The organism is Streptomyces sp. bgisy159 (assembly GCF_965341775.1).
Lineage (GTDB): Bacteria > Actinomycetota > Actinomycetes > Streptomycetales > Streptomycetaceae > Streptomyces.
Genome location: NZ_CBDQZH010000030.1, coordinates 1 through 55924, shown reverse-complemented (window position 1 = coordinate 55924; position 55924 = coordinate 1). Strand labels below are relative to the sequence as shown.

Annotated in this window: 53 protein-coding genes, 1 tRNA gene and 1 pseudogene; 31 read left to right on the top strand and 24 right to left on the bottom strand. The window is 72.8% G+C overall.

The genetic code is table 11. The annotated features are described in order from the left end of the window. Nucleotides 1–45: 45 nt before the first annotated feature. From ACSLTV_RS25420 to ACSLTV_RS25410, 3 genes are read right to left on the bottom strand one after another with little or no spacing between them, the layout of a single operon-like run. A complete protein-coding gene (locus tag ACSLTV_RS25420) occupies nt 46–528 on the bottom strand; it encodes a Dps family protein (RefSeq protein WP_432133502.1) in 483 nt (160 codons plus the stop codon). After that, a complete protein-coding gene (locus ACSLTV_RS25415; protein ID WP_432133501.1) occupies nt 525–800 on the bottom strand; it encodes a WhiB family transcriptional regulator in 276 nt (91 codons plus the stop codon). Before ACSLTV_RS25415 ends, ACSLTV_RS25420 begins: the two co-directional genes overlap by 4 nt. A 36-nt stretch (nt 801–836) precedes the next feature. Then, nucleotides 837–1664 (bottom strand): lysophospholipase, encoded by an 828-nt coding sequence (locus ACSLTV_RS25410; protein WP_432158253.1) that lies wholly within the window; start codon nt 1662–1664, stop codon nt 837–839. A gap of 141 nt (nt 1665–1805) precedes the next feature. Between ACSLTV_RS25410 and ACSLTV_RS25405 the strand changes: the two genes are divergently transcribed. After that, entirely contained in the window at nt 1806–2993 is a 1188-nt protein-coding gene (locus tag ACSLTV_RS25405; RefSeq protein ID WP_432158252.1) for a thiolase family protein, read from the top strand. 219 nt (nt 2994–3212) lie between these two features. Further along, nucleotides 3213–3986, top strand: coding sequence for a sulfite exporter TauE/SafE family protein (locus tag ACSLTV_RS25400; protein ID WP_435612958.1), 774 nt, complete (start codon nt 3213–3215; stop codon nt 3984–3986). A 21-nt stretch (nt 3987–4007) separates the two neighbouring features. Here the strand turns inward: ACSLTV_RS25400 and ACSLTV_RS25395 are convergent, their stop codons facing one another. After that, nucleotides 4008–4793 (bottom strand): HAD-IIA family hydrolase, encoded by a 786-nt coding sequence (locus ACSLTV_RS25395; protein ID WP_432158251.1) that lies wholly within the window; start codon nt 4791–4793, stop codon nt 4008–4010. 120 nt (nt 4794–4913) lie between these two features. Next, nucleotides 4914–5801: a methylenetetrahydrofolate reductase gene (locus ACSLTV_RS25390; RefSeq protein ID WP_432133496.1), complete on the bottom strand. Its 888-nt coding sequence runs from the start codon at nt 5799–5801 to the stop codon at nt 4914–4916. Nucleotides 5802–5941: 140 nt separating this feature from the next. On the opposite strand from ACSLTV_RS25390, the gene ACSLTV_RS25385 reads away from it, so the two are divergent. Continuing rightward, a complete protein-coding gene (locus tag ACSLTV_RS25385; protein ID WP_432158249.1) occupies nt 5942–6682 on the top strand; it encodes a cobalt-precorrin-6A reductase in 741 nt (246 codons plus the stop codon). 57 nt (nt 6683–6739) lie between these two features. Here the strand turns inward: ACSLTV_RS25385 and cobF are convergent, their stop codons facing one another. After that, on the bottom strand, nt 6740–7513 hold the full coding sequence (gene cobF / locus ACSLTV_RS25380; protein WP_432133494.1) for a precorrin-6A synthase (deacetylating): 774 nt from the start codon (nt 7511–7513) through the stop codon (nt 6740–6742). Nucleotides 7514–7568: 55 nt separating this feature from the next. Next, the gene (locus ACSLTV_RS25375; RefSeq protein WP_432158248.1) at nt 7569–8084 is read right to left on the bottom strand and encodes a DUF309 domain-containing protein; all 516 of its coding nucleotides are present in this window, start codon (nt 8082–8084) and stop codon (nt 7569–7571) included. 98 nt (nt 8085–8182) lie between these two features. Here ACSLTV_RS25375 and ACSLTV_RS25370 point away from each other — a divergent pair. Beyond that, nucleotides 8183–8256, top strand: a tRNA-Pro gene (locus ACSLTV_RS25370). Between the two features lie 56 nt (nt 8257–8312). Here ACSLTV_RS25370 and ACSLTV_RS25365 read toward each other — a convergent pair. Beyond that, entirely contained in the window at nt 8313–8729 is a 417-nt protein-coding gene (locus ACSLTV_RS25365) for a hypothetical protein (protein ID WP_432158247.1), read from the bottom strand. A gap of 574 nt (nt 8730–9303) precedes the next feature. Here ACSLTV_RS25365 and ACSLTV_RS25360 point away from each other — a divergent pair. The 9 genes from ACSLTV_RS25360 (at nt 9304) to ACSLTV_RS25320 (ending at nt 21870) form a co-directional block, all read left to right on the top strand. Then, nucleotides 9304–9606, top strand: coding sequence for a chorismate mutase family protein (locus tag ACSLTV_RS25360; protein ID WP_432158246.1), 303 nt, complete (start codon nt 9304–9306; stop codon nt 9604–9606). Beyond that, nucleotides 9603–11759, top strand: a complete 2157-nt coding sequence (gene pabB / locus ACSLTV_RS25355) for an aminodeoxychorismate synthase component I (protein ID WP_432158245.1) — start codon at nt 9603–9605, stop codon at nt 11757–11759. The genes ACSLTV_RS25360 and pabB overlap by 4 nt, the downstream gene beginning before the upstream one ends. Further along, nucleotides 11756–12634 (top strand): prephenate dehydrogenase/arogenate dehydrogenase family protein, encoded by an 879-nt coding sequence (locus tag ACSLTV_RS25350; protein ID WP_432133489.1) that lies wholly within the window; start codon nt 11756–11758, stop codon nt 12632–12634. Before pabB ends, ACSLTV_RS25350 begins: the two co-directional genes overlap by 4 nt. 92 nt (nt 12635–12726) lie before the next feature. Further along, nucleotides 12727–14409, top strand: a complete 1683-nt coding sequence (locus ACSLTV_RS25345) for a class I adenylate-forming enzyme family protein (protein ID WP_432133488.1) — start codon at nt 12727–12729, stop codon at nt 14407–14409. Continuing rightward, the gene (locus ACSLTV_RS25340; RefSeq protein ID WP_432133487.1) at nt 14406–15071 is read left to right on the top strand and encodes a mycothiol-dependent nitroreductase Rv2466c family protein; all 666 of its coding nucleotides are present in this window, start codon (nt 14406–14408) and stop codon (nt 15069–15071) included. Before ACSLTV_RS25345 ends, ACSLTV_RS25340 begins: the two co-directional genes overlap by 4 nt. Nucleotides 15072–15249: 178 nt before the next feature. Continuing rightward, nucleotides 15250–17799 (top strand): ATP-grasp domain-containing protein, encoded by a 2550-nt coding sequence (locus tag ACSLTV_RS25335; RefSeq protein WP_435612957.1) that lies wholly within the window; start codon nt 15250–15252, stop codon nt 17797–17799. After that, complete coding sequence (locus ACSLTV_RS25330; RefSeq protein ID WP_432133485.1) at nt 17796–19058, top strand: MFS transporter; 1263 nt, start codon at nt 17796–17798, stop codon at nt 19056–19058. The genes ACSLTV_RS25335 and ACSLTV_RS25330 overlap by 4 nt, the downstream gene beginning before the upstream one ends. Continuing rightward, nucleotides 19055–20338, top strand: coding sequence for an ATP-grasp domain-containing protein (locus tag ACSLTV_RS25325; RefSeq protein ID WP_435612956.1), 1284 nt, complete (start codon nt 19055–19057; stop codon nt 20336–20338). Before ACSLTV_RS25330 ends, ACSLTV_RS25325 begins: the two co-directional genes overlap by 4 nt. A gap of 251 nt (nt 20339–20589) precedes the next feature. After that, on the top strand, nt 20590–21870 hold the full coding sequence (locus ACSLTV_RS25320; protein ID WP_432158242.1) for an MFS transporter: 1281 nt from the start codon (nt 20590–20592) through the stop codon (nt 21868–21870). 220 nt (nt 21871–22090) lie between these two features. Here ACSLTV_RS25320 and ACSLTV_RS25315 read toward each other — a convergent pair whose 3' ends face one another. Further along, nucleotides 22091–23212, bottom strand: a complete 1122-nt coding sequence (locus tag ACSLTV_RS25315) for a histidinol-phosphate transaminase (protein ID WP_435612955.1) — start codon at nt 23210–23212, stop codon at nt 22091–22093. Between the two features lie 17 nt (nt 23213–23229). Further along, nucleotides 23230–24174 carry a LuxR family transcriptional regulator gene (locus tag ACSLTV_RS25310; RefSeq protein WP_435612954.1) on the bottom strand — a complete coding sequence of 315 codons (945 nt, stop codon included), beginning with the start codon at nt 24172–24174 and terminating at the stop codon, nt 23230–23232. 168 nt (nt 24175–24342) lie between these two features. Here ACSLTV_RS25310 and ACSLTV_RS25305 point away from each other — a divergent pair, with 168 nt between their 5' ends. The 5 genes from ACSLTV_RS25305 (at nt 24343) to ACSLTV_RS25285 (ending at nt 29320) form a co-directional block, all read left to right on the top strand. Further along, the gene (locus ACSLTV_RS25305) at nt 24343–24519 is read left to right on the top strand and encodes a hypothetical protein (protein WP_432158240.1); all 177 of its coding nucleotides are present in this window, start codon (nt 24343–24345) and stop codon (nt 24517–24519) included. 208 nt (nt 24520–24727) lie between these two features. Further along, nucleotides 24728–24973, top strand: coding sequence for a hypothetical protein (locus ACSLTV_RS25300; RefSeq protein ID WP_432133480.1), 246 nt, complete (start codon nt 24728–24730; stop codon nt 24971–24973). 3 nt (nt 24974–24976) lie between these two features. Then, on the top strand, nt 24977–27031 hold the full coding sequence (locus tag ACSLTV_RS25295; protein ID WP_432133479.1) for an FAD/NAD(P)-binding protein: 2055 nt from the start codon (nt 24977–24979) through the stop codon (nt 27029–27031). Next, a complete protein-coding gene (locus ACSLTV_RS25290; protein WP_435612953.1) occupies nt 27028–28428 on the top strand; it encodes a lyase family protein in 1401 nt (466 codons plus the stop codon). The genes ACSLTV_RS25295 and ACSLTV_RS25290 overlap by 4 nt, the downstream gene beginning before the upstream one ends. A gap of 148 nt (nt 28429–28576) precedes the next feature. After that, nucleotides 28577–29320, top strand: coding sequence for an isocitrate lyase/PEP mutase family protein (locus ACSLTV_RS25285; protein ID WP_432133477.1), 744 nt, complete (start codon nt 28577–28579; stop codon nt 29318–29320). Between the two features lie 51 nt (nt 29321–29371). Here ACSLTV_RS25285 and metK read toward each other — a convergent pair whose 3' ends face one another. The 5 genes from metK to ACSLTV_RS25260 form a co-directional block, all read right to left on the bottom strand. Further along, complete coding sequence (gene metK, locus ACSLTV_RS25280) at nt 29372–30562, bottom strand: methionine adenosyltransferase (protein WP_432133476.1); 1191 nt, start codon at nt 30560–30562, stop codon at nt 29372–29374. A 160-nt stretch (nt 30563–30722) separates the two neighbouring features. Continuing rightward, a complete protein-coding gene (locus tag ACSLTV_RS25275; RefSeq protein WP_432133475.1) occupies nt 30723–31694 on the bottom strand; it encodes an aldo/keto reductase in 972 nt (323 codons plus the stop codon). 81 nt (nt 31695–31775) lie between these two features. After that, the gene (locus ACSLTV_RS25270; protein ID WP_435612952.1) at nt 31776–32630 is read right to left on the bottom strand and encodes an SDR family oxidoreductase; all 855 of its coding nucleotides are present in this window, start codon (nt 32628–32630) and stop codon (nt 31776–31778) included. An 84-nt stretch (nt 32631–32714) separates the two neighbouring features. Then, on the bottom strand, nt 32715–33689 hold the full coding sequence (locus tag ACSLTV_RS25265) for a ParB N-terminal domain-containing protein (protein WP_432133473.1): 975 nt from the start codon (nt 33687–33689) through the stop codon (nt 32715–32717). Between the two features lie 644 nt (nt 33690–34333). After that, nucleotides 34334–34699, bottom strand: a complete 366-nt coding sequence (locus tag ACSLTV_RS25260; protein ID WP_432133472.1) for a YybH family protein — start codon at nt 34697–34699, stop codon at nt 34334–34336. A gap of 102 nt (nt 34700–34801) precedes the next feature. Between ACSLTV_RS25260 and ACSLTV_RS25255 the strand changes: the two genes are divergently transcribed. Further along, entirely contained in the window at nt 34802–35719 is a 918-nt protein-coding gene (locus tag ACSLTV_RS25255; RefSeq protein WP_432133471.1) for a LysR family transcriptional regulator, read from the top strand. A gap of 5 nt (nt 35720–35724) precedes the next feature. Here ACSLTV_RS25255 and ACSLTV_RS25250 read toward each other — a convergent pair. From ACSLTV_RS25250 to ACSLTV_RS25210, 9 genes and pseudogenes are all read right to left on the bottom strand, one after another. After that, nucleotides 35725–36087 (bottom strand): annotated as a pseudogene (locus ACSLTV_RS25250) (IS701 family transposase); the annotation flags it as partial. 192 nt (nt 36088–36279) lie between these two features. Beyond that, nucleotides 36280–37848 carry an MFS transporter gene (locus tag ACSLTV_RS25245; RefSeq protein WP_435612951.1) on the bottom strand — a complete coding sequence of 523 codons (1569 nt, stop codon included), beginning with the start codon at nt 37846–37848 and terminating at the stop codon, nt 36280–36282. Nucleotides 37849–37884: 36 nt separating this feature from the next. Continuing rightward, nucleotides 37885–39255, bottom strand: a complete 1371-nt coding sequence (locus ACSLTV_RS25240; RefSeq protein WP_435612950.1) for an FAD-binding oxidoreductase — start codon at nt 39253–39255, stop codon at nt 37885–37887. A gap of 148 nt (nt 39256–39403) precedes the next feature. Beyond that, nucleotides 39404–40030: a 4'-phosphopantetheinyl transferase superfamily protein gene (locus ACSLTV_RS25235; RefSeq protein WP_432133468.1), complete on the bottom strand. Its 627-nt coding sequence runs from the start codon at nt 40028–40030 to the stop codon at nt 39404–39406. A gap of 94 nt (nt 40031–40124) precedes the next feature. After that, the gene (locus tag ACSLTV_RS25230) at nt 40125–40976 is read right to left on the bottom strand and encodes an alpha/beta fold hydrolase (RefSeq protein WP_432133467.1); all 852 of its coding nucleotides are present in this window, start codon (nt 40974–40976) and stop codon (nt 40125–40127) included. Nucleotides 40977–41086: 110 nt separating this feature from the next. After that, complete coding sequence (locus ACSLTV_RS25225) at nt 41087–41926, bottom strand: hypothetical protein (protein WP_432133466.1); 840 nt, start codon at nt 41924–41926, stop codon at nt 41087–41089. Then, nucleotides 41926–42171, bottom strand: coding sequence for an acyl carrier protein (locus ACSLTV_RS25220; RefSeq protein ID WP_432133465.1), 246 nt, complete (start codon nt 42169–42171; stop codon nt 41926–41928). Before ACSLTV_RS25220 ends, ACSLTV_RS25225 begins: the two co-directional genes overlap by 1 nt. Continuing rightward, the gene (locus ACSLTV_RS25215; RefSeq protein WP_432133464.1) at nt 42168–43046 is read right to left on the bottom strand and encodes a diiron oxygenase; all 879 of its coding nucleotides are present in this window, start codon (nt 43044–43046) and stop codon (nt 42168–42170) included. Before ACSLTV_RS25215 ends, ACSLTV_RS25220 begins: the two co-directional genes overlap by 4 nt. 88 nt (nt 43047–43134) lie before the next feature. Further along, complete coding sequence (locus ACSLTV_RS25210; RefSeq protein WP_432133463.1) at nt 43135–43845, bottom strand: class I SAM-dependent methyltransferase; 711 nt, start codon at nt 43843–43845, stop codon at nt 43135–43137. 435 nt (nt 43846–44280) lie between these two features. Here ACSLTV_RS25210 and ACSLTV_RS25205 point away from each other — a divergent pair, with 435 nt between their 5' ends. The 12 genes from ACSLTV_RS25205 (at nt 44281) to ACSLTV_RS25150 (ending at nt 55757) form a co-directional block, all read left to right on the top strand. Then, a complete protein-coding gene (locus ACSLTV_RS25205) occupies nt 44281–45432 on the top strand; it encodes an acyl-CoA dehydrogenase family protein (protein WP_432133462.1) in 1152 nt (383 codons plus the stop codon). 194 nt (nt 45433–45626) lie between these two features. Then, nucleotides 45627–46088 (top strand): PhzA/PhzB family protein, encoded by a 462-nt coding sequence (locus ACSLTV_RS25200; RefSeq protein WP_432133461.1) that lies wholly within the window; start codon nt 45627–45629, stop codon nt 46086–46088. Between the two features lie 50 nt (nt 46089–46138). Next, on the top strand, nt 46139–47311 hold the full coding sequence (locus tag ACSLTV_RS25195; RefSeq protein ID WP_432133460.1) for a 3-deoxy-7-phosphoheptulonate synthase: 1173 nt from the start codon (nt 46139–46141) through the stop codon (nt 47309–47311). 107 nt (nt 47312–47418) lie between these two features. Next, a complete protein-coding gene (locus ACSLTV_RS25190) occupies nt 47419–48042 on the top strand; it encodes an isochorismatase family protein (RefSeq protein ID WP_432133459.1) in 624 nt (207 codons plus the stop codon). Next, nucleotides 48039–49958 carry an anthranilate synthase family protein gene (locus ACSLTV_RS25185; RefSeq protein ID WP_432133458.1) on the top strand — a complete coding sequence of 640 codons (1920 nt, stop codon included), beginning with the start codon at nt 48039–48041 and terminating at the stop codon, nt 49956–49958. Before ACSLTV_RS25190 ends, ACSLTV_RS25185 begins: the two co-directional genes overlap by 4 nt. Next, nucleotides 49955–50290 carry a hypothetical protein gene (locus ACSLTV_RS25180; RefSeq protein ID WP_432133457.1) on the top strand — a complete coding sequence of 112 codons (336 nt, stop codon included), beginning with the start codon at nt 49955–49957 and terminating at the stop codon, nt 50288–50290. The genes ACSLTV_RS25185 and ACSLTV_RS25180 overlap by 4 nt, the downstream gene beginning before the upstream one ends. 34 nt (nt 50291–50324) lie before the next feature. Beyond that, nucleotides 50325–51158 (top strand): PhzF family phenazine biosynthesis protein, encoded by an 834-nt coding sequence (locus ACSLTV_RS25175; protein ID WP_432133456.1) that lies wholly within the window; start codon nt 50325–50327, stop codon nt 51156–51158. A 38-nt stretch (nt 51159–51196) separates the two neighbouring features. Next, entirely contained in the window at nt 51197–51835 is a 639-nt protein-coding gene (gene phzG / locus ACSLTV_RS25170; RefSeq protein ID WP_432133455.1) for a phenazine biosynthesis FMN-dependent oxidase PhzG, read from the top strand. 67 nt (nt 51836–51902) lie between these two features. Beyond that, nucleotides 51903–52286 (top strand): VOC family protein, encoded by a 384-nt coding sequence (locus tag ACSLTV_RS25165; RefSeq protein WP_432133454.1) that lies wholly within the window; start codon nt 51903–51905, stop codon nt 52284–52286. A gap of 24 nt (nt 52287–52310) precedes the next feature. Further along, entirely contained in the window at nt 52311–53420 is a 1110-nt protein-coding gene (locus tag ACSLTV_RS25160) for a phenazine antibiotic biosynthesis protein (RefSeq protein ID WP_432133453.1), read from the top strand. Next, the gene (locus tag ACSLTV_RS25155; protein ID WP_435612949.1) at nt 53420–54871 is read left to right on the top strand and encodes an aldehyde dehydrogenase family protein; all 1452 of its coding nucleotides are present in this window, start codon (nt 53420–53422) and stop codon (nt 54869–54871) included. The genes ACSLTV_RS25160 and ACSLTV_RS25155 overlap by 1 nt, the downstream gene beginning before the upstream one ends. 61 nt (nt 54872–54932) lie before the next feature. Next, the gene (locus ACSLTV_RS25150) at nt 54933–55757 is read left to right on the top strand and encodes a class I SAM-dependent methyltransferase (RefSeq protein ID WP_432133451.1); all 825 of its coding nucleotides are present in this window, start codon (nt 54933–54935) and stop codon (nt 55755–55757) included. Nucleotides 55758–55924: the final 167 nt, after the last annotated feature.

Here is a 55924-nt window from a genome sequence, read left to right as displayed (position 1 = left end):
GCCCAGCGTCGGCTCTGCATCGACTCCGCGTCAGCTCCGCGTGCGTCAGCTCTCGTGCGGCAGGTTCGCCGCCTCGAACATCCACCGCTGCTTCTCCAGCTCCGCGGCGATGCCGATCAGCAGGTCCTGGGTGACCGGGTCGGCCTCGGCGGTGTCGTCGATCCGCTCGCGCAGGCCCTCGATGGCCCGTCCGAGCGCGTCGGCCATCAGCTGGACGACATCGCTGTCCCGCAGCCAGCCGTCCTTGGGGCCGGGCAGCGCGTAGGCGGTGGCGATCGTCTCGGGCCGGCCGTCCGGCGGCAGGCCCAGCGCCGCGCCGCGCTCGGCGACGGAGTCGGCGTAGGTGCGGGCCGCGTCGACGACCTCGTCCAGCTGGAGGTGGATCGAGCGGAACCGGGGCCCGACGATGTTCCAGTGCGCCTGCTTCCCGACCAGCGACAGTCCGATCAGGTCCACCAGCGTGCTCTGCAGGGCGTCGAAGGTGACCTGGCGGGCCGACTCGGGCAGCGGACTCTTCACGACAGTCATACGGTGCCTTTCCTTCTCACACGGTCCCGGGGGGTGCGGAGCAGACGCGCGCGCTCCTCCTCGCAGGTCCCGCCCCACACCCCCGAGCGCTGACCGCTGGTGAGGGCGTAGGCGAGGCACTCCGCGGTGACCGGGCAGCGGGCGCAGACCTGTTTGGCGGCCGCGATGTCCCGCAGGGCCGGTCCGGTCGTGCCCACGGGGAAGAACAGTTCGGGATCCTCGTCCAGGCAGGCGGCACGGCGCATCCACTCCATGAGCGCGCGGGTGCCCATGGCCGACCGGGGCAAACACGGCGCCCGGCGGCGGGATCAGCAGCCCGACACCCGGTCCAGAAAGCGCGTGAGCTCCGCGAACACCTCCGCTCTGACCGTCTCGTGGAACAGCTCGTGCCGGGCCCCGGGCCAGACCCGCTCGGTCAGGTCCACCCCGCTCAGCCGCTCCACGCCGACCCGGCTGCCCGGCAGCGGGACCAGCCGGTCGTCGTCGCCGTGCAGCCACAGCACCGGCAGCCGGCCGACGTCGCCGCCCTCGTCGACCGCCGCCAGCGCGCGGACGAACGCCTCCAGCGTCGGCCGCTTCATCGGCCCGTGCCACACCAGCGGATCGGCCGCGTACGCCGCGCCGACGGCGGGGTCGCGGGAGAGTGCCGCGGGGCTGATCGGGATGTCCGGGATCTCCTCGTGGGAGAGGAGCCGGGCCGGTGTCTCCCAGGCGCCGATCACCGGTCCGGACAGCACCAGGGCGGCGAGTCCGTCGCCGTACCGCTGGGCGTAGCGCGCGGCGATCAGCCCGCCCATCGAGTGGCCGACGAGCACCAGCGGCAGCCCGGGATGTCCGGCCCGCGCGCGGTCCGCGACGGTGTGCAGGTCCGTGACGACGTCCTCGAAGTCCTCGATCACCACCCGTTCACCGCCGGACCGGCCGTGCCCGATGTGGTCGGGGCCGAGGACGGCCGCGCCGTGCGCTGCGAGGACGGCGGCGAGTTCCTCGTAGCGGCCGGTGTGCTCGCCGTAGCCGTGCACGAGGAGGACGATGGAGCGGGCGCGGTCGCCGGGCCACTCGCGGACGAAGACCCGGCCCCGGGTGCCGGTGAAGACGTACTCACGCTGCTCACGGTGTGCGTAGGCGTCGGCCATCGGTTACCTCCGGCTGCGTCGGCTGCGGCTCGCGCCGATCTTCCCAGGGGCGCGGGGAACTTCCCAGCGGGCCGGGCAGGGGCTATAGTCCGAGGACCAAAACTAGCAGTGGTAATTAACGCGTCGGTCAGGAGTTCTGTCGTGCGTCCCGTCCACTTCGCGGCCGCTCGCCGCACCCCCATCGGCAGACTGCGCGGAGCACTGTCCTCCGTACGGCCCGACGACCTCGCCGCCACCGTGATCCGCGGCCTGGTCGCCGATGTGCCCGCGCTCGACCCGGCCCGCGTGGACGACGTCTACTGGGGGGCAGCCAACCAGGCCGGCGAGGACAACCGCAACGTCGCCCGGATGGCCGCCCTCCTCGCCGGCCTGCCCGAGTCGGTTCCCGGCGCCACGGTCAACCGCCTGTGCGCCTCCGGCCTGGAGGCCGTCACCACCGCGGCCCGCGCCATCGCGGCCGGCGAGGCGGACATCGTGGTGGCCGGCGGCAGCGAGTCGATGAGCCGCGCGCCCTTCGTCCTGCCCCGGCCCGACGACGCCCTGCCGCACCGCATGGAGACCTTCGACACCCGGCTCGGCTGGCGCCTGGTGAATCCGGCGATGAAGGAGCTGCACGGTCTGCTCTCGATGGGGGAGACGGCCGAGGAGGTCGCCGAGCGGTACGGCATCGAGCGGGAGCGGCAGGACCACTTCGCGCTGCGCAGCCACCGACGCGCCGCCCTCGCCCGCAAGAACGGTCACTTCGACGACGAGATCCTGCCCGTCGAGCGCCCCGACGGCGTGGTCGTCGACAGCGACGAGTCCATCCGCGAGGACACCTCCTACGACAGACTCGCCGCCCTCAAGCCGGTCTTCCGCCAGGGTGGCACCGTCACCGCGGGGAACGCCTCGCCGATGAACGACGGTGCCGCCGGGCTCCTTCTCGTCAGCGAGGAGGCCCTCAACGAGCTGGGGCTGGAGTCCCTGGGCCGCTACGTCGCCGGCGCCTCCGCCGGAGTCCATCCCGACGTCATGGGCATCGGACCGGTCCCCGCCACCCGCAAGGCGCTCGCCCGCGCCGAGTGGACGATCGGCGACCTCCAGGAGGCCGAGTTCAACGAGGCGTTCGCCGCGCAGGCCCTGGCGTGCGTGGACCAGCTGGGCATCGACCCCGAGCTGGTCAACCCCAGCGGCGGCGCCATCGCCCTCGGCCACCCCCTCGGCAGCTCCGGCGCCCGCATCCTCACCACCCTCCTGCACCGCATGCGCCGCACCGGCGCGGAACGCGGCCTCGCGACGATGTGCGTCGGGGTGGGGCAGGGGAGCGCGGTGCTGGTGGAGCGGCACTGAGCGGCAGGCCGGCCGGGCGGCGCCGCGCCCGAACCCGCCCGACGGACCCGCACGGCGTGGCGGGCTCACAAGGCGTGACGTCCCCAGGGCGTGGCGGGCCCACGAGGTGGGACGCCGCGTGACGTCCCAAGAGCACGGCGGGCACGCAGGCTATGACGGGCCCAGCAGGCGAGACGGTGCTGACCGGGGCGGGCGCGGGCGCATAGCATCGGCGTCCGCATGAACACCACGACCCTCTGGCACATCACCGGCTGGGAGTTCGCCGCCCTCGCCTTCGCGGCCCTGCTCGTCGGTTTCTCGAAAACGGCCGTGAGCGGGGCCAACACCGTCAGCCTCGCCGTCTTCGCAGCCGTCCTGCCCGCCCGCGCCTCCACCGGAGTGCTGCTGCCGATCCTGATCGCCGGAGACGTCCTCGCCGTCCTCACCTACCGCCGCCACGCCCACTGGCCCACGCTGTGGCGGCTGTTCCCGGCGGTCGCGGCCGGCGTCGTCGCCGGGACCCTGTTCCTGATGTGGGCCGACGACACGACCGTCCGGACCTCGATCGGCGCCATCCTGCTGCTGATGGCGGGCGTCACCCTGTGGCGGCGGCGCGCGGCCGACCGGACCGACGAGCCCGACGCCGTCGTCACCCACGCCGGCCGGATCAAGGCGCGCTCCTACGGTGTGCTCGGCGGCTTCACCACGATGGTCGCCAACGCGGGCGGCCCCGTGATGTCGCTGTACCTGCTCTCCGCCGGCTTCCGCAAACTCGGCTTCCTCGGGACCTCGGCGTTCTTCTTCCTCATCGTCAACGTCTCGAAGGTGCCGTTCAGCGCGGGCCTCGGCCTGATCGACGGCCGCTCGCTCCTCCTGGACGCCGCCCTGGTCGTGTTCGTCGTCCCCGGCGCACTGCTCGGCGCCTGGGCCGTCCACCGCATCAACCAGCGCCTGTTCGAGCAACTCGTCATCGCGGCGACGGTGCTCGGCGCACTCCAACTGCTCCTGCGTTGAGGCGTTGCGCACGGCGATCCGTCAGCAGGGCCGCAGCCCCGGCAAGCCCGGGACGTCCGCGAACGAGTCGACCACGTGGTCGGGCGTGCCGCTCGCCGACTCCAGCGTCTCCGGCAGGAACTTCCCGGTCCGCACCAGCACCCCGGTCAGCCCCGCCCGCTGCGCCGCCAGGACGTCCGACTCGACGTCGTCGCCCACCATCAGCGCCTGTCCCGCCTCCACCGCGAGGTGCCGCAGGGCCGCCGCGAAGAACGCCGGTGACGGCTTGCCCGTCACCTCCGCCGTCACCCCCGCCGCCGCCTCCAGACCGGCCACGAACGCGCCCGCGTCCAGCCGCAGTCCGTCCTCGGTACGCCAGTACAGGTTGCGGTGCATCGCCACCAGCCGCGCCCCCCGCCGCAGCCGGCCGAAGGCCCGGTCCAGCGCCGCGTAGCCGAACTCCGGCCCGGCCCCGCCGAGCAGGACCACGTCGACGTCACCGTCCTCCACCACCGTCACACCGGTGAGGTCCTCGCGTACGTCACCGCTGTTCAGCAGCGCGCACCGCGCACCTGGGTAGCGCGCGGCCAGGTGCGCCGCGGTGGCGGCGGGCGCGGTGAGGATGTCGTCGGCCGTCACCGGAAACCCCGACCCGGCCAGCGTCCGCGCGATCGAAGCGCGGGTGCGGGACGTCGTGTTGGTCACCAGGACCACCCCGAGTCCGGCCTCCCGCACCGCACGCAGCGCCTCCACCGCGCCCGGCAGCGGCCGCCAGGAGACGGTCAGCACTCCGTCGATGTCGATCAGCACGCCACGCACCGCGCCCATACCGCCGACTGTAACGACCCTGTCCGGGCGCCGCCGCCTGACCGCCGGCCGTCAGCCGCCGGCCGTCAGCTGTCAGCCACCTGGCCGTCGGCCGCCTGGCCGTCGGCAGTCCGCCGTCAGTCAGTCGTCAGCCGGCCGTTCCGACCGGAAGGCGGTGGCCCAGTCCGACGCGGCACGCAGGCCGCCGAAGGTGTACAGGTGCAGGCCCAGATCGCCGTGGCGCGTCACGTCGTGGCGCTCGGCCAGGGCGCGCACGAACCGGTCGGGGCCCGCCGTCCCCATCAGGTTGGTGAGCGAGAAGCCGTACTTCCTCGCGATGCCCGCGCTGGTGCCGACGCCGAAGCGGCGCGCGTAGCCGAGCAGCCGCCGGACCCCCGCCGGGCCCGGCACCCCGACCCGCACCGGCAGGTCCACCCCCCGCTCGCGCGCGGACTCGACCCACCTCAGCACCGCGTCGACGTCGAAGCCGAACTGGGTGATGACACTGCCCCGCAGGCCCTCCGCGCGCAGCACGGCGGCCTTCTCCTCCAGCGCCGACCACAGCACCGGCTCGCCGATCGCCGGATGGCCCTCCGGGTAGCCGCCGACCCCGACGTGCCGTACGCCGTACTCGTGCAGCAGCCCGGAGCGCAGCACGGCGAGCGAGTCCTCGTACGGGCCGAGCGGCGCCGCCGGATCGCCGGCGACGACGAACACCTCGCGCACCGCGTCCGCCTCCCGCAGGGCGGCCAGGAACTCCGCCAGCTCCCCCCGGGAACGCAGCCGCCGCGCGGAGAGGTGCGGCACCGGCACGAAGCCGAGCCGCCGCACGGCACGGGCCGCCGCCACCCGCGTCTCCAGGTCCTCGTTGCCGAGGAAGGTGACGTTGACCCGGGTGCCGGCGGGGATCGCACCGTGCGCCTCTTCGAGGCCGGCGACATCCTTGCCGGTCATCTCCAGCGAGAAGCCGTCGAGCAGTCCGGGCCGGTCCTCCGGGGGTGTGACGGGCAGGGCGGGGACGAGATCCATGGGGTGCGGTGCCTGCCTCTCGTATGCCTGTGTTCCCTGCGAGCCTTGGAAATGAAGGCGTGAGCCGGATGGCCGGCGACAAGCCATGGTAGACGGGGCTCGGGGCCGGTCGGGAGCGGGGGCTCTCGTACCCTCGACGCATGTCCCGCCACGTCCTCGTCCTCGGCGGCACCGCCGAGGCCCGCGAGCTGGCCGCCGCCCTGGCGGCCCGGCCGGGCGTCCACGTCACCAGCTCGCTCGCCGGCCGGGTCTCCCGCCCCGGGGCGCTCGCCGGGGACGTACGGGTCGGCGGCTTCGGCGGGGCCGACGGGCTGGCGGGGTGGCTGCGGGAGCACGACGTGGCCGCGACGGTGGACGCCACCCACCCCTTCGCCGCCGGCATCACCGCCAACGCGGCGCGGGCGGCGGACGCCACCGGGGTTCCGCTGGTGGTGCTGCGCCGGCCCGGCTGGAGCGCCGGTCCCGGCGACCGGTGGCACGAGGTGCCCTCGCTGGACGCGGCGGCCCGGCTGCTGCCGTCCGTCGGCAGCCGTGTCTTCCTCACCACCGGCCGTCTGGGTCTGGCCGCCTTCGCCGGGCTGACGGACCTGCACTTCGTCGTGCGGTCGGTCGAACCGCCGGAGCCGCCGATGCCGCCGGACGCGGAACTCCTCCTCGCCCGCGGCCCCTTCACCGTCGCCGACGAGATCGCGCTGCTGCGCGAACACCGGCTCGACGTCCTGGTCACCAAGGACAGCGGGGGAGCGGCGACGGAGGCGAAGCTCACCGCCGCCCGCCGCCTCGGCCTGCCGGTGCTGCTGGTACGACGCCCCCCGCTGCCCCCGGGCGTCACCCCGGTCCCCGACGTGGCGAGCGCGCTGGCCCGGCTGGGGCTCGCCTAGCGTCCGCCGCGCCCGCGCCCGCGTCCACGCCCTGTCCGGCGGGTGTCCCCCGGCCTCTCAGGCGTTCTTCGGGTGGCGTCGCAGCAAGTACGTGTCCATGATCCAGCCCTTGCGCTCCCGGGCCTCGGCGCGCAGCCGCTCGATGCGGGGGCCGGCCTCGGCGATCGGGCCGGAGACGAGGATCTCGTCCGGGGTGCCGAGGTAGGCGCCCCAGTAGATGTCCACGTCCTGGTCGGCGTAGCGCCGGAAGGCCTGGTGGGCGTCCAGCATCACCACCACGTCGTCCACGTCGTCCGGGAAACCCTCCGCCAGCCGCCGGCCGGTGGTGATCTGGACCGGCCGGGCCACCCGGTTCAGCCCGGTGCGGTGCCGGGCGGCGAGCGCGGAGACGCTGCTGATGCCGGGCACCACCTCGTACTCGAACGCCACGGTGCCCCGCGCCAGCACCTCCCGCAGGATGCCGAGCGTGCTGTCGTACAACGCCGGGTCCCCCCACACGAGGAACGCACCGGTGCCGTCCTCGCCCAACTCCTCGCCGATCAGCCGCTCGTAGATGTCGGCGCGGGCGCTGCGCCAGTCGTCCACGGCGGGCGAGTACGCCGCGCCCGCCGCCCGGCGGTCCCGCTCCGGGTCGCCGGCCTCGACCACGCGGTAGCCGCCCTCCGGTATGTGGGTGCGGAGCATGTCGTGGCGCAGCCGCGTCAGGTCGCTCTTCACCTCGCCCTTGTCGAGGACGAAGAACACGTCCGTGCTCCGCAGCGCCCTGACCGCCTGCAGGGTCAGCTGGTCCGGGTCGCCCGCGCCGATGCCGATGACATGAATCTTTCGCACCCCACGAGTCTGCCGCACCCCACCGGCAGCGACGGCACCGGCACCGGGAGCACGCTCAGAGTCGGGGCGCGCGGGCGCCCGGATCAACGGGGGAGGTGTCCCGTTCGACCTCGTCCGCCAGATCCCGCGCCCACGCGGCCAGAGCGGCGACGTCCATGCCGTAGGGCCGCCACCGGCCGGTCACGGCCGCCCACTCCTCGGTGGCCCCGGCACCCCGGCGCAGCAGCCGGGGGCCGCCCGTGGTGTTGCCGCGCGCCGCGTGGGTGAGGCCGACGGCGAGCTGGGCCAGCCCGCGCCACAGCGGGCGCTCCTCCCGTGGGCCCGACTTCCAGGCGTCCTCGAACACCTCGTGCGCGTGGAACGGCTTGCCCGCCGCGAGCAGCGCCCGCGCCTCGGCGACGGTGTCCTGCGGCGAGCGCACCACACCCTCCGGCTGCCGCGCCACGCCCGGCGTGCCGTGGGGCAGCGGCCGCCCCAGCCCGTCCCGGGGCCGCGCGTTGCGCGCCCGCCCCTCGTCGTCCCGGTCCCGTCCGGCCGCCGCACGGTCGCTCTCCCGCCCACTGCTGCCCATACGGCGATTGTCCCGCGGGGGTGCCCTTTCGGCGCACCGCCCGGTGTGCGGTAGAGTTCTGCACGCACGATCACGCGGGGCACCGCACGGTCGGGCACCGGGACGTGGCGCAGCTTGGTAGCGCACTTGACTGGGGGTCAAGGGGTCGCAGGTTCAAATCCTGTCGTCCCGACTGGAGACAGTCGCAGGTCAGGGCCGGTTTCGGAGGCATCCGAAACCGGCCCTTGATCATTTTTGGGGACCAGCGGGGGACCGGCGCCCGTGACCGGGGTCACCGCGCTGGACGACGAAGTCGCTGCGCGGGACGGCGGTGGAGACGCGTCCACCGCGCGGGCCGGTGAACAGGCGGGCACCGGGATTCGGGCCGGCGGACAGGGCACACGGAGCGACTGGGGGACGGATCTCCTCGACGATGGGAGCCCTGCGAGCCCGCTCGCCCTTGGAGCCCTTGTCGGTCGGCCCGCCGGGCGCCGGTGCGGTCCGGCCCCGTACCGTCCGGATCCACTGGTCGGCGTCGATGTCCCCTACGCGGCAGCCTGAGACCTCGCCGATCCACGCGGCAGTGCACGCGGCGAGTACGACCACGTCTCCCCAGCCGCGGGACCGGTGGTGGGAGGCGGCGACGAGCGCGTCGGCCACCTGCAACGCAGACGGATGCACCGGTGGGGAGCTGTCGGGATCTGTGGCCTTGCTCGGCGCCGGAGCCGGTGAGGCGCGACGAGCGGGGCCGGCGGGGAGCGCGGAGCGTGCGGCACGCTCAGGCGCGCCGAGAGCGCCGCGCCGGCGGGCCGGTGATCGTGTGCACCGGGGCGGCCGGTGGAGGCGGTGCACCGCTGGCTGGATGCGGTGGCGAGCGAAGTGCCCGTGGCGGACGTCCGGGCTGGACGAGGCGCCGACGCCAGTATGTGCGCCGCCGTTCGAGACGACCGCCGGCCGACCCCGTCGCCCCCCTCCCGCACCGCCGTACCGGCGATTTCGGCCGTGCCGCCACCCGCGTGTTCCAGCCACGCGACCGCTACCGAGTGTTTCGGCCACCCGCGTGCTCGACGACCGCCGCGCAGCCGGACCCTGGCTGAATGTCAGCCGTCGGAATGTCCCGCTTGTCCGCGTATCGATCCCCGCATTGTCTGCACTGCGTTGATACGAGCTATCGGGCATGTGGCGGCGCGAGGGAGCGGACGGGCACATTCGAACGGTGAACAGGCGGGGAGGGACAGCCATGGGGGACAGGCCGACGACCGGCGTCACCATCGAGGACCTTCGAGCGGAACTCGACGCGATCGACGAAAGACTGCTGGAACAACTGCGCGCCCGCATCGAGAAGTGCGTGGAGATCGGGCACTTCAAACGGGAGCACGACGTGCCGATGATGCAGCCGCACCGCATCGGCGTCGTGCACGAACGTGCCGCCCGGTACGGCGAGCGGCACGGCATCGACCAGACGTTCCTGCGCAGGCTCTACGACCTCGTCATCGAGGAGACGTGCCGGGTAGAGGACCAGGTGATCGGGAGGTCCTCGTGAGGACCTTGCTCATCGACAACTACGACTCGTTCACCTTCAACCTCTACCAGTTGCTCGGCGAGGTGAACGGACAGCCACCGGTCGTCGTCAGAAACGCCGCCGACTGGTCGTCGCTGCGGCTCGACGAGTTCGACGCCATCGTCATCTCGCCCGGTCCCGGCCGCCCCGACCGCGAGCGGGACTTCGGCATCAGCGCCCGGGCCATCCTGGACAGCGGACTGCCCGTCCTCGGCGTGTGCCTCGGCCACCAGGGCATCACCCATCTGTTCGGCGGTACCGTCGGGCTGGCCGCCGAACCCATGCACGGGCGGATCTCCGCCGTGCACCACAACGGCGCCGACCTGTTCGCCGGGCTGCCGAGCCCGTTCGACGTGGTGCGCTACCACTCCCTCGCCGCCGTCAGCCTCCCCGAAGAACTGGAGGCCGTCGCCTGGACCGAGGACGGCGTCATCATGGGCGTTCAGCACGTGTCCCGGCCGATCTGGGGGGTCCAGTTCCACCCCGAGTCGATCAGCAGCGAGTACGGGCGCGAACTGCTGGAGAACTTCCGCCGCTTGGCCCTCGCTCACGGCGCCGCCGACCGCTCGCGCTACACCGTGCACGTGCGCCGGGTGGACGTCGAGCCCGACACCGAGACCGCCTACCGCACCCTCTTCGACGGGGGCACCCACGGCTTCTGGCTGGACAGTGGCGCGGTCATCGAGGGCCTGTCCCGCTTCTCCTTCCTCGGCGACGGCAGGGGCCCCCTGGCCGAGTACGTCAGCTACCGGGTGTCGGACGGCGGCGTCACCGTGCGCAGCCCCGGCCGCGACGGCGACGAGGGCGAGATCGTCGAGCAGGGCTTCTTCGAGTACCTCGACCGGCAGATCCGCTCGCGTGCCGTGCCGGTGCCGCACGGCCTGCCGTTCGAGTTCAACCTCGGCTACGTCGGCTACCTCGGCTACGAACTCAAGGCCGAGACGGGCGGGCAGGCGGTGCACAAGTCGGCCACCCCGGACGCGGCGGTGCTCTTCGCCGACCGCATGCTCGCCGTCGACCACGCCGAGGGCGTCAGCTATCTGCTGGCCCTGTCCGCCGACGGCGACGACCACGACGCCCTGCGCTGGCTGACGGAGACCGAGAACCGGCTGCGCGCCCTGCCCGTCCCGGACGCCGGGCGGCCGGAGACGGCCCCCTTCCGCGGCGTCGGCATGATCGACCCGGTCGCCGCCGGTGTCGTCCGCCTCCGCCACGACAAGGACGCCTACCTCGACCGGATCCGGCAGTGCCTGGAGGAGATACGCCAGGGCGAGACCTACGAGGTCTGCCTGACCAACTCCGTCGTCATGGACGTCCGCATCGACCCGCTGACCACCTATGCCCAACTGCGCCGGCTGAGCCCCGTGCCTTACGGCGCGCTGCTCGACTTCCCGGGCGTCGCCGTGCTCAGCGCCTCCCCGGAGCGGTTCGTCACGGTCGGCACCGACCGGGTCACCGAGTCCAAGCCGATCAAGGGCACCCGGCCGCGCGGGGCGACTCCCGAGGAGGACGAGGCGCTGCGCCAGGACCTCCTCAGCCAGGAGAAGGACCGGTCCGAGAACCTGATGATCGTCGACCTGATCCGCAACGACCTCAATGTCGTCTCCGAGGTCGGGTCCGTGCACGTGCCGAGCCTGTTCCAGGTGGAGACCTACGCGCCCGTCCATCAGCTGGTGTCCACCATCCGCGGCACGCTGCGACCCCAGGAGACTGCCGTCTCCTGCGTCCGGGCAGCCTTCCCCGGCGGCTCGATGACCGGGGCGCCCAAGCTGCGCACCATGGAGATCATCGACCGGCTCGAGGAGGGACCGCGAGGCGTCTACTCCGGGTCCCTGGGCTGGTTCGCGCTCAGCGGGGCCGCCGACCTCAACATCGTCATCCGTACCCTGGTCGCCACCCCCGACCGCGTCGCCTTCGGCGTCGGCGGGGCCATCGTGGCACTGTCCGACGCCGAGGAGGAGTTCGAGGAGACCGTCGTCAAGTCCCGCGCGATGGTCACCGCGGTCCTCGCCACCGCGCTCGAACCCGACCTGACGCCACCGACGGGTTACCCGGCCCCGACGGGCGGCGCGACCGCCCCGGCCTCGTCGGCTTCCCCGGGTTCGTTCGCCGCACCGGTCGGGGGCCTGCCGTGATCGGGCGCGCCGTCGTCGTCGGCGGTGCCGGAGCCGTGGGCCGGTTGTTCACCGAGCGGCTGATCGGCGCGGACGTCGAGGTGACCGTCGTGGACCCCGCCCTCGGTCCCGGCGCCGAGCCGGAAGCGGCCCGCCGGGTGCAGGGCGACATCACCGCCGTGGACCCGGCGCTCGCCGCCGAACTCGGCCGGGCCGACCTGGTCGTCCTCGCGGTCCCCGAACCGGTGGCGCTCGCCGCGCTGCCCGGCCTGGCCGTGGCACTGCGGCCCGGCGCGGTGCTCGCCGACACGCTGTCCGTGAAACAGGCCGTGGCCCGGGCCGTACGCGAACACGCCCCCGGCGTGCAGGCGGTCGGCCTCAACCCGATGTTCGCCCCCGCGCTCGGCTTCACCGGCCGGCCCGTGGCCGCCGTCGTCGTCCACGACGGACCCGGCGTCACCGAACTGCTCGGGCTGGTCGAGGACTGGGGCGCCACCGTGGAGCGCGTCGACGCGGCCCAGCACGACCGGCTGGCCGCCGCTTCCCAGGCGCTGACCCACGCCGCCGTGCTCGGCTTCGGGCTCGCCCTGGCCGGGACGGGCGTACCGGCCGCGGAGCTTCGCCCCATCGCACCGCCGCCCGCGACCACCCTGCTGGCGCTGCTCGCCCGCGTCGTCGGCGGGACCCCGGAGGTGTACTGGGACGTCCAGTACGCCAACGCCGAGGCGCCCGCGGCCCGCAAGGCACTGGCCGCCGCCATCCACCGGCTCGCCGAGACAGTGGAGCACGGCACCGAGGCCGGCTTCGCCGCCCTCCTCGGCGAACTGCGGGACTACCTGGGCGACGACCTCGCTCACCACCAGGACGCCTGCGCCCGGCTCTTCGCACGGGACTGACGCGTCATACGCGATCGGCCGGCCGCGGCCGGGAGACACCGACGGCGGCGATCCCACCGCACACTGCCCGACCCCTGTCCGAGAGGCTGCCCATGACCACCTTCGCCCCCACCGTCCTCACCCCCGAGCAGCGCTCCGCGCTCGCCGCCGATCCCACCGTGGGCGGGGGGAACCTGCTGCGTTCGGCGCTCGCCGCCAACCCGCACCCCGACCTGCCGTTCCTGCGCTCCAGCCGTCCGATAGCCACGCCGGACGGCGAGTTGCGGGAGGAGTTCAGCCTTGCCGAGTTCGACGCGCTGGCGCAGAGCTGGTCGGCCTGGTACCTGGCGCAGGGCGTGCAGACCCGGGACCGTGTCGCCGTCTGGTTCGAGGACTCCCTCGGCTACTCCCTGCACTTCTACGCGCTCGCCCAGATCGGCGCGGTGGCCCTGCTGATCAACTCCAACGCCTCGCAGGCCATCGCGACGTCGCTGATCCAGCAGACCACGCCGGTCGGCCTGTACGCCGACCAGGCCCGCCTCGACCGTCTCGGCTCCACCGCCGACCTCGGCCTGAGCTGGACCGTCAGCGTCGAGGAGCTGCCCGCCCCGCCCGCGGCGACCCTGCCGTCCGACGCCTACTGGCACCACCACGACGACGACCCGGTCACCATCCTGCACTCGTCCGGGACCACCGGCCGTCCCAAGCCCACCATCCACACCCACAAGTCGATCGTCTCCGGGCCCAAGTTCCGCCTGGTCGACCACACCGAGCACCCCGGCGCGCTGATGATGACGGCGCTGCCCCAGTCGCACCTCGGCTGCATCGCGTACACCGTCTACGCGGTGCTCGGCGGCACTCCGATCGTCGCGCTCAGCGACCGCAGCGGACCCGGTCTCGCCGGTGCGGTGGCGAAGTACCGGCCGACCTCCGTGATGTCCTTCGCCCACGCCTATGCCGAACTCGCCAACATCGAACCGGAGCCCGGCACGCTGGACTCCGTCCAGGCCTGGGTGTCCATCGGCGACGCCGTGCACCAGGCGCACATCACCAAGGTGCTGTCCATGCGCAGCCCGGGCCTGGCACCCGCCGCCTTCCTGGACCGCCTCGGCACCACCGAACTCGGCTGGGGCGTCCTGCTGAAGGCCCGCACCCTGGACAGCAAGCGCAACGACCGCTGTGCCGGCAAGCCGGTCGGCGTCGCCGAGGTCACCATCCTCCGCAAGGACGGCAGCCACGCGGACGACGGCGAGGTCGGCTACCTGGCCGCCAAGGGACCCGCGATCACGCCCGGTTACTGGGGTGACTCCGAGACCACCTACCGCTTCCGGCTGTCCGGCTACTGGATGCCCGGCGACATGGCCTACCGCGACGCCGAAGGCGACTTCTTCCTGGTCGACCGCGCCGCCGACGCGATCGAGACGGAGCAGGGCACCGGCTACTCCGTCTTCATGGAGGAGGTCATCCTCAACGAGGTGCCGGACACCGGGGACGTCGCCGTGGTGGCGGGCCGCCGCGACGGCAAGGCGGTGCCCGTGGCCGTCGTCACCGTCGCACAGTCCGTCGCCGACCCCGACCCGGAGAAGCTGCTCCGCCAGGCCAACGACGCCCTCCGGGCCGCAGGCCACCCGCTGCTCGGACTGCTGGAGATCGTTCCGGAGGAGCCCGGTCTGCCCGTGGGAGTCACCGGTAAGGTCCTCAAGCGGCAACTGCGCGAGCAGTACGCCGACTTGACCGCCTACGTCCGGGACGGCGACGGCGCGTCCGTCGCGGTCCACGAGGAGCCCACCGCATGACCGCACAGACGCCCGCCACCGCGAGCACCCCCACCGTGCCGGCCTCCGGCGCAGGTACGGACACCGCCAAGGTCGACTTCTACTTCGATCCGGCCTGTCCCTTCGCCTGGATCACCTCGCGCTGGATCCTGGAGGTGCAGCAGCACCGCCCGCTCGACCTGCGGTTCCGGCTGATGAGCCTGTTCGTCCTCAACGAGGGACGGGAACTGCCCGACTGGTACCGCACCATGGTGGACAACTCGCTCGCCCTCAACCGGATCTGCGCCGCGTCGGCGCACCACCACGGCGAAGAGGTCTACCCCGCCCTGTACCAGGAGATGGGCACGAGGATCCACAACGGCGGCAACAAGGACTACCTCGCCGTCGCCGCGGAGGCGCTCGCCGCCTGCGGCCTGCCCGACACGCTGCTGGCCGCCGCCGACACCGACATCTACGACGAGGAACTGCGCAAGAGCCATCACGAGGGCATGGACCCGGTCGGGGAGGACGTCGGCACGCCCACCATCCACATCGACGGCGTCGCCTTCTTCGGCCCGGTGCTCAACTCCATCCCGCGCGGCGAGGAGGCCGCTCGGATCTTCGACGGAGCCCGCGCACTCGCCAACTACCCGGACTTCTTCGAGCTGAAGAGGACCCGGACGGGCAGTCTCCGCTTCGACTGAGACGCCCCGCGCGGCCTTGGGCCGCTCCCGTCGGTGCGGGAGCGGCCCGGCCGCCGCCGGACGCGTGCCGCCCAGGCACCCACATCGTGAACAACACTCGGGGGAGACGGAGATGGACGACCCGCAGCACGGAAGACAGAGACCGGCCGCCTTTGTACTGGCGGGATCATTCCTGGTCGTGTGCCGGTCACCCGCCTATCTGGACGAGCTGGTCCGTCGAGGCCTGAAGATCCTTCTCATCACGCCCGCGGCCGGACGGGAAGAGGCCCTGGCGAAGGCCGCCGAGGCCGGCCATCCCGCCACCGCCATCGACGACTTCGCGTTCGTCGACGGCGACCCCGCCGTCGACAACTCCTTCCTGCCGGGCGCCGTGGCCGCCGCCCGCCGCTGGCGCGAGGAGTACGACATCGTCGGCGCCTGCGCCGTCGGCGAGACCCAGGTCGAGCCGATCGGGCTGCTCGCGGACGCCCTCGGCGTGCCCAGCCCCGGACTGCGCGCCACCCGTGCCTGCCGCAGCAAGTACCTCCAGCGCTGGTACCTGCCCGAGTGCAGCCCGGCGGCCGTCATCGTGCCGCCCGGCGAACGGGACCGCGTCGACGCGACGGCCCTGCGCTATCCGGTCGTGTTCAAGCCGGCCGGACGGCACTCCAGCTCCGGGGTGGAGAGCGTCGCCGGCCCCGGCCGGCTCCGCGACCTGCTGGCCGGACATCCCCCGCACGAGACCGTACTGATCGAGGAGCAGGCCACCGGGCAGGAGTATTCGGTGGAGTCCCTGGTCCAGGACGGCGGGATCGTCTTCGCCTCCGTCACCCGCAAGGACACCACGGACACACACGCCGCCACCTTCGTCGAGCTGTCCCACACCGTGCCAGCTGACCGCCCGGCCGACGAGGCGGCGCTGCTGGCCGCCAACGCGAGGATGCTGCGGACGCTGGGCTTCCGAGACGGCGTCGCGCACGCCGAGTGGCGGGTCGGCGAGGACCACCGGCCCGTGCTGATGGAGGTCGCCGCACGGCCCCCGGGCGACGGCCTGTGCGTGCTGTACGAGCTGGCCAGCGGGGCCTCGCTGGAGCGGCAGATCATCCGGATCGCGCTCGGCGAGCCCGCCGCCTATCCCGCTCCGGTGCGCGTCGCCCGGCAGGTGTACCTGGAGCACACACCCGGCGTCCTGCGCGACGTCACCGTGACGGGCTTCGACGTCGCGCCCGCCTGGGTCGGCGAACGCGGCCTGTGGCCGCGCACCGAGCCCGGCGCCGCCGACGACCCGCCCACCCTGCGCGCGATCCTGGTCCACCAGGACCGGGGCGCCCGCCTGGGCGCACTGCGCAGCTCCGAGGACCGGGCCGTGTCCTTCCTCGTCGACGCGCCGACCGTGGCGGAACTGGACGTTCTGGAGGCCGAGGTGCGCGCCGCCGTCAGCATCGACACCGTTCCCGACGAGTCCCCGGTGCCCGGCTCCGTCACCCATGTCCTCGTGGGCCACAGCCCCGTCATGCTCGGCAAGCTGGACGGCCTGCTGCCGGCCGACTCCGTGCTGGTCCTGGAGGAGCCCGAGGTCATCGCGGCCCGGGAACTCGCCGGGCTCGCCGAGCGGCACGCCTGCGTGGCCGCCCTGCTGCCCGCCGCCACCCAGGACGAGACGCACCCCGAGCGCGTCGTGGCGGCCGTCCCGCGCCCGCCACAGGTCCGCGCGGTCGTCCCGGTCGTCGAGTACGCGGTGGTCACCGCCGCGGCGCTCGCCGAGGAGTGGGGACTGCCCGGCGCGGGCACCAAGGCGGCCGTCGTCCTGCGCGACAAAGCCCTGCTGCGGGCCACTGTGGCCGGCGCCGACATCGCCCAGCCGGCCTGGGCGAGCGCCGACGGCCCCGACGACGTGACCGCCTTCCGCGCCGCGCACGGCGGCGAGGTCGTCCTCAAACCCGCGAACCGGCAGGCCAGTCTGGGCGTGCAGCTCCTCGGCCCGGACGACGACGTGACCGCGGCGTGGGCGCACACCACGGCGGCCGACGAGCCGACCTTGCGCGCCCACCACGGTGAGCCCGCCCGCCACCTCGTCGAACAGCGGCTGCGCGGGCCCGAGGTGAGCGTCGAGGCCGTCGTCCACGAAGGGATCGTCGGCTTCGTCAACGTCACCGCCAAGTACTCCCAGGAAACCCGCCATCCGGTCGAGACCGGCCACACCGTGCCCGCCCCGCTGCCCGAGACCACCACGTCCGCGCTGCGCGACGTGCTCGTCCGGCTCGCCGAGACCGTTGGCTTCCGCTCCGGGATCCTGCACTCGGAATGGATCCTCGCGGAGCCCGACGGCCGCCCGCACCTGATCGAGTGCGCGGGCCGGATGCCCGGCGGCGGCATCACCGTACTGATCGACGAGGCGTACGGCATCGACATCCTCGGCTGCCTGCTGCACGTACTGGAGGGCCGTGGCCCGGTCGAGCCGCGGCAGGCCCGCCGTGGTGCCGCCGTAAGGTTCCTGACCCCGCCGCCCGGAAGGGTCACGGCGGTGCCGGGCATCGACAGGGCGCGCACCGCCCACGGCGTGCTCCAGGTGCACCTCGCCGTAGCGCCGGGCGCCACCGTCCGCCCCGTCACCAGTTCCTGGGAACGGGCCGGCTTCGTCATCGCCACCGCCGAGGACGCGCCGACCGCCGCACGACAGGCGAAGGACGCGGCCGGCCTGATCGACGTCATCACCGTGGCCGAACCGCCGACGGGGGCGGAGCGATGACCCGCTCCGTGTGGCGCGCCTACATACCGGCCACCGCCAACGGCCGTGCCTTCGCGGTGATCTCACTGGTCAACGCCATCGGCACCGGCCTGTATCTGGCAGCGTCCGCGGTGTTCTTCGTGCGCTCCGTGGGGCTGACGGCTGCCGAGGTCGGCACCGGGCTCGCCATCTCCGGTGTGGTCGGGTTCCTGACCACCGTGCCGATCGGCGCGGCCGGGGACCGCTTCGGCGCCCGGCGCACGCTCATCGCCCTCCAGGCGTGGCGGGCCGGCGGCTTCGCCGTACTCTGTCTCGTCCACGGCCTGGTGGGGTTCACCCTCGTCTCCTGCGCACTGGCCGCCGCGGAGGCGGCGACCCAGCCGATGACCCAGGCGGTGGCGTCCGCAACGGTCGCGGGCACCGACCGCACCCGCACCATGGCCATCATCCGCACCGTGCGCAACGCCGGTTTCTCCGTGGGGGCGTTGCTGGCCGCGCCGCTGTTGACCGCCGACAGCGTGTGGCCGTACCGCGTCATCGTCCTCGGCACGGCGGCCGCCTTCCTCGTCTCGGCCCTCATGCTGACCCGGCTGCGACTGGACGGCGCCGACACCGTCCAGCGCAAGGTCGGTCCGCTCAGCGCGGTACGCCGGTTCCGGGACTGGCGCTACGGACTGCTGACCGTCCTCAACGGCGTCCTCAACCTGCATGTGACGATCCTGTCGGTGGGACTCCCGCTGTGGGCTCTCGAAGCCACCGAGATGCCCGCCGGGGCGCTGCCCTTCCTGGTGCTGGTCAACACCCTGATGTCGATCGCACTGCAGGTCCCGATCGCCCGGATCGCCGAGCGGGAGGACGGCGCCGCCCGCTCCTTGCGCCTCGGCGGCATCGCGCTCGCCCTGTGCTGTCTCGCCCTGGCGGCGGCCGGCGGCCCCGGCTCACCCTGGGCCGCCGCGGCCGTCCTCGCCGTGGGCTGCGTCCTGCTGACGCTCGGGGAGATGTGGCAGGCCACCGGCGGCTGGGAGTTGAGCTACGCCTGGGCCCCCGAGGACCGGAAGGGCGTCTACCTCTCGGTGTTCAGCCTCGGCGGCACCGGTCAGCGCATAGTCGGCCCGGCGCTGATCGCCTCCGTGGTGATCGCCGCGGGACCGGCCGGCTGGGTCGGTCTCGCTGCGGCGTTCTGCCTGGCCGCCCTGCTCGTCACACCCGTCACCCGCCTGCTGCGCACAGCCCCGCCCGCCGCCGAACCGGCGGCACCCGCCGAGAGGATCCGCCCGTGAGCGCCGAGCCCGCCGTCCCGGCCTCCGCCGCCGCACCGCAGCCCGCGGAACTGCTGTTGGCCGGCGTCGGCACGATGGGCCGCCCCTACCTGGAGGCCGCCGCCCGGCTGGGCCTGCGGGCCCGCGCCGTGGAGTCCGGGGCCACCTGGGACAACCGGCCGACGGACCTCGCCGAGCGCTTCCACCGAGTGGCCGGTGACCGCGAGGAGTCCTGGGCCGGCTCGGTCGCGGCCGCCGTCGCCGAGCGGGTGCCCGACGGCCTGATCGGCTTCGCCGAACCGCAGGTCGTCGCGGCGGCTTTGGCCCAGGAGCGGTACGGCCTGCGCGGGCCGTCCCTGCACGCGGCCGTCGTCTCCCGCAACAAGGCACTGCAACGCTCCCTGTTCGGCGCGCACGGTGTGCCTCAGCCCGCCCATCGGCACGTGGCCCGGATCGGCGACGCGCGCGCGTGGATGCTCGAACGGCTGCCGGTGGTGGTCAAACCGCTGAACCTGTCGGGCAGTGAAGGCGTGGAACTGGTCCGCACCCCCGAGGCCGTCGAGGAGGTCGTCGCCCGCCGCGCCGGTGAGGGCCAGCTCCTGGTCGAGGAGGCGGTGGACGGCCCCGAGTACAGTTGGGAGGCGCTGGTCCGCGAGGGCGAGGTGCTCTTCGAGAACCTCACCGCCAAGGAGACAACACCGCCCCCGTACTTCGTCGAGCTCGTCCACCGTTGCGGCCACGACCCGGACCCCGCGGCGGCGGCCCGGATCCGCGAGCTGACGTCGGGGGTCCTGCGCGCCATCGGTATGCGCACCGGCCTGGTGCACCTGGAGTTCCGGATGAGCACGACGGGCCCGGTGCTCATGGAGGTCGCGGTGCGCACCCCGGGCGACTACCTGCCCGACGCGATCGGGCTGACCTACGGCTTCGACCTGTACGAGGCCGTGGTGCGGCTGTCGCTCGGGCTGCCGCTGCCGGACCTGCCGCGACGGCCCGTGTCCTACGCGGCCACGGTCTTTCCCACCGCCCCGCCCGGCACCATCACCGGCATCACCGGCACGGAACGGGTCACCGCCCATCCGGCGGTGGTCCGGGTCCGGCTGCGCAGGCGGCCGGGCGACACGGTGCGCCCGCTCACCTCGTCCGGACAGCGCATGGGCCATGTCCTGATCGCCGCGGGCTCCCCGGTCGAACGGGACGACGCGGTGCGCTTCGTCCGCGAGACCTTGCGCGTCGAGGTCATACCCGCCGGGCCCGTCCCTTCGGGCCGGCCGGAACTGTTCGACGGAAAGGGCGCCTGAGCCGTTCGCCGGCCGGTTCCGGCCGAGTGCCTCGCCGTGCGCGGTCTGCTTCCCGGCCGTTCGGGCGCGGACCGCGGCAGCCGCTTCGTCAACTTCCGGCGTCTTTGCCTCCTTATGTGATCCTTCCCAAGTCGGCAGCTCCCAGACACGAACCCTCGTCGGGGTGGTGCGGCACCCGCGAGCCGGAAAGACTTCGGTGAGTACGCCATCGGGGTGCCTGTGCCGGACACGGGCCGCGCGGAAGGAAGCGAATGGGCCTCGGCAGGATCATCCCCCCTCAAGGGCCCCCACGGACCCTGGCTCTGGCACAGCTGACCAACTCGGTGGGGGACGGCGCCTACTACGTCTGTTCCGTGCTGTACTTCAGCCGCGTCATCGGGCTGTCGCCGACGCAGATCGGCGCGGCGCTCACCGTCGGCTGGGCGCTCGGCGCGGTCGCCGGCGTCCCGGTCGGCCATCTCGCCGACCGGCGCGGACCGCGCGGCATCGCCATCATCATGTCGCTGGCGACGGGAGCCGCCATCGCCTCCCTCCTCTTCGTCCGCGGCTACCCCGCGTTCCTGGCCGCGGTGTGCCTGTACACGTGCTGCCAGTGCGGTCTCGCGGCGGCCCGGCAGGCCCTGCTGGCAGCGCTGGTGGAGCCCGCCCGGCGCACCGAGACGCGGGCGTACCTGCAGTCGACGGTCAACGCGGGCCTGGCGCTCGGAGCGGCGCTCGGCGGCATCGCGCTGGAGCTCGACAGCGAGGCCGCGTATCTGACCGCGCTGGCGGTGGACGCGCTGTCCTTCGTCCTGGCGGCCGGTGTGCTGTTGCGGCTGCCGGTGCCGACCGGGCGGACCGGGACCGACGACCGCCCGGCGGGTTCCGGTCTGACCGTGCTGCGGGACCGCCCCTACGCTCTGGTCTCGCTGCTCAACATGGTCATGCTGCTGTACATGCCGCTGCTGAGCGTCGTACTGCCGTTGTGGATCGTGGAGCGCACCGCGGCACCGGGCTGGACCGTGTCCGCCCTGCTCGTGCTCAACACGCTCGCCGTGGTCCTCTTCCAGGTGCGTATGGCGTCCCGTGTCTCCGGCCTCCGGTCGGCGTCACGCGCGGTGCGGCACGCGGGCGTCGTGATGCTGCTTGCCTGCCTGTGCTTCGCGCTGTCCGCGGCCGGCGGATCGGCCTGGCTGCCGCTGCTGGTGCTGCTGGTCGCGGCGTGCGCGCAGGTCTTCGGCGAGATGCTGCTGGGCTCGGGTTCCTGGGAAATCGGCTTCGCGCTCGCCCCGGCCGACCAACAGGGGCAGTACCAGGGCTTCTACGGCGCCGGAACGGCTGTGGCGCGGCTCATCGGACCGCTGCTGCTGACCGCCCTCGTCCTGTCCTGGGGCACCGGCGGCTGGCTGGTTCTCGGTGCGCTGTTCCTCGCCGCGGGAGTCGCGATGGAACCGGCCGTCCGATGGGCGGCGGCCGGCCGCGTGGACGGGTCCGGGAAGCTCACGGGCACCGAGCCGTGGCCGGCGCGAGGGAAGAGCCGGATCGGCGACTGAGCCGCGACGGCACCGTGCGCACCTGTTGCACTCGCCTTGCGGATGCCGGTGCGGGCCGGCTGTCGGTGCCGGTGCCGCCCGGGTCCACCGAGTGCCGCCCGGGCCCACCCGGGCGCAGGACGGTTTCGCTGTCCGGCACCCCGGTGCCGGACAGCGCGGGCGCCCGGTCGGACGGGTCCGCCAGGCCCGTACCCTGGCGCCCGGCGGCCGAGCCGACCCGTCAGCGCGCCTTGGGCACGAACCGTGCCGCGATCCGCAGGACGGCGTCGTTCGCCTCCGGCTCGCCCACCGTGATCCGCGTTCCCTCGCCGGGAAAGGCGCGCACGGCCGCCCCCGCCGCGGCACATGCCTCGGCGAACGCCGTCGTGCGCTCGCCCAGCCGCAGCCAGACGAAGTTGGCCTCCGACGTCGCCACGGGCACGTCAGGTCCCAGGGCGCGCAGCGCGCCGGTCAGCCGGTCGCGTTCCTTGACGACGGCCTCCACCCGCTCCAGCAGCTCGTCCTCGGCGGCCAGCGACGCGAGCGCGGCCGACTGGGCGAGCCCGTTCACCCCGAACGGCACCGCGGCGTGCCGGATCCGGGCTGCCTGCTCCTCCTGCGCCACGGCGTAGCCGACCCGCAGACCGGCCAGGCCGTACGCCTTGGAGAAGGTCCGCAGCACGATCAGCCCCGGCCGGTTCCGGTACAGCTCGATGCCGTCCGGGACCTCGGGATCGCGTACGAACTCCCGGTATGCCTCGTCCAGCAGCACCGGGACGCCGTCCGGCACCCGGTCCAGGAAGGACTCCAACTCCGCGGCGGTCACGGCGGTGCCGGTGGGGTTGTTGGGATTGCAGACGATCACCAGCGCGGTGCGCGGGGTGATCGCGTCGGCCATCGCCGCCAGGTCGTGCCGCTCCGCCCGCAGCGGCACCCGCACGGACGTGCCCCGGCACAACTCGGTGAGATGCGGATACGCCTCGAACGACGGCCACGCGTAGACCACTTCGTCGCCCTCGCGCAGCGCGGAGTGCAACAGGTGCTGGGTCACCCCGACCGACCCGGCACCCGTCGCGATGTGCTCGGACGGTACGCCGTGCCGGGCGGCGATCGCCGCGGTCAGCGCGGCGACCGAACGGTCCGGATAACGGTTGACCGTGCCGCTCGCCGCCGCGAGTGCCGCGCGTACCGACGGCAGGGGCGGGAAGGGGTTCTCGTTCGCGGCGAGCGCGTAGCGTGACATGGGCGTGCTTCTCCTGGGAATTCGGTGCCGCGCGGCGAAGGGGCGGCCAAAGTGAAACGGTGAGCAGCTGCTCGGTGACGGTTCCGCCCACGGTGCGCGCCGCCTCCAGCCCCGCGGCACATTCCGGTTTCCAGGCGCTAGGAATCACCGGAACCCGGCTCGCCCGGCATTTGGTCGCTCAGCGCCATGAGATACCCGAGCTGGAGCCGGTGCTGCGCCCCGTAATCGTCCTTAAAACGCGCCACATGCGTCTGGAGCGAACGCAGGCTCAATCCGAGCCGACGGGCGATCTCCTTGTCCGAGCGCCCTTCGATGAGCAGTTTCCGGATCGTTTCGCGCATGTCCGGCATGACGTCCCCGGCTGCTTCCGCGGCCCGCACCGGAACGAACGGAAAAGGCTCGGCCCGGTCCCACTGCCGTGTGAAGACGTCGGTGAGGAAGCCGACCAGTGCCGGTTCCCGGACCAGCACGGCGGTCCTGCGGTCCCGGCTGCCCGGAATGAACGCGACCGTCCGGTCGATGATGATGAGCCGCTCGAAGAACTCGGGCAGCGTGCGCACCTGGACACCGAACTCCGTCACCGCCTTGACGTATTGCTTGGTCGGTTCGTCGAACCGCGTGCTGTGCTGGTAGAGCGTCCGCATGGCCACGCCGGCGGCCAGCTGCCGGCGCACCGCGGCGAGTGCGTCCCGCAGCACGGCGTGCGGGCGCGATCCGTCCGGCTGGGCGGTGAGGATCTCGCTGCGGGCCCCGTCCAGCTCATTCTGTATCGCGCTATTGATGTCCGGAAGGCCGTACAGATAGCGAAAAGCGGAATGTGCGGTGCCGCTTCCCGTGGGGAGGGGGCGGACGCCGGGTTCCGGTCGCGGGGCCGTCGGTGCCCAGTCCGCCTGCTCCGCGACCGCGCGCGACAGGCCGCTGAGCGCCTCGGCGACATTCCGCATGGTGGTGCGGTAGTCCGCGCCTTTATGTGTGAGCCTGTCCGAACAGGCGGCTATTGCCTCCTCGATCGCGTTGACCCCCTTCGGCCGCGAGGTCATCCCTGCGATTCCCGTGCCCGTTTTACGCTGAGCTGTTTCCATTTCAATCCTTCGCTTCACGGCAGTGCGCCGACCCGAAGCATGTTAGGTCTTCTTTGTTCCCTTCCGGGCCGCGACGGTTGTTCTGTCGGGGGACCGGCGGGGCATGCGCTTGCTCGCCCAGTTCCGTAATCCGTGTTGTCCGATGTCTTTAGGTAGTGGAGGCGAGTCATGTACGGCGGCATTACCGGTTGCCACACCCTGACGGAGGCCCGGCCCGGCTCTTCGCGGCCGGCCGCCACCGAACCGCTGCGGGACGACGACGTCGGCTGGAACCGGTTCGGCACGGCCCCCACGGCCGGGCCCGGCCGGCCCGGCTCCGGTCCGCGAGTGCTCGCTCTGGCCTGACGGGAGGCCATGCGAGTCCGCTCCTCCTGGCCGGCGCGGACCGTCGGGCCCGCTCCTGCCAGGAGTACCCGGGGGCTGCCGACGGCCGTACCCGGCCGACCGCGGCGGGACTGACCCCGTGGGCCGAGGTCCGGCACTCCGGACCGCACGATCTCGGCCGCGCCCCGCCCCTCGTCGACCTCCCCCGCTCGACTGCCGCCCGGAGCCGATGTTGCCCGCGCTCGCCGTCCTGGAACGGCGGATGCGGCCCGGCGTGATCGTCCTCGCCCTGGGCTCCACGGGCCCCTGCCCCGACCGGGTTTCCGACGGCGAGGACCACTACTCGGTGCCCCTGCCGGTCGGCTCGGGGCGGGAAGTCTCCATCCGCCTCACCCCGGCCCCCGGCAGTTCCCGGCCCGGCACGCCTCCCGCCGCCGGCCCCGCCACGCCCACGCCACAGTCCAGCGGAGAGTGACCCTTGAACAGCACACACTCGGAGATCTGCGTCGTCGGGGCGGGACCCCGCAGCGTGTCCGTCCTGGAACGGCTGCTCGCCCAGGAACGCAAGTCGCCCTCACGGGAGCGCATCACCGTGCACGTCGTCGACCCCTCGCCGCCCGGACCGGGACGGGTCTGGCGCACCACGCAGTCCGAGCACCTGCTCATGAACACGGTGGCATCCCAGGTCACCGTGTTCACCGACAGCAGCGTCAGCATCTCCGGCCCGGTCGAGGACGGCCCCAGCCTGTACGAGTGGGCGCGCCGCCTCGCGGACGCCACCCTCACCCCGCCCGTTCCCGACGGCCCGGACGAGCGGATCCTCGCCGAGGCACGCGCGCTGGGACCGGACTCCTACCCCACCCGCGCCTTCTACGGCCACTACCTGCGCTGGGTTTTCCGGCTGCTGGTCGCCACCGCCCCGGACCACATCACCGTCCGCGTGCACATCGCGCTGGCCGTCGCCCTCGACGACGCCGGTCCCGGCCCGGACGCACCGCAGACCGTGCTGCTCGACGACGGCACCCGGCTGACCGGACTGGACGCCGTGGTGCTGGCCCAGGGGCACCTGCCCGAGCTGCCCACCGCCGAGACACGGCGGTTCGCCGACTTCGCCGCCACGCACGGGCTGACGTATCTCGGACCCGCCAACCCCGCCGACCACGACCTGTCCGGCATCGCCCCCGGCCGGCCCGTGCTGCTGCGCGGCCTCGGCCTCAACTTCTTCGACCACCTGGCCCTGTTCACGCTCGGCCGCGGCGGTTCCTTCACCCGGGTCGACGGCCGGCTCGTCTACACCGCGTCCGGCGAGGAGCCCCGGCTCTTCGCCGGCTCCCGGCGCGGCGTGCCCTACCACGCCCGCGGCGAGAACGAGAAGGGGCCCCACGGCCGCCACGAGCCCCGGCTTCTCGACCCGTTGCGGGTCGCGGCGCTGCGCGAACGCGCACGGCGCGGCGACCGGGTCTCCTTCCGAACCGACTTGTGGCCCCTCGTCGCCAGGGAGGTGCAGGGCGTCTACTACGCGGCCCTGCTGGCCGCCCGCGGAGAGGACCCGACGGCGTTCGCCGACGCCTACGCGCGCCTCGCCGACGACCAGGAGGAGGAGTTCCTGAGCGCCGCGGGCATCGGGCAGGGGGACCGCTGGGACTGGGAGCGCATCTCCCGGCCCTACGGCGACCGCGAGTTCACCTCCGTGGCCGACTACCGCGCCTGGCTGCTCGGGCATCTGCGCCGGGACGTGGCCGAGGCCAGGGCGGGCAACGTCAGCGGGCCGCTGAAGGCCGCCCTCGACGTGCTGCGCGACCTGCGCAACGAGATCCGGCTCGTGGTGGACCACGCCGGCATCGAGGGCAACTCCTACCGGGACGACCTGCAGGGCTGGTACACCCCGCTCAACGCCTTCCTGTCCATCGGGCCGCCCGTCTCCCGCATCGAGGAGCTGATCGCCCTCGTCGAGGCCGGCGTCGTCGAGATCCTGCCGCCGGGGCTGCGGGTGGACGCCGTGGCCGACGGGCCGGCCGGTCCCGCCTTCGTGGTGGGCGCCGGGCCGGCGGCGGGCGGGACTCCGCCGTTCACCGCGCTCGTCGAGGCCCGGCTGCCCGAGCCCGACCTGCGCCGCACCGGCGACCCCCTGCTGCGCCACCTGCTGCGCACCGGCCAGTGCCGCCCGCACCGGATACCCGGCGCCGGGGGAACCGGCTACGAGACCGGCGGACTCGACGTCACGGAGCGCCCGTACCGTCTCGTGGACGCCGCCGGCCGGGCCCACCCGCGGCGCTTCGCCTACGGCGTGCCCACCGAGGCCGTGCACTGGGTGACGGCGGCCGGTATCCGTCCGGGCGTGGGCTCGGTGACCCTGGAGGACGCCGACGCCATCGCCCACGCCGTACTGTCGCTGCCGGCCCGGACCGCGGACGCGACGCCGCGAGTGGCCGACGGGGGACCGGTGGAGGTGGCGCCGCAAGTGACCGGCGCGGGACCGGCGGACGCGACCGCGCGGGTAGCCGGCGCGGGACCGGCGGAGGTGACCGCATGACGCGCGGCGCCCTCGGCCTCGACTGCGGCCTGCTGTCCCCGGTGCGGGCCGGCACCCCGGTGGAGGAGGCGACCGGGGACCGGGCCTGGCTGCAGGCCATGCTGGACGCGGAGGCCGCGCTGGCGCGGGCCCAGGCCGGGCTTGGGGCCCTGCCCGCCGCGGCCGCCGCCGCCATCACCGAGGCAGCCGACGCCGACCTGCTCGATGCCCGCGCGCTCGCTCTGGCGGCCCGCGAGACGGCCAACCCGGTGGTCGGACTGGTACGCGCGTTCACCGCCGTGGTGGCCGAGGCGGACCCGGCCGCCGCCGAGTACGTGCACCGCGGATCCACCAGCCAGGACATCCTGGACACCGGGACCATGCTGGTCGCGGCCCGCGCGCTGGGCCTCGTCGTCGCCGATCTGCGCACCACCGCCGAGGAGTTGGGCCGCCTCGCCGGGGCGCACCGGAACACCGTCATGGCCGGCCGCACCCTGGCCCTGCACGCGGTGCCCACCACGTTCGGGCTCAAGGCGGCGGGCTGGCGGTCCCTGGTCCTGGACGCCGCCGAACGGCTTGAGCGGATCCTGGACCACGGGCTCCCGGTGGCGCTGGGCGGCGCCGCAGGCACCCTCGCCGGATACTTGGAGTACGCCCACCTGGACGGTGCGCCGGGGGCCGCCGACCCGGGCGGCTACGCCGACGCGCTGGCCGCCGCCTTCGCGGAGGAGACCGGTCTGGCCCGGCCGGTGCTGCCCTGGCACGCGCTGCGCACCCCGGTCGCCGACCTCGGTAACGCGCTCGCGCACACCGCGGCCGGCCTCGGCAAGATGGCGGCGGACGTGCAGGTGCTGACTCGTACCGAGATCGGCGAGGTGGCCGAGCCCGCCCCGGCCGGCCGGGGCGCCTCCTCCGCGATGCCGCACAAGCGCAACCCGGTGCTCGCCACCCTGATCCGTTCGGCCGCCCTCCAGGTCCCGGTGCTGGCCGCCGGGCTGACCCAGTGCCTGACCACCGAGGACGAGCGGTCCGCCGGTGCCTGGCACGCCGAGTGGACTCTGCTGCGGGAGGCCCTGCGCCTGGCGGGTGGCGCCGCGCACACGGCGGTGGATCTCGCCCGCCGCCTGACCGTGCACGCCGACCGGATGCGGGCCAATCTCGACCTGACGGGCGGCCAGATCGTCTCCGAGCGGCTCGCCGCGGTCCTCGCGCCCCGGCTAGGCAAGGCACCGGCCCGGCAACTGCTGACCGACGCCTCCGCGCGGGCCGCGGCCGACGGAACACCACTCGCCGACGTCCTGGCGACCCTGCCGGAGCTGGCCGGGGTCCTCGGCCCGGACGAACTGACCGCGCTCCTCGACCCGGCCCACTACACCGGTGCCGCGGCCGACTTGGTGAGCCGTGCTCTGAAACGCTAGAACACCCACGGACCGGCCCCGGCCGGTCCGGGCCGCCCGCGCGGCCACCGTACCCACCCCGCCGACCGCCGGGTGGACGCGTCTTTCCCGTCGCCCCGGGCCGGACAGCCCGGCGCGGCGGCCTTCACCCAGCCCCAGGAGACAGCCCATGACCACCCCCACCACCCGTACCGACCTCTTCCGCGACCTGCACGAGCGGACCGACCCGGCCGATCCCTTGGTGATCCCCAACGTCTGGGACGCGGTGAGCGCCCGCGTGTTCGCGGAGGCCGGGTACGCGGCGCTGGCCAGCTCCAGCGCCGCGGTCGCCGCCGTGCTCGGGTACCGCGACGGCGGCGAGACCCCGGCCGGCGAGATGTTCGACGCGCTCGCCCGGGTCGTGCGTGCCGTCGACGTCCCGGTCACCGTGGACGTCGAGGACGGGTACGGGCTGCCGCCCGCGGAACTGGTGGAGCGGCTGCTCGCCGTCGGAGCCGTCGGCTGCAACCTGGAGGACACCGACCACCGCACGGGCACGCTCAAGGACGCCCGCGCGCACGCCGACTGGCTGGCGGAGGTCACGGCCGTGGCCGGCGGCCGGCTCGTGGTCAACGCCCGGGTGGACAGCTACCTGCACGGCGACCAGGGCACCGAGCAGGCGATCGGCCGCGCCCTGCTGTACACGGAGGCCGGCGCGGACGTGGTGTACCCGATCCTGGCCCCGGTGCCGCTGCTGCCCGAACTCGCCGGCGCCGTCGCCGTCCCGCTCAACGCCCTGCACCGGCCCGGCGGTCCGGACCCCGCCGAACTGGGCCGGCTCGGCGTCACGCGCGTCACCTTCGGAGAGGGACTGCACCGGCGCGCCACCGCCGCCCTGCACGACATCGCCCGGTCCCTGACCGGTAACGGCTGAGCGGCCGTCCCGGGCACGCACCGCGTGCCCGGGACGGCCGCTCAGGCCGTGTCACAGTCCGACGAGGGCCCGCAGGTCGGCGGCGCGGTCGGTGCGTTCCCAGGTGAACTCGGGCAGTTCCCGGCCGAAGTGGCCGTACGCGGCGGTCCGGGCGTAGATCGGGCGGAGCAGGTCGAGGTCGCGGATGATCGCGGCCGGGCGCAGGTCGAAGACCTCGTCGATCGCCTTCCCGATCACCTCGGGGCCGACCGTGTGGGTGCCGAAGGTCTCGATGAACAGGCCGACGGGCTCGGCCTTGCCGATCGCGTACGCGACCTGGACCTCGCAGCGCGTGGCCAGCCCCGCCGCCACGACGTTCTTCGCGACCCAGCGCATCGCGTACGCGGCCGAGCGGTCCACCTTGGAGGGGTCCTTGCCGGAGAACGCGCCGCCGCCGTGCCGGGCCATGCCCCCGTACGTATCGATGATGATCTTCCGGCCGGTCAGCCCCGCGTCGCCCATCGGACCTCCGATGTGGAACCGGCCGGTGGGGTTGACCAGCAACCGGCACCCGTCCGTGTCGATGCCGATGCCGTCCTCGGCCAGCCGCGCCAGCTCCACGTCGACGACGTTCCGGCGAATCTCGGGCACCAGCAGGTCCATGGCGACGTCCGACGCGTGCTGCGCGGAGACCACGACCGTGTCGAGGCGGACCGCGCGGTCGCCGTCGTACTCGACGGTGACCTGCGTCTTGCCGTCCGGCCGCAGGTAGGGCATGTTCCCGTCGCGGCGGACCCCGGCCAGGCGCTGGGCCAGCCGGTGGGCGAGCCGGATCGGCAGCGGCATCAGTTCCGGTGTCTCGTCCGTCGCGTATCCGAACATCAGGCCCTGGTCGCCGGCGCCCTGTGCGGCCAGCGGATCGGCGTCCGCGTCCTCGGTGTCGACACCGCGCGCGATGTCGGGGGACTGGGCGCCGATGGAGACCGAGATACCGCAGGAGGCACCGTCGAAGCCCTTCGCCGACGCGTCGTAGCCGATGTCGAGCACGGCGTCGCGGACGAGGCCGGGCACGTCCGCGTAGGCGCTGCTGGTCACTTCACCGGCCACGTGCACCTGGCCGGTGGTGAGAAGCGTCTCCACGGCCACGCGCGAGCGCGGGTCCCGCGCCAGGAGCGCGTCGAGGACCGCGTCGCTGATCCGGTCGGCCATCTTGTCGGGATGGCCCTCGGTGACGGACTCCGAAGTGAACAGGCGGCGGGGCATGGGACTCCCTCGGGTTCGCAGCGGCTGCTGACGGTCTGTACGAAGCGGAGCGGGACGGGACGCCGGAGCACTACGGAGCGGGGCGGCCCGAAGCAGATCGGACCGAACCGGGCGGTGCGGGGCCGTCCTGTACGGCGGAGACCGGTGCGGGACCGGCCGGTCACCAGGCGTACGCCTCGGGGGCGGGCCGGTGGCCGGGGAAGATCTCGTCGAGCCGGGCCAGGGCCTTCGGTTCCAGCACCACGTCCAGCGCTCCCAGCGCGCCGTGCAGCTGGTCGAGCGTGCGGGGGCCTACGACGGGCGCGGTGACGGCCGGGCAGGCGAGCAGCCAGGCCAGCGCGACGTGGCCCGGCTCCTCGCCCAGTTCGGCGGCGAAGTCCTCGTACTCCTGGATCTGCGGGCGCCGCGTCGCGAGCGCGGCGGCGGCGCGGGCGGCTGTGCGCCTGACCCCGCGCCGCTCGTCCCGCAGCACCCCGGCGAGCAGGCCGCTGTGCAGCGGTGACCAGGGCAGCAGGCCGATCCCGTAGCGCTGCGCGGCCGGTACGACCTCCAGTTCGACGGTGCGTTCGAGGAGGTTGTAGTGCGACTGCTCGCTGACCAGTCCGGGCAGGTGCCTCGCGCGGGCCGACTCCTGCGCCTCGGCCAGGTGCCAGCCGGCGAAGTTGCTGGATCCGACATAGACGATCTTGCCCTGGGCCACCAGGACCTCCATCGCCTGCCAGATCTCCTCCCAGGGCGTGGACCGGTCGACGTGGTGCATCTGGTAGAGGTCGATGTGGTCGGTGCGCAGCCGGCGCAGGCTGGCCTCGACGGCACGGCGGATGTGCAGGGCGGAGAGCCCGCCCTCGTTGGGCCAGGAGCCCATGTCCGAGTACACCTTGGTGGCGAGCACGGTCCGTTCGCGGCGGCCGCCGCCCCGCGCGAGCCAGTTGCCGATGACCGTCTCCGTCAGGCCGGGGTGCTCCGGCCAGCCGTAGAGGTCGGCGGTGTCCACGAAGTTGACGCCCGCGTCGAGCGCGGCGTCCAGGATGCGGTGCGCCTCGGACTCCTCGGTGTGCACACCGAAGTTCATCGTGCCCAGGCAGAGCCGGGAGACACGCAGTCCGCTGCGGCCGAGGTGGGTGTACTCCATGACCGTCCTTTCGGGCCGGGGTCGCAGGCCGGGGATGGCGATCCGGCGGCTGCATGGCGAAGGCGGGGGAGCGGGCCGGTCTCAGCCGAAGGCGCGGGCGTGATCGGCGGCCCACTGGGTGAAGGTACGGGCTGGCCGGCCCGTCAGGTCCGGCACGGCCGAGGTGACCGGCAGGGCGGTGGCCGGGTCGCGCTCCGTCTCGGACCACTCGCCGAGCAGGTCGCCGACGATGCCCGGCCGCAGGAACCGTTCGGCCTCGGACCGCCAGGTCGCCGGCTCGATGCGCGCCACGCGCAGCGGGCGACCCGTCGCCTGCCCGATGGCCGCCACCTGCTCGGCCTGCGAGACGAGCGCGGGTCCGGTGACGGTGTAGTGCCTGCCGTGGTGCCCGTCCGTGAGGAGGGCGCGGACGGCCGCCGCGGCGAGGTCGGCCTCATGGATCACTGGGCAGACGGCGTCCGGGTGCGGTAGCCGCACCACGCCGTCTGCCCGTGCGCCAGGGGCCCACCACAGCGCGTTGGTGGCGAACGGAGCCGGTCGCAGTACCGTCCACTCTTCGGGACCGTTCTCGGCGAGTGCCGCCTCGGCGGCCCGGTATCGCGGGTAGACCCAGGAGCCGCGGTCCCGGGCGGTGAGCCCCGCCGCCCAGGCCCCGGTGAACAGCACCACCCGGCGTACCCCGGCACGCTTCGCCGTCTCGGCGAATGCCGGGATGGCGTCGAGAACGGGGAAAAGAAAAGCGGAAGTCACTCCGTCGAGCGCTGCGTGCAGACTTTCCGGCGCGGTCAGATCACCACGCACGACCGTCACCCCGGACGGCACGTCGGCCTCTTCCGGATGACGGGTCAGAATGCGTACTTCGGCTCCCGCGGAAATGAGTTCCCGCACCACATGACGGCCTGTCTTGCCGGTGGCCCCGGTCACCAGAATTGTCATGTGCAGAGCATAGGCACTTCTTCTCGATTCCACGAGGGCCGCTGAATTCGACGGCCGCGGCGAGGGATTCCGCAGGCCGTGGAATCAGGCGACCGTGTTCGTCGGTCCCCGGCCGTCGACCGCGCGGGCCCGCTCCTCCAGTTGCTGCGCCGCATCCCCCCACGACGCCGCGCACTCGCGCGCCGCGGCAGCCACCTTGGCGGCGCAGTGGGCGGGTATTCGGTTCACGAGTTCCTCCCACCGTCGGTTGGCCAGGGCGTGGGTGTCCAGGAGCCGCAGCAGGAACCGCCCATGCTCGGTCAGCCGGATCGAGGGGTCCCGCTTCAGCATCATCAGGGTCTCCGCCAGGGCGAAGTCGGGGACCGCGGACCCGGAGTCCCGCGCGGGGGCCACCGGGGGCGCCGCCGGTGTGCCCCCGGTCTTTCTGGGAAGAGTGGGACTCACGCCGTCCTGCACGCGCTGGCGCACGTCGCGCGCGGTGGCCAGGGACAGGCCGCTCTCCCGGGCGATCTCGCGCAGGCTGGCCTGCGGATGAGCGCGGGCGTACTCGCCGGCCAGCCGACGCTGCTCGGAATTGTCGACCAGCCGGGACCGGCCGTCGCGCCCGATGCGGGCGTTCAACTGAGGAATCGCGTCACTTGAACGCCGGCGGATGGCGCCCACGGTCTTCGGCGACAGCCCGGTGGCGACGGCGATCATGCGGTCCGACCAGTCGGGGTGCGAGCGGATGATGCGCAGCGCTGCGGCGTTGCGGTCGGCGCGGGTGAGCGGCAGGCCGTGGCGGGCGTTGCGCTCCACCGCGAGCAGGAAGGCCTCCTTGGCGTCTCCGTCGAAGAACTGGACGTCGATGTGGGTCCGGCCGTTGAGGCGTGCGGCGCGCAGCCGGTGCACGCCGTCTATGACGCGGCGGGTCGCGCGGTGGACGATGATCGGCGGCAGCGGCGCTTCACACTGGGCGAGATGGCGGATGTGCTCCTCGTTCTCACCGGAAACGCGCGGGGAGTCATCGGTGGACAACGAGTCGATGGGTGCCCGCTCGACCGGCAGACTGTCCGCCAAAGCGTTCCAGAGTTCCGCCGTTTCGCAGATTGCGGGGTCTGCGGGGCGGGCCGCTCGGAAATCAGTCACAGTCATTCTCAATCTCCTATTCCGATGTGCCTGCGAAATAAACAAAGATGAGAGATTGACGCGCGTGTCAGGGTCGGGTCAGCGGCGGATGCCGCCCCGGAGGTGAGATCTCCGCCGGAGACGGTGGTCGCGAGCGGTCGTCTCCCGCGGCCGGAACGCCGGTGGCGGGAACGGGGCGGTGACACGCGAAAGCCCGGCCGCCGATGCGGCGCCGCGGCGAAAGCCATCGCGGGCCGAGCGGGCCGGGTTGAGGAAGGCGGATCGCGACAACGGTCCGCCGGGCGACAATAACAGGCCGCTGGATGGCGGAAATGGGTCGTCGGGCCGGAAAATGGAGCCATGCAGAACTGACCACTGCGTAGAGCCTCCCCCGTGTGGCCCCAAACCTGCCGCCGTGCACCTTAAATCCGGTGAATGTGTGACGTCAACGCGTGACGAGCACGTCACGCAGACGAATGTCGTGTCCCGGTCGGGACAACATGCTTTTCGGCCGGAGACGAGATCCTTCCGGACGCTGGGCGCCTGCCGCTACGGCCGGTGGCGCCCAGGCGCGGATGGCCGGAACCGTTGGGCCGTCAGCTCGTCGGCGGACGGAACTCCGGCTGGTCGATGACGCGCTGCCAACTGCCGTCGGCCTGCCGCCTGACCACCTGAGCGCGGGCGCCTGCGCCGTCCTTCGGCGGCGTGGAGGTCAGTGCGATGTCACCGCAGACCAGGGTCGGGAGGGGCTCCTCCGGCTCGAAGCGCGGAGCGTTGGCCAGCACCTTCTCCCACAGTTGGCGGATGGCTTCCCGGCCAACCGTGACGCTGCCCGGCGGGTAGGCCATCACCGCCTCCTCCTCGTACAGCGCGGCGAGGCCGGCGGCGTCGCCCGCGTTGGCGCGCTCCACGAAGAGGCGGGTGATGTCCTCCGGCTTCATGGCCTTCTCGTTCTCGGACACAGTCATCCTTTCCTGCTGGTCAGGTACCAACGTGGCAATTTTCCATCGTTGGCCGAGAACAAGTCCAATTGCTTGTGGCGATCGGTGTTATAACTTGGGGTTATGGAGATCAGGCAGCTGAGGTACTTCATCGCCGTGGCGCAGGAAGCCAATTTCACGAGGGCCGCGGAGCTGGTCCATATCAGCCAACCAGGGATCAGTGCGCAGATCCGCCAGCTCGAAAACGATCTCGGGGCCACGCTGATCGACCGCTCCGGCCGCAATGTCGCCTTGACCGCCGTCGGCGAGGTGGTGCTGGCCCACGCGAAGGCCGTGTTGTCCTCGATGGAGTCGCTGCGGCACGCGGTGGACGAGATGAACGGCCTCGTGCGCGGCAGGCTCGTGGTCGGAATGGTCACGGCCTGCACGGTCCAGCCGTTGTTCGATGCTCTGTCGAGCTTCCACCTCGCCCACCCGGGTGTCGAGATCAGCCTGCTCGAGGAGGACTCCGGCAAGCTGGTCGACTACGTCCGTGAGGGCAGCGTCGACCTGGCCCTGATCGGGGCGGCCCACCGGGCGCCGGAGGATCTGGACGGCTGGCAGGTGATCAGCGAGCCGATCGTCGCCGCCGTGCCGGTGAGTCATCCACTGGCCGGAAAGAGCGGTATCACGCTCGCCGAACTCAGCACCTACCCGATCATCTGCCTGCCCGAGGGGACCGGCATCCGGGCGACGCTCGACCAGGTGTCCGCCTCGCTCGGTCTGACCCCGACCATCGCCCTTCAGGCCAGCGCCCCCGGGGCGGTGATGAACCTCGCCGAGCGCGGCCTCGGTGTGGCGGTGCTCTCCGAGTCCATGACCGCCGGGCAGCCGGGGCTGCAGACCGTGGCCATCACCGACGCCGACGTGCCCGCGGTGCTCGCCCTGGTCTCCGCGCCGAACAAGAGCCCGGCCCTGCGCGAACTGCTCCTGCACTGCCGCCAGTCCTTCGGCGACACCACCGTGGCCCAGCCCGTCGCCTCGATGAGCGGGGCCCAGTAGGACTCCGTCAGGTTGCGTCCCTCGAAGTGGTCCAGGCCGAGGCCGTGCTCGAGTTCGCGGCAGTCGTGCTCGATGCGCCGGTGGGTCTTGGCGAGGAGGACCGGTTCGGCGAACGGGGTGTTGTCGGCGGGCAGGTCGGAGAGCCAGTAGTCGGTGGGCTCTTCGGCGCCTTGGGGCCATTCGAGCAGCGGCGTGACCTCGGACGGGACACCGTCCCAGAAGCCCTCCCGTGCGGTGGCGGCGGCCTCGGCCGGACGGCGGGCCCGGACGCCGGCCGTCCGCACCCGCAGTGCCACACAGTGTGAGCGCATCGGCCCGCGGAAGCCTTCGCGCCGGCTTACGACGGTGAACGCCTGCCGTTCGCGGCCGGCGCAGTCCTACCAGAGGGTCTGCCGTCACATTTCCGTCGTCGCCCGAAGGGGGCACCGCGCCGTCCGGTGCGGGCCAGGCGTCGGGGGCGGAGGGGAATGTGAGGGCGGACCCTGGCGGACCCTTGGACATGACGTCGGGGCCCGTCGCCGCCACGGCGTCGGGCCCCGACATCATGTGGTCGGCCCGCGTCAGCTCTCCGCGGCCACCGGGGACTGGCCGGGCGCGTCCGTCGCGGCGGGCTGGGGCTGCTGAGCCGCCTGGAAGTCGGCGGGCCGGATCAACACCAGCGACAGCACACCGCCCAGCAGGGCCAGCCCGGCGGAGATCCCGAGCAGGGTGTTGAGTCCGTCCACGAACCCGGTCGTGGCGATGTCCTGCACCTTCTCCGCGTACTGCCCGGGCACCGCGCGCACCGCCTGCGCGGTCTCGCCACCACGGGTCAGGGTGGCCAGCTGGTCACTGCGGCCCGCCAGCTCCGGCACTTCGCGCAACCCGTCGTGGAAGCGGTTGCTGATGATGCTCGCGAAGGTGGAGCCGAGCACCGCGACGCCGGCGCTCACCCCGAGCTGACGGAACGTGCCGTTGACACCCGAGGCCATGCCGGAGCGGGAGAAGTCCACCACGCCCACGGCGGTGGAGGCGAGCGGCGGGTTGACCAGTCCGGCGCCGAGGCCGCCCAGCACCAGACCGGGAATGAAGTGCTCCCAGCCGGTCGACTCGTTGATCCCGCCCATCAGCAGCAGCGCTGCACCCACCAGCACCAGGCCGCCGCCGATCATGTAGCGGGGCTGGATCTTCGCGCTGAGCCGGCCGGCGATCAGGGAGGCGACCAGCATCGAGAGCGAGGCCGTGAGCAGCCGCAGACCGGTCTCCAGGGAGGAGTAGTCCAGGGCCTCCTGGAAGTAGATGGCCAGGAACAGGAACATCGCGAACAGCGAGCCGTTCATCGCGAACGCGGCGATGGAGCCGCCGACGAAGGTGGGGATGCGGAACAGCCGCAGGTCGAACATGGGCTCCGCGGAGCGTCCCTCGACGACCAGGAAGGCGATCAGCAGCACACCGCCGAGGGTCAGTCCGGTCACCGCACGGGAGTCGCTCCACGCGGTCTCGCCGGCGCGGATGAGGCCGTAGATGAGGGTGGCGAGGCCGCCGGTGAGCAGGACGAAGCCGGGCCAGTCCAGCCGTCGGGCGAAGGGCGACTTCGACTCGTCGACGCGCAGGGCGATGATCAGGGAGACCACCACGCCGATCGGCACGTTGATCAGGAAGATGCCGCGCCAGCTGATGCCGCTGGAGATCAGACCGCCGGCCACCGGGCCGATGGCGGAGGCCAGACCGGTGATCATGCCCCACACGCCGAACGCCATGCCGCGTTCCTTGCCCTGGAAGCTGCCCGCGAGCAGGGCGAGTCCGGTGGCGAACATGATCGATCCGCCGATGCCCTGCAGCACCCGGGACAGGATCAGCATCAGGGGGGACTGCGCCACACCGCAGAGCAGGGAGGCGAGGGTGAACACACCCACGCCGAGGGCGTAGAGACGTTTGCGGCCGAACCGGTCGGCCAGTGTGCCGCTGGTCAGCAGGAAGGCGGCGAGGGCCAGCGCGTACCCGTCGATCACCCACTGGAGATCGGCGAAGCTCGCTTCCAGGTCCTGCTGCACGTCGGGCATGACGACGTAGACGATGGTGGTGTCCAGCAGGAGCATGAACGTCCCGCCGCACACCCCCAACAGGGTCCACCATTTCTTTTCCATCATCGTTCCTTCTGCTGTCCGAGCGGTCGGGGCGGTCTGCTACCGCGGGGCGGGAGCGGGGGGGATGTTGTGGTTCAACCGGAAGAGGTTTCCGGGGTCGTATGCGGCCTTGATCCGGCGGAGCCGCAGGTAGTCGTCGGGTGTGTAGGCGAGCCTGACCTCGTCGGCGGTGGCGTTGGCGCCGTAGAGGAAGTTCAGGCAGCGCCCGGTGGTGAGCGAGGACAGGGCGTCCATGAGCCCGCTGTGCGCCGCCCGCACGGCGTCGGCGTCGTCCTCGGTGACCCGGTCGAGCACCGCGAGCAGATAGCCGGCCTCGCGGTTGCCGACGCAGTTCGCCTCCCGCGGCACCCGCGCGAGCGCGCCGCCGAGGTGACGCACCTCCACCACGCTGGTGATCGGCGCGTCCGGCCCGGCGAGTGCGAGAACGGTGCCGACCGTCTCCTCGTCGAGGTCCCTGAGCATGGCGTTGGTGCCGACGTAGGCCGCGGGAGGGACGGGGTCGTTGTGGATCGTGCCGGACTCCGTGTACGGCAGCTCGCGCACCGAGTCGGCCAGGCGCGGGCCGAGGGCACGCAGCGGGGCGATCAGGTGCTCCCCGGCCGCCGGGTCGCCGAGGAAGGCGATCCGCACGTGCACCACGTACCGGCCGCGCAGGGGAGGGGGCAGCGAGGGCAGGTCCGGCAGCGGGACCAGTGCCAGGGAGGAGGTCATCTCCTCCGGCACCGTCCTGGTCCAGCGGAGATAGGCGCCGAGGATCTCCCGCGCGGCGGCGCCGTCGAAGTAGAGACCGCCGCCGTACAGGCGCTCGACCGGGACCAGGTCGACCTCCAGGGCGGTGACGACGCCGAAGTTGTCCCGGCCGCCGCGCAGCGCCCAGAAGAGGTCCGGTTCACCGTCCGCGGTGACGTCCCGCAGCCTGCCGTCCGCGGTGACGACCTCGATCCGGCGGACATGGTCGGCCGCGTAGCCGTACTTCCGCGCCAGCAGCCCGATTCCGCCGCCGAGGGTGTAGCCGACCGCGCCGACGTTCGGGGCACTGCCGTTGAGCGGGGCCAGCCCGTGCACGGCGGCGGCCTCGACCACCTGCTGCCAGGCCACTCCCGCGCCCAGGCGCGCCGTCCGGGCCCCGGCGTCGATGCGTACCTCGTCCATGCGGCGGGTGCTGACCAGGACGCCGGTGCCGGCCGGCAGCGCGGGGCAGTGACCGGTGGCCTGTACGCCCACGGGAAGGCCGTGCGCGGCGCCGAACTCCACCGCCAGCTGGACGTCCTTCGGCTCGGCCGCGCCGACGACGACCGCCGGGCGGTGCGGCCGGTGGGTCTGGTAGCGGGCGCGCTCCTCGTCGTAGCCGTCCGAGGCCGCCGTGAACAGCGGTCCCCTGACACTCGCGGCCAGCCGGTCGGCGGCCACGGCCAAGTCCTCCTGAGAGGGGCGAGGTTCGAGGACAGGGGGCACCATCCGTTCCTTTCGTGTGAGGACGACAGTGCCGCTGACGGGGGTTTGCAGCGGCACCGTCGTCACCTTCATGTTTCCGGCGATGCGATCAGAAGTCCAAGACCTAGTTTTTTGGGGAGACCGAACTTTTGGTTATGGTTCGGGGTGGTCGGGCGGGTACTGCTCCGAAGCGGCGCTGCGGCCGGGCGTCCGGCAGACCGGGTGGCGGGTCGGCGCCGACGGCCACCGCGAACGCGAACAGGGGCGTCACCAGGTCCTCGACCAGCGCGAAACGGTCACCGGCCCGCGCCCACAGCCGGTCCTCCTGGGCGTACAGGCGAACCCGCCAGAACAGCCCACCATGGGCCCGGTGGCAGTCAGTCAGCGCCTTGAAAGCGGCCTCTTTGGCGGCGAACAACCGCCGCAGACCGGCCGGATCGCCGTCCGGCCACAGAGACTCCCGTTCCCGGTCGTCGAGCAGGAACCGGTGCAGCCGTACATCGGGGCAGCGCGGCTCCAGGTCGACGCCGACGCCGTGGGCGCCCGGCGCGACGGCGGCGACCGCGAGGGTCGTGGTGTGGGTGACGGAGGCGGGGAAGCCGACGGGGCCGACGGGCGCGCCGCTGCGCCGCCGGCCCACCGCCGTCACCGGGCTGCCCGCGCGCCGCAGCGCCCTGCCCACCGCGACCCGGCCGGCGCGGTGCTGCGCGGCGACGGAGCCCGTCGGTTCGACCGCGACGCTCTCCAGCACGACCTGCCGGTAACGCCCGGGGCTCCCGAGCAGCCATGTGCGCGGGAGCCCCGGATGCGGGGGCCCCGGCCGGCGTGACCCCGATGGCGTCGACTCAGCCACCCGGACCGGTCACCCGCTCGACGAACGAGACGACCTCCCGCTGGAACCACTCGGGTTCTTCGAGGAAGGCCAGGTGTCCACCGTGCGGCACGGTCACGGTGGTGGCGTCCGGCAGCAGTCCGACCAGTTCCTGTACCGCGTGGGCGCTCAGCGAGAAGTCGTCGCCGCCGACGAAGAGCAGCGTCGGCTGCCGCACTTCGGTCGTGATCTGCGGATCGAGCGGGGCCTTCACCGACACCGCGAGCCCGGCGCGCAGGGACTCCACGGTGTGGATGCCGAGGAAGTTCTGCTTGCGGCCCAGGAACCCGATCGGCCCCGCCGACTCCACGGCCAGGTCACCCGAGACGAGCGGGTACAACTGCTCGTAGAGGACGCCCAGTCCGGAGGTGTCCAGCGTCTTCAGCCAGGACTTGGTGATCCGGCGCAGGCGCTGCGGGCCGTGCGGGCTCATCGCCGGGCCGGCCAGGATCAGGCCCTGCACGCGGTCCGGGTGGGCCACGGCGAAGTCCCGGCAGATCAGCGTCGAGAACGACGTGCCCAGCAGGATGGCCTTCTCCAGCCCCAGCGTGTCGAACAGGGCTTTCAGGTCGCTGATGTGGTCCTCCCACACCGGTTCCCCGGGGTGGGGGCTCGAGTCGCCCTGGCCGCGCAGGTCGTACGCGGTGAGCCGGGCCGTCGAGGCCAAGTTCGCGGTGTACGACCGCCAGGACTTGCGGTCCATGAAGAAGTTGTTGACGAGGACGATGTCGGGTCCGGATCCGCGTCGCTCGTAGGCGATGTGGATGTCGTCGGTCACCTGGACCGTGCCGGTCTCCAGGGCGTCGTCGACGGTCGTGTCGGTCATCGGCTCACTTTCGACGGGAGGCGGGCGGGGAGGGGGAGGGAGCCGGCCGGCACGTGAGGACCGGCCGGCTCGGCCCGCGGCCCTGATGCGGCGCCGCGGGCAGGCGGGGCTCAGACGGCGTCGAGGACAGCCTCGGCGGCCGACCGGGCGTCCCCGAACCGGGCGGTCAACACGTGCACCCACCGCTCCAGGCCGAAGGCGAGGCAGCTGGTGGAGGCGGGCGAGCCGTCCGGCAGGGAGATCGCGCAGCGCTCCCCGAAGAAGTTGCGGTGGTAGTTCACCGACCCGATGGCCAGGCCGTCCACCACGAACTCCTCCTTCACCGGGAACAGCCGCTGCATCGTGGCCCGCGAGCCGTTCCGGTCGAAGAAGGGGTCGGTGGCCACCTCGGTCGACATCGCCAGACCGAGCCGGTCGGCCAGGCCCAGCACCTGCTCCTTGGCCCGCTTGAGGTGCTCCTGGGCACCGTCGGCCGAACCGACGAACACGATCTCCCGCATGCTGAAGCCGAGCAGCCGGCGCAGCCCCTCGTAGTGCGTCTCGTTGCGGAAGCAGGTGGCCACCGTGGTGAATCGGTTCTCCGCCGCGGTCAGGGTCTGGTCCCGCAGATGGAAGTACACCGAATAACAGGCGGCGGACGGCAGGGCCAGTGACGCGTCGCCGAGAACGCCGGCCGGCAACTGCTCCAGCGGGGACTGCGCCCCGGCCCGCAGCGCCGTGAGCCGCTCGGGGTCGGCGGCGACCGCGGCCAGGCCCAGGTGCGGGAAGTTCTCGTAGTAGTCGATGGCCTCCAGGTCGCGCGGGCTCAGCAGGAACGGGTACCGGCGCTCCTGGGCTTCCCACTGGTGCGCCCAGGACAATGCCAGCGAGTCGAACGCGCGCAGCAGTCGCAGCTCGTCCGCGCCGAGAACCCCGAGACCGTTGTCGGTCGTCCCGGTGGCGGTCCCCATCAGTTCGCCGCCCCCTGCAGGAAGCGCTTGTCGATGGCCCGCAGGGTGCGGAAGTCCTGGACGTCGATCTCCTCCGGGTCGATCTGCTCACCGCTCAATTCCTCGAGCAAGTAAAGGAATTCGACGAAGGCCAGTGAGTCGACCGCCCGGCGGTCGATCAGGTCGTCGTCCAGGTTCAGCTCGCCCACCTCCGGATTGCGCTGGTGGATGAAGGTGAGGATCCTGGTCATCTTGTCGTCGCTCATGCCGTGGCTCCCTGAACCTGAAGGCCGTTGCGGGCGAGAAACTTCCGGGTGCGGTTGAGGATGTCGTTGTGCGCCGCCTGGCGGGCCGGGTGCTCCAGCAGTCGGCGGCGCAGTTCCAGCGGTTGTTCGAGACCGGCGTCGCGGTAGACAGCGGGGTTGTACAGACTGCGGACGCTGTACTCGAGGTACGTCTCCAGGTACTTGGCGAGCACCGGGATGTCCTCCGGCCGGCTCTCCTTGACCTGGTCGAGGAGCTGGGTGAACAGGTGCCGCCCGAAGGCGACGTGCCGGCTCTCGTCCTGGTGGTGGACCCGGTTGATCTCCCGCGCGATGGGCGGCAGCGCCTGGTCCGTGGCCATCCGGGCGTTGAAGTAGTCGACCAGCTCTTCGAAGATCAGGATGCGGGCGAAGATGATCAGCTCGATCGCGGCCTCGCCCACCCCCTCGACCACGCCCGGGCCGACCTGCGGGACCGCCGGGTACACCTTGCCGCCGTACTTGAGGCAGAAGGTCCCGAAGAACCACATGTGCTCGTTCTCCTCCCCGATGAAGTGGTGGAGGAACTCCGAGGCGTCCGCGTAGGTCTTGGTGTGGATGCGCAGCACGACCTCGCTGAGCAGCTCGCGGATACCGTGCACGTTGAGGCTGAAGAAGTGCACCGCCTCGTGGCGGGTCAGGGCGAGCTGCTGCTCACGCGACAGCGCTTCCCACTCCTCGGTCCCGGCCAGCGTGACCAGGTCCTCGCTCATCCAGGGCCGGTCCGTTCCGAGGGTCTCGGGCCAGTCGAAGATCGTGTACGGGTTGTAGTAGTCGGACTCCGCCATCGCTTCCAGCCGGGCCAGATCCAGCTTGACGGGCTTGACGGTCGTCGTCATCGGCAGACCTTCTTTCGTGAAGAGTGCGGGGCGACGGGCGGGCCGGCGGGCCACCCGCCGGGTCCGGGCCGCGCCCCCGGCCGGGGGATCAGGAGCGTTCAGCCAGCACGGACCAGACCGGCAGCAGGGTGCGTCCCTTGTCGTCGATCTCCACCTGGGTGCCGGTCTTCGCCAGGAAGGTCCGGGTGGCCTCGGCCACACCCCAGTAGACTGCCTGGGTCAGCTCCGTCACCGTCCAGCCTGCGTCGGTCAGGACTTGACGGACCGTCTGTTCGCTGACGGACAGCGGTTCGGGCATGCCACCGGGGACCGCCGCGAAGCACAGCATGTCCAGCCAGGCGCCGGGCCGGCCGGCCCGGTGCAGCGCGGCGGCGTAGCGCCGTCGGCCGTCCGCATCGAGCGTGTGGAACAGGGCGCTGTCCAGCAGGGTGTCGAAGCGGCCCGTGTACTCGGTCAGACTGGTGGCGTCGGCCACGGCGAAGTCGATGTCCGTTCCGCCGGGCCGGCCGGCCGCCCGCTCGACGGCCCGCTCGATCGCCGTGGACGCGGCGTCCACCGCGGTCACACGATAGCCGCGGGCGGCCAGGAAGACGGCGTTGTCACCGAGGCCGCAGCCGGCGTCGAGCACGTCACCGCGAATTCGCCCGCGCCGCTCGAATTCAATCACACCGGGCTGGGGTTCGCCGACGTCCCAGGGCACTCGGGTGATGCCGGCGTCTCCGAGGAGTTCACCCCCGCGATATATGGCGTTGAAGTCGGCGGTCGCGTAATCGTAGGACTTCTGGGCACTCTCACTCATGCCAGTCTCCTGGTGGATGGGCCGGGCGTACGGTCCTGCCGGACCAAAGGAATTACCACAGCGCCGGGAACCGCGTAAGGCGTGCGGGCCTGCGACGCCGTGTGTTCAACCGAGGAATCTCCTCGGTTGAACACGGGCCGCACCGGACCAGCGGGCGGGGCCGTGGGTGTGAATTATGTATTCCGCTTATCTCTGTGGGCCGATGCCGCAGCGACCGGGAAGCGGAATGCAGACTATCGGAACGTCGCTCCCTCGTATTCGCCGGGGGTGGCTGTGTTGAACGGGCCCACGTACGATGCCTGGGCGGCCGGAGGAAACGGACCGCCAATCGTCCGGAGCGACATCCGCACCGGGGCTTCAGTGTCCCGATAATCCGGAAGGAAAAAGAAATTGCGCGGTTCAGGGAATAACGTAGACGCGCAGGCAGCCGAGTTGGTGAAACGGTCCGCCGGACTCCGCGAGGAACTCTGGAAACACGCGGCGGAGAGCGACCGGGCCCGTCGGCTGTCCGACGAGGTCATGGCCGAGATCACCGGCGCCGGCCTGACCCGGCTCCTGGTGCCCGGGAGCCACGGCGGCCACGAGACCGCCGTACGGACGCTGCTGGAGGTCTGTACCGAGCTGGGCCGCGGCTGCGTCTCGGCCTCCTGGGTCACCGGGGTGCTGAACGTCGGCAACTTCGTGGTCGCGCTCTTCCCCGACCGCACACGCACGGAGGTCTGGGGCGATGACCCCGACGCCCGCACCGCGCTCATCCTGGGCGCGCCCGTGCGGACCGTGGAGCGGGTGGACGGCGGAATCCGCGTCACCGGCGAATGGCCCTACGCCTCCGGCTCGTTGCACGCGGAGTGGACGTGCGGACTGGTCCTGACGGACACCGGCGGCGGCCTCCAGCCGCACTTCGCGCTGATGCCCGCCGCCGATGTGACGGTGCGCGACACCTGGCACTACGTCGGGATGCGCGGCACCGGCAGCAACACGGTGGTGGCCGACCGCGTCTTCGTCCCGGACCACCGGCTGCTTCCCTACAAGCCCCTGCTCGACGGTGAGACCGACGGACTGGTCCCCCCGGACCGGCTCTACCGCAACAGCCTGACCGGCGTCTTCATGGTCGGTCTGATCGGTTCGCTCCTCGGCGGCGCCGACGCCGCCCTGAACTACGCCCTGGAACACGCCGGCACCCGCCGGGTGGCGGGCACCACCTACGCCAACCAGGCGGAGTCGCCCACCGCCCGGCTCGCCCTGGCCGGTGCGGCCACCCGGCTGGACACCGCCCGGCTCCACGCGCGCCGGATGGCCGACGGGGTCGACGATCACGCCCTGGCCGGCGAGAATCCGGGCCTGCTCACCCGGGCCCGGAACCGCATGGACGCCACCCACGTCGTACAGCAGTGCCGCGAGGCCGTCGACGACATCGTCACGCTCTACGGCTCCTCCGCGCTCGAGGCGTCCAACCCGCTCCAGCGACTGTGGCGCGACATCCACGTCGGCAGCCGGCACGCCGGCTTCGGCATGGGCGTCCCCGAACAGGTCTATGGCAGCGCCCTGGTCGGCCAGGACCCGCGCGGCATCAGCATGATGGTCTGACGCGGCCCGCCTGTACTGCTGCCGCTCGGCACTTCCCGAACCGAACACTGCCGTCCCGTACTCCCCGCACCGAACACCTCCCGTTGTGATGCGTTCCGGGCCTGCTCCACGACCAGGGCCCGCCCCCGCGACCCCCGCGCGAGCAGGGTGACCGCGGCGGCACCACCTTCCAGTGACGGAAAGCGAGACGAGGCATGTCCGACGAGCACGAGACACGCGAACACAACCGCGCCGTCGTCGCGCGGTACATGAACACACGCGGTCAGGACCGGCTGGAGCGGCACCTGCTGTTCACCGAGGACGGCACCGGCGGTCTGTGGACCACGGAGACCGGCGAACCCATCGTCATCAACGGCCGGGACCGGCTCGGCGAGCACGCCGTCTGGTCGCTCAAGTGCTTCCCCGACTGGGTCTGGACCAATGTCGAGATCTTCGACACCCAGGACCCCGACCGGTTCTGGGTCGAGTGCGACGGCGAGGGTCAGATCCTCTTCCCCGGCTATCCGCCCGGCCACTACACCAATCACTTCCTGCACTCCTTCCTGTTCGAGAACGGGAAGATCAAGCAGCAGCGCGAATTCATGAACCCCTGCCGGCAGTTCCGGGCCCTGGGCATCGAGGTTCCCACGGTGCGCCGAGACGGAATTCCGACCTGACGCCAGCCGACCGCCCGTCGATCCCCGACTCGACCTCGCAAAGGGAAGCCGTGCGCACCACAGCCCAGGACACCCAAGCGTCTCTCGCCCTGCAGCAACCCCAGTGGGAGGACGCCCGCCCCGTGGAACGGGTGCGCGACGCCCTCGGTACCTGTCCGCCGCTGGTCACCGCCGACTCCGCCGAGCGACTGCGCGTGCTGCTCGCCGACGTCGCGGCCGGCCGGGCCCACCTGCTCCAGGCCGGGGACTGCGCCGAGGACCCGGCCGAGTCCACCCCCCGGCACGTACGGAGCAAGACGCAGCTGCTCGACCTGCTCGCCGAGACCGTCGGCGCGGTCACCGGCAAACCCGTCCTGCGGATCGGCCGGATCGCCGGTCAGTTCGCCAAGCCGCGCTCCAAGCCGGTCGAGCTGGTCGACGGGGTCACCCTGCCCGTGTTCCGCGGACACATGGTCAACGGCCCCGAACCCGACCCGGACCAGCGGCGGGCCGACCCCGAGCGCATCCTCACGTGCTACCACGCGGCCCAGGACGTCGTGCGGGAGCTGACCGCCGTCAACGAGGGCCGGCCCGCCGCCGAACAGGTGTGGACCAGCCACGAGGCACTGCTGCTCGACTACGAACTGCCCATGCTGCGGCGGGCGTCCGGCGGTGGTCAGTACCTCGGCTCCGCGCACCTGCCCTGGATCGGGGAGCGGACCCGCCAGCCCGACGGGGCCCATGTGCGGCTGCTCGCCGGCATCACCAACCCCGTCGCCTGCAAGATCGGCCCCGGCACCACCGCCGAGGACATCACCGCCCTGGCCGACCGGCTCGACCCGCACCGCCTGCCGGGCCGGCTGGTACTCGTCGCCCGGATGGGCACCGGCTTCGTCTCCAGCCGGCTGCCCGCGCTGGTGGCGGCCGTTCGGGCGGCCGGGCACCCGGCGATCTGGCTGTGCGACCCGATGCATGGCAACACCATCACCAGCCCCACCGGCCACAAGACCCGGCTGGTGGACGCGATGCTGGCGGAGATCCAGGACTTCGGCGCGGTGCAGGCCGAGGCGGGCGGGGTGAACGGCGGGCTGCACCTGGAGACCACCCCGGACGACGTCACCGAGTGCGCCGCCGACGTCTCCGAACTCGGCAGCGTGGGGGACCGGCACACCACCTTCTGCGACCCGCGGCTCAATCCGCGGCAGGCGCTACGCCTGGTCACCGGCTGGGCGCGCACGCTCTGAACCGCAGGCTGCCGGCCAACCGCCCATCGCACCCCCCGCCGCTCCGGGGCGGCCCGCGCGAGCGGCCGCGCCCGGGCCCCATCCTCCCGCCCGAAAGGAACCGACTGGTGGTCGGTATACCCCCCATCGCCCCCTACGCCCTGCCGACGCCGGACAGCCTGCCGGCGAACGTGGTCGACTGGACGCCGGACCCGCGGCGCGCGGCCCTGGTCGTCCACGACATGCAGCACTTCTTCCTGCGCCCGTTTCCCGAACCGCTACGCTCCCACCTCGTCGACAACGCGGCGCTGTTGCGCAAACGGGCCGCGAGCCTCGGAGTGCCGGTCGCCTACACCGCGCAGCCGGGCGGCATGACGGAGGCGGAGCGCGGACTGCTCAAGCACTTCTGGGGACCGGGAATGCGCACCGCGCCCGCCGACCGGGAGGTGGTGCCCGAGTTGGCGCCGGAACCCGGCGACTGGACCCTGACCAAGTACCGCTACAGCGCCTTCTACTCCTCCGACCTGTTGCAGCGGATGCGTTCCGCGGGCCGCGACCAGATCGTGCTGTGCGGGGTCTACGCCCACATCGGAGTGCTGGCCACGGCCATCGAGGCTTTCAGTCACGACTTCCAGGTCTTCCTGGCTGCCGACGCCATCGCGGACTTCTCCGCCGAGCAGCACCGCATCACCCTCGACTACGTGGTCGAGTGCTGCGGGGCGGTCACGCCGAGCGTGGAGGTGTTCCGGTGAGCCCGCCCCACCCCGACCTGCTCGACCGGGTGCTGACCGCTTCCCGGCCGCCCGACTTCGCGCTGCTGCACCGTCCGGAGAGCGGCACGCCCGGCACCGTCGACGTGCTGCTGGGCGAGGTCTCCCACCCCGCCTCGCTGGCCGGCCTGCCGCTGCCCGACCTCACGGCCGCCGCCGACGGCCCGGCCCACGAGGCGCTGGTCCTGGTGCCCTACCGCCAGCTCGTCGAGCGGAACTTCGCCGCCCCCGACGACGGGGCGCCGCTGGTCGCCCTCACCGTCTCCGAGCAGGCGGCGCTGCCGCTCGCGGACGCCCTGGAGCGGCTGCCCGACGTGCCCGTCGCCCTGTCCGGACAGCGCTTCGACCTGTCCGACGACGAGTACGCCGAAAAGGTGCGGCGCGTGGTCGCCGACGAGATCGGCACCGGCGAGGGCGCCAACTTCGTACTGCGCCGCACCCTGCTCGCGGACCTCGAAGGCTACGGGCCGCACACCGCGCTGGCCGTCTTCCGGCGGCTGACCGCACTGGAGGCGAGCGCCTACTGGACCTTCGTCATCCACGTGGACGGCCGCGTCCTGGTCGGCGCCACCCCGGAACGGCACATCTCGGTGCGGCAGGGCCAGGCCGTGATGAACCCCATCAGCGGCACCTACCGCTACCCTTCCGGCGGTCCGGACCTGGCCGGTCTCACCGCCTTCCTGCGCGACCGGAAGGAGACCGACGAGCTGTACATGGTCCTCGACGAGGAACTGAAGATGATGTCCCGGATCTGCGAGCCCGGCGTCCGGGTCACCGGGCCCCGGCTCAAGGAGATGGCGCGGCTGGCCCACACCGAGTACTTCATCGAGGGCCACACCCGCAGCGACGTCCGCGACATCCTGCGCGAGACGCTGTTCGCGCCGACTGTCACAGGCAGCCCGGTGGAGAGCGCGGCCCGCGTCATCCAACGCCACGAACCGGAGGGCCGCGGCTACTACAGCGGCGTCGCCGCGCTGATCAGCCGTGAGGCGTCCGGCGGCCGGTCGATGGACTCCGCCATCCTGATCCGCACCGCGGACATCGCGCCGGACGGCCGGCTGGCCCTCGCGGTCGGCGCCACCCTGGTGCGCCACTCCTCTCCCGAGGCCGAGGCCGCCGAGACCCGGGCCAAGGCCGCAGGGCTGCTTCAGGCACTGGGCGGAGAGCCGGGCCCGGCACCGGCCGGACCCGCGGCCCCCGCCGCCCCCCGCTTCACAGACCATCCCGGAATCCGGGAAGCGTTGCGCGGACGCAACGCCGGCATCGCCGGCTTCTGGCTGGCCGGCACACCGCCCGAGAACCTGCGGGTGCCGGAACTGAAGGGGCTGAAGATCCTCGTGGTGGACGCCGAGGACACCTTCACCGCGATGATCGTGCAGCAGCTCGAAGCGCTCGGGCCCACCGCCGAGGTCGTCCGCTACGACCACCTGTACGGCCTGGACCGCTTCGACGCGGTCGTCATGGGCCCCGGCCCCGGCGACCCGCAAGCCGCCGCCGACCCGAAGATCGCGGCACTCGACGCGGCCCTCTCCCAACTCCTGGACGACCGCCGCCCCTTCCTCGCGGTCTGCCTGAGCCACCAGGTACTCAGCCGCCGGCTGGGTTTCCCCCTGATCCGGCGGGCCGAACCCAACCAGGGCGTGCAGCGCACCATCGACCTGTTCGGACGGCGCGAACGCGTCGGCTACTACAACACGTTCGCCGCCGTCAGCCCCGCCGACCACCGCGAGGTGCCCGGCGTCGGAGCGGTCGAGGTCAGCCGTGACCCGGCCACCGGCGAGGTGGACGCACTGCGCGGCCCGCACTTCGCCTCCTTCCAGTTCCACGCCGAGTCGGTGCTCACCGTCGACGGACCGCGGCTGCTCGGTGAGGCGCTGCGGACGGTGCTCACCCGATGAAACTGGAGATCGCCTGGTGGGACCTGGACGGTTCGCCCCAGGACGTCGAGTCGCTGCGCGCGCACCTGCGAGACGGGGTGACCGACGACTGGGCCGAAGTCCCCGGCCTGCGCGTGAAGTTCTGGATCGCCGACACCGACCGCAACCGCTGGGGAGCGGTCATGGTGTGGGAGACCGACCGGCCCGCCGACCGCCCGCTGCCCGCCAACCGGGCCGCCGACCTGATCGGCAGGCCCCCCGACCACCGCATGCGCTGCGACGTCGAAGCCGTTGCCGAAGGCCTGCACACCCTGCCCGTCCTGCACGGGCTGGGTGCCGCACTGGTCCGCTGAACCCCCTCGTCCCCGTCCCTCAGGAGCCTCGCTGATGCACGAGTACGTGCTGGTCGACGCCTTCTCCCGGAGGCCGCTCTACGGCAACCCGGTCGCCGTCTTCCTCGACGCCGGTGATCTGACGGCCGAGACGATGCAGCGCATCGCCCGGGAGATGAACCTCTCCGAGACCACCTTCGTGCGACCCGCCCGCCAGGACGGCGACGCGCACATCCGGATCTTCACACCGGTCAACGAACTGCCCTTCGCCGGGCACCCGCTGCTCGGCACCGCGGTCGCGCTCGGCGCGGAACTGAAGCGGGACGGGCTGCGCCTGGAGACGGCCATGGGCACCATCCCCGTCGAACTCGGCGACGACGAGGGCGCCACCATCGTCCGCATGCAGCAACCGCACCCCGTCTGGGAACCGTACGAGCACGCCGCGGAACTGCTCGCCGCGCTGGGCGTCGACTCCTCCACCGCACCGGTGCAGATCTACCGCAACGGGCCCCGGCACGTCTTCGTCGGCCTGGAGAGCGTCGCCGAGCTGTCCGCGCTGCGCCCGGACCACCGCGCCCTGTCCCGCTTCCCCGACATGGCGGCCAACTGCTTCGCCGGGGAAGGCCTGCACTGGCGGACCCGGATGTTCTCCCCGGCCTACGGCGTGGTGGAGGACGCCGCGACCGGCTCGGCGGCGGGCCCGCTCGCCGTCCACCTCGCCCGCCACGGCCTGGCCGGCTACGGACAGCCCCTGCAGATCCTGCAGGGCGTGGAAATGGGCCGGCCCTCGCTGATGCTCGCCACCGCCGAAGGCGCCGGGGACGACGTCACCTCCGTCCAGGTCGGCGGCCACGGCGTCCTGGTGGGACGCGGCACCCTCTACGTCTAGACGCGCCCGACGGGCACCGGCGGCCAGGAAGGCATGGCATGAACACCAGCAAGTACGAGAGCCTCACCGGGCGGATCGACCGCCAGTTCCCGGAGTACGACGACCCGCCGCGGGAGCCGATGGGCCTGGTCCGCTCCTGGCTGGCGCAGGCCGCCGAACTGGGCGTGCGTGAACCACGGGCGCTCGCCCTGGCCACCGCCGACAAGCGGGGCAGGCCGTCCACCCGGGTGGTGGTGTTCGGCGCCGTCGACGACGAGGGCCTGCTGTTCACCACCCACAGCACCAGCCGCAAGAGCCGGGACATCGCCGAGACCGGCTGGGCGTCCGGGCTGCTGTACTGGCGGGAGACCGGCCAGCAGATCAGCCTGAGCGGGCCGGCCGTCCCGATCGGGGAGGCGGAGGCGGACGCCCTGTGGCACAGCCGGCCCGTCCCGCTGCACGCCATGTCCGCGGCGTCCCGGCAGAGCGAGCCGCTCACCGACCCGGCCGAACTGCGCTTTGCCGCCGAGTCCCTGGCCGCGACCGGGATGGCGCTGGAGCGCCCGGACCGCTTCGTCGGCTACCGGCTGCGGCCGCACGAGGTGGAGTTCTGGTGCGCGCGGCCTGATCGGCTGCACCACCGCCTGCGCTACGAACGGGACGGAGACACCTGGCAGGTCTCCCGCCTCCAGCCGTAGCCCGGACAACGCCGAGCGGACGACCGCCGCACCGACCACCCCCGACCCCCCCAGGAGTCAACCGCCCATGCAGGAACGCGCGTTTCCCCTGATCTTCGCCGAACGGGTTTCGGCCACCGCCGAGTTCTACGAGCGGCTCGGCTTCACCCGGATGCGGCAGGACCCGTCGGAGGGCACACCGACGTACATCAGCCTGCGGCGCGGCACGGCGGAACTGGCCGTGGTCCCCACCGCCTGGCCCGACACCCAGTACGGCACCCCGGCCGGCCAGGGACCGCGCTTCGAGATGTTCGTCCTGGTCGACGACCTGGACAGCACGCTGAAGGACCTCGCCGACGCCTCCGTCCCGCTGCTGCGTGCCGCCGTGGAGATGCCGTGGGGCGAGCGGATCGCCTACGTCGCCGACCCGGACGGCAACCCCGTGGCGCTCGCCGCCGGACCCCACTCCTGATCACACACTGACCTGGGACGCACCATGACGCTGGACATCGCCGAGATCACCCGCATCCTCGAACCGCCGCACGGTACCCGGCCCGACCCGGACGCGTTCGTACAGGCCGCCATGGCATGGCACTTCGACCCCGACACCGGATCGCCGTTCTGGCTGAAGCGAGCCGCCACCCTCGACTTCGACCCCCGCAGCGACGTCCGCACCCACGCCGACCTCGCCCTCTTCCCCAACGTCGCCGGCGAACTGCGCGACGTGCCCGCCGCCGCCCTCGTCCCGCGCGGCTACGGGGACCGGGCGGACGTCGTGGGCGTCTACGAGAGCGGCGGCACCACCGGCGCCCCCAAGCGCGTGGTGCTGCTGCGCGAGTGGATGGAGCGCACCCTCACCTGGAGCAACGCCGCCCTGGACGCCCACGGCTTCCCGCGCGGTGTGGACTGGCTCGGCCTGGTCCCCGGCGGCCCGCACATCGTGGGTGAGTACTTCCGGCGCTCCGCCGCCACGCACGGCCGGCACGGCTTCTGCGTCGACCTGGACCCCCGCTGGGTGAAGCGGACCATCGCCGAGGGCCGCGGCGCCGAGGCGTCCGCCTACGCCGAACACGTCATCGACCAGGCCGCCGAGGTGCTGCGCACCCAGGACATCGGTGTGATGACCATCACCCCGCCACTGCTGGAGCGGCTTGCCCGCCGCGACGAACTCGTCGACCTGGTCAACGAGAAGGTCCGCGCCATTCGCTGGGGCGGCACACAGCTCGACGCCGACTCCCGCCACCTGTACCGCACGGAGATCTTCCCGAACACGGTCCTCAGCGGAAACTACGGCAGCACGATGATCCTGGGCTTCGCAGGGGAGCGCCCGAACCTCCCCGACGACGCGCCCTGCGTCTTCGACACCCTCGACCCGTACGTCACCTTCGCCGTCGTCGACCCCGAGACCCGCCGGCCCGTCGAGCACGGGGAGCGCGGACGGGTCGTGGCCCATCACGTCAGCAGGTCCTTCCTGCTGCCCAACAACCTGGAACGCGACCTGGCCACCCGTATCGCGCCGCCCGAGGGCGGCATCGGGGACTCCGTCGCCGACATCACGCCCGTGGACACCTTCGAGGACGAGAAGGTCATCGAGGGGGTCTACTGATGACGCCCGCACCGGGCGCGCCCGCCCCGGCCGCAGCCCTCGCCACCGGGGCCCCCGCAACCTCCGGGTCCGCCGGGAACGCGCAGCCGCCCCAGCTCGACGCGCTCGGGCCCAAGGGCCCCTACCGCGCCCGCAACCGCCTCACCGTCACCGACGTGACCGGCGCTCCTGCGGCCGAACTCAGCATGGTGCCCGGCGTGTTCGTGCACCGCACGCTGACCGCGCTGCGCCGCGCCGCGCCCCTGAGCCCCGACGAACGCGCCGCCGCGCTGGTGCGTGCCGCTGAGCTGTTCAGCACCGGCACGGTGGCCGGCCGGTCCGTCGCCGAGCACGAGCACCTCGTCAGCCGGGTGGGCGGAGTGCCCATCGGCGTCGTACGCACCGCGACCCAGGCGATCGCCACCCGGCTCGCCGCCGCCTACGACAGCGCCCGGCGGGCGCGGCCGCAGGGTGCCGCCGACGACTGGCGCGACCCGCTCACCCGGGCCGGCCGCGCGGTGTGGGCTCGGCGCGGCGAGGTTTTCGCCGTGAACGCCGCCGGCAACCACCCCGGCACCCACAGCCTGTGGCCCGAGGCGCTGGCGCTCGGCTTCCGGGTCGCGGTCCGCCCCTCGCGCCGCGAGCCGTTCACCCCGCACCGCCTCATCACCGCGCTGCGCTCGGCCGGCTTCGGCCCGGACCAGGTGGCGTTGCTGCCCACCGGTCACGACCTCGCCGGCGAGCTGCTGAACGGCGCCGACCTCGGCATGGTCTACGGCGGTGACGACGTGGTCCGGCGCCACCACGCCGAGCGTACGGTGCTGACCCAGGGCCCGGGCCGCTCCAAGATCCTTCTCACCGCGGACGTCGACTGGCGTGACCACCTCGACACCATCGTCGACTCGGTGAGCCACCACGGCGGCACCGGCTGCGTCAACGCCACCGCGGTCCTCGTCGAGGGCGATCCGGAGCCGCTGTGCGAGGCGCTCGCCGAGCGCCTCGGCCACCTGCCAGCCCTCGCCCCGGACCACGACGAGGCCGTGCTCCCCGTCCAGCCGGTCGCCACCGCACGCGCGTTCGCCACGCACCTGGCGGGCCGGGCGGCCGGCACCCGGCCCTGGTTGGGGGCCGACGGCGTGGTGGCGGAACTCGGTGACGGCAGCGCCGCGTTGCGCCCCGCCGTGCACCAGACGGACCGCCCCGACGCACCCCAACTGGGCGTCGAACTCCCCTTCCCCTGCGTGTGGGTCGCGCCCTGGACGCCCGACGCGGGGGTGGCCGTGTTGCGGCACAGCCTCGTCCTGACCGTACTGACCCGCCAGGAGGAGCTGATCGACAGGCTGCTGGACGAACCCACCATCGGCAACGTGTACGTCGGTGACGTGCCGACGTACCGGATCGCGCCCGGGTTGCCGCACGACGGCTTCCTCGGCGACTTCCTGATGCGGACCAAGGCGGTCGTGCGGACCTGAGCCGTCGCTGCGCCCGCATCACCCACCACACCCGAGCACCTCTCGAAGGGACCACCAACCCATGCACGCCGTTTCGTACACCGCCCAGTGGATGGCCGCGGCCCGCGCCCTGGAGTCCGAGCGCGAGGACGCCCTTTACGTCGATCCCCTGGCCCGGTCCCTGGCCGAGCCCAAGGGCTTCGAACTCATCGACCGCTATGCCGGCGGCGGACTGCTGCCGTTCATCTCCATCCGCACCCGCTTCCTCGACGACGCCATCCGCGACCTGCTCGCCGACGGCACCATCGGCCAGGTCGTTCTGATCGCCGCCGGCATGGACACCCGGGCCTTCCGGCTGGACTGGCCGGACGACGTCGACGTGTACGAGGTCGACCACGCCCCGCTCATCGCGGAGAAGCGCCGCCGTCTGGACGCCCTGGGCGCCAAGCCCGCCGTGCGGCGCCACGAGGTCTCCGCCGACCTGACCCAGGAGTGGCTGCCCTCGCTGGAGCAGGCCGGCTTCGACAGGACGCGGCCCACCCTGTGGATCGCCGAGGCGCTGACGTTCTTCCTCACGGAGGAGCAGGCGGCCGGGCTGCTGCGCCTGCTGGCGTCGGCGTCCGCCCCCGGCAGCCACCTCGCCTTCGACATCCTCGGCCGGGCCCTGCTGCGCAGCCCGTTCTCCAAGTCGTTCCTCGACCGGCTCGCCGACGACGGCACCCCCTGGATCTTCGGCACCGACGAGCCGGAGTCGTTCCTGACCGCCAACGGCTGGGACGTCGACACGCTGAAGGAGCCGGGCCAGCCCGGCGCGGGGGAGGGCCGCTGGCCCTACGAGGTGCAGCCCCGCGACCGCCGTCACGCCAACCGTCTGTGGCTGATCCGGGCGCGCCTCGCCGCACGGTGACACCAGGCATCCGGGACGGCAGCGGGGGGGGGGGGGGGGGGGGGGGGGGGGGGGGGGGGGGGGGGGGGGGGGGGGGGGGGGGGGGGGGGGGGGGGGGGGGGGGGGGGGTGGGGGGGGGGGGGGGGGGGGAGGGGGGGGGGGGGGGGGGGGGGGGGGGGGGGGGGGGG

Excerpts from the sequence above, each read along its gene's own strand:
- ACSLTV_RS25420 (WP_432133502.1), bottom strand. The coding sequence starts at position 528 with ATGACTGTCGTGAAGAGTCCGCTGCCCGAGTCGGCCCGCCAGGTCACC.
- ACSLTV_RS25415 (WP_432133501.1), bottom strand. The coding sequence starts at position 800 with ATGGGCACCCGCGCGCTCATGGAGTGGATGCGCCGTGCCGCCTGCCTG.
- ACSLTV_RS25410 (WP_432158253.1), bottom strand. The coding sequence starts at position 1,664 with ATGGCCGACGCCTACGCACACCGTGAGCAGCGTGAGTACGTCTTCACC.
- ACSLTV_RS25400 (WP_435612958.1), top strand. The coding sequence starts at position 3,213 with ATGAACACCACGACCCTCTGGCACATCACCGGCTGGGAGTTCGCCGCC.
- ACSLTV_RS25395 (WP_432158251.1), bottom strand. The coding sequence starts at position 4,793 with ATGGGCGCGGTGCGTGGCGTGCTGATCGACATCGACGGAGTGCTGACC.
- ACSLTV_RS25390 (WP_432133496.1), bottom strand. The coding sequence starts at position 5,801 with ATGGATCTCGTCCCCGCCCTGCCCGTCACACCCCCGGAGGACCGGCCC.
- ACSLTV_RS25385 (WP_432158249.1), top strand. The coding sequence starts at position 5,942 with ATGTCCCGCCACGTCCTCGTCCTCGGCGGCACCGCCGAGGCCCGCGAG.
- ACSLTV_RS25375 (WP_432158248.1), bottom strand. The coding sequence starts at position 8,084 with ATGGGCAGCAGTGGGCGGGAGAGCGACCGTGCGGCGGCCGGACGGGAC.
- ACSLTV_RS25360 (WP_432158246.1), top strand. The coding sequence starts at position 9,304 with ATGGGGGACAGGCCGACGACCGGCGTCACCATCGAGGACCTTCGAGCG.
- ACSLTV_RS25345 (WP_432133488.1), top strand. The coding sequence starts at position 12,727 with ATGACCACCTTCGCCCCCACCGTCCTCACCCCCGAGCAGCGCTCCGCG.
- ACSLTV_RS25340 (WP_432133487.1), top strand. The coding sequence starts at position 14,406 with ATGACCGCACAGACGCCCGCCACCGCGAGCACCCCCACCGTGCCGGCC.
- ACSLTV_RS25330 (WP_432133485.1), top strand. The coding sequence starts at position 17,796 with ATGACCCGCTCCGTGTGGCGCGCCTACATACCGGCCACCGCCAACGGC.
- ACSLTV_RS25320 (WP_432158242.1), top strand. The coding sequence starts at position 20,590 with ATGGGCCTCGGCAGGATCATCCCCCCTCAAGGGCCCCCACGGACCCTG.
- ACSLTV_RS25310 (WP_435612954.1), bottom strand. The coding sequence starts at position 24,174 with ATGGAAACAGCTCAGCGTAAAACGGGCACGGGAATCGCAGGGATGACC.
- ACSLTV_RS25305 (WP_432158240.1), top strand. The coding sequence starts at position 24,343 with ATGTACGGCGGCATTACCGGTTGCCACACCCTGACGGAGGCCCGGCCC.
- ACSLTV_RS25300 (WP_432133480.1), top strand. The coding sequence starts at position 24,728 with ATGTTGCCCGCGCTCGCCGTCCTGGAACGGCGGATGCGGCCCGGCGTG.
- ACSLTV_RS25290 (WP_435612953.1), top strand. The coding sequence starts at position 27,028 with ATGACGCGCGGCGCCCTCGGCCTCGACTGCGGCCTGCTGTCCCCGGTG.
- ACSLTV_RS25285 (WP_432133477.1), top strand. The coding sequence starts at position 28,577 with ATGACCACCCCCACCACCCGTACCGACCTCTTCCGCGACCTGCACGAG.
- metK (WP_432133476.1), bottom strand. The coding sequence starts at position 30,562 with ATGCCCCGCCGCCTGTTCACTTCGGAGTCCGTCACCGAGGGCCATCCC.
- ACSLTV_RS25275 (WP_432133475.1), bottom strand. The coding sequence starts at position 31,694 with ATGGAGTACACCCACCTCGGCCGCAGCGGACTGCGTGTCTCCCGGCTC.
- ACSLTV_RS25270 (WP_435612952.1), bottom strand. The coding sequence starts at position 32,630 with ATGACAATTCTGGTGACCGGGGCCACCGGCAAGACAGGCCGTCATGTG.
- ACSLTV_RS25255 (WP_432133471.1), top strand. The coding sequence starts at position 34,802 with ATGGAGATCAGGCAGCTGAGGTACTTCATCGCCGTGGCGCAGGAAGCC.
- ACSLTV_RS25245 (WP_435612951.1), bottom strand. The coding sequence starts at position 37,848 with ATGATGGAAAAGAAATGGTGGACCCTGTTGGGGGTGTGCGGCGGGACG.
- ACSLTV_RS25230 (WP_432133467.1), bottom strand. The coding sequence starts at position 40,976 with ATGACCGACACGACCGTCGACGACGCCCTGGAGACCGGCACGGTCCAG.
- ACSLTV_RS25225 (WP_432133466.1), bottom strand. The coding sequence starts at position 41,926 with ATGGGGACCGCCACCGGGACGACCGACAACGGTCTCGGGGTTCTCGGC.
- ACSLTV_RS25220 (WP_432133465.1), bottom strand. The coding sequence starts at position 42,171 with ATGAGCGACGACAAGATGACCAGGATCCTCACCTTCATCCACCAGCGC.
- ACSLTV_RS25215 (WP_432133464.1), bottom strand. The coding sequence starts at position 43,046 with ATGACGACGACCGTCAAGCCCGTCAAGCTGGATCTGGCCCGGCTGGAA.
- ACSLTV_RS25210 (WP_432133463.1), bottom strand. The coding sequence starts at position 43,845 with ATGAGTGAGAGTGCCCAGAAGTCCTACGATTACGCGACCGCCGACTTC.
- ACSLTV_RS25200 (WP_432133461.1), top strand. The coding sequence starts at position 45,627 with ATGTCCGACGAGCACGAGACACGCGAACACAACCGCGCCGTCGTCGCG.
- ACSLTV_RS25180 (WP_432133457.1), top strand. The coding sequence starts at position 49,955 with ATGAAACTGGAGATCGCCTGGTGGGACCTGGACGGTTCGCCCCAGGAC.
- ACSLTV_RS25175 (WP_432133456.1), top strand. The coding sequence starts at position 50,325 with ATGCACGAGTACGTGCTGGTCGACGCCTTCTCCCGGAGGCCGCTCTAC.
- phzG (WP_432133455.1), top strand. The coding sequence starts at position 51,197 with ATGAACACCAGCAAGTACGAGAGCCTCACCGGGCGGATCGACCGCCAG.
- ACSLTV_RS25165 (WP_432133454.1), top strand. The coding sequence starts at position 51,903 with ATGCAGGAACGCGCGTTTCCCCTGATCTTCGCCGAACGGGTTTCGGCC.
- ACSLTV_RS25160 (WP_432133453.1), top strand. The coding sequence starts at position 52,311 with ATGACGCTGGACATCGCCGAGATCACCCGCATCCTCGAACCGCCGCAC.
- ACSLTV_RS25155 (WP_435612949.1), top strand. The coding sequence starts at position 53,420 with ATGACGCCCGCACCGGGCGCGCCCGCCCCGGCCGCAGCCCTCGCCACC.
- ACSLTV_RS25150 (WP_432133451.1), top strand. The coding sequence starts at position 54,933 with ATGCACGCCGTTTCGTACACCGCCCAGTGGATGGCCGCGGCCCGCGCC.